This window comes from Mycobacterium neumannii, assembly GCF_048452905.1.
Classification (GTDB): Bacteria; Actinomycetota; Actinomycetes; order Mycobacteriales; family Mycobacteriaceae; genus Mycobacterium; species Mycobacterium neumannii_B.
Genome location: NZ_JBCGVF010000008.1, coordinates 278,282 through 332,800, shown reverse-complemented (window position 1 = coordinate 332,800; position 54,519 = coordinate 278,282). Strand labels below are relative to the sequence as shown.

Annotated in this window: 60 protein-coding genes and 2 pseudogenes (2 of these 62 only partly in view); 28 read left to right on the top strand and 34 right to left on the bottom strand. The window is 66.8% G+C overall.

Translation table 11 applies throughout. The annotated features are described in order from the left end of the window. Positions 1–736: the 5' portion of a helix-turn-helix domain-containing protein gene (locus AAHH99_RS24365; RefSeq protein WP_418771009.1), read on the bottom strand. 41 nt of this gene lie to the left of the window's left edge; the window shows 736 of its 777 coding nt (coding positions 1–736); the start codon lies at positions 734–736; its stop codon lies off the left edge, out of view. A 111-nt stretch (positions 737–847) separates the two neighbouring features. Between AAHH99_RS24365 and AAHH99_RS24360 the strand changes: the two genes are divergently transcribed. Continuing rightward, the gene (locus tag AAHH99_RS24360) at positions 848–1,138 is read left to right on the top strand and encodes a hypothetical protein (RefSeq protein WP_418771008.1); all 291 of its coding nucleotides are present in this window, start codon (positions 848–850) and stop codon (positions 1,136–1,138) included. A 235-nt stretch (positions 1,139–1,373) separates the two neighbouring features. Here AAHH99_RS24360 and AAHH99_RS24355 read toward each other — a convergent pair whose 3' ends face one another. After that, positions 1,374–2,663, bottom strand: coding sequence for a cytochrome P450 (locus AAHH99_RS24355; RefSeq protein WP_418771007.1), 1,290 nt, complete (start codon positions 2,661–2,663; stop codon positions 1,374–1,376). Between the two features lie 249 nt (positions 2,664–2,912). Between AAHH99_RS24355 and AAHH99_RS24350 the strand changes: the two genes are divergently transcribed. After that, a complete protein-coding gene (locus AAHH99_RS24350) occupies positions 2,913–3,479 on the top strand; it encodes a hypothetical protein (RefSeq protein ID WP_418771006.1) in 567 nt (188 codons plus the stop codon). Here the strand turns inward: AAHH99_RS24350 and AAHH99_RS24345 are convergent. Together AAHH99_RS24345 and AAHH99_RS24340 are read right to left on the bottom strand one after the other, a co-directional pair. Continuing rightward, positions 3,476–3,955 carry a hypothetical protein gene (locus tag AAHH99_RS24345; RefSeq protein ID WP_418771005.1) on the bottom strand — a complete coding sequence of 160 codons (480 nt, stop codon included), beginning with the start codon at positions 3,953–3,955 and terminating at the stop codon, positions 3,476–3,478. The two genes, AAHH99_RS24350 and AAHH99_RS24345, sit on opposite strands and share 4 nt — an antisense overlap. Continuing rightward, on the bottom strand, positions 3,952–4,569 hold the full coding sequence (locus tag AAHH99_RS24340) for a DUF2867 domain-containing protein (protein ID WP_418771004.1): 618 nt from the start codon (positions 4,567–4,569) through the stop codon (positions 3,952–3,954). Before AAHH99_RS24340 ends, AAHH99_RS24345 begins: the two co-directional genes overlap by 4 nt. Positions 4,570–4,626: 57 nt before the next feature. Between AAHH99_RS24340 and AAHH99_RS24335 the strand changes: the two genes are divergently transcribed. Further along, positions 4,627–5,178, top strand: a complete 552-nt coding sequence (locus tag AAHH99_RS24335; RefSeq protein WP_418771003.1) for a TetR/AcrR family transcriptional regulator — start codon at positions 4,627–4,629, stop codon at positions 5,176–5,178. 45 nt (positions 5,179–5,223) lie between these two features. Here the strand turns inward: AAHH99_RS24335 and AAHH99_RS24330 are convergent, their stop codons facing one another. The 4 genes from AAHH99_RS24330 to AAHH99_RS24315 all read right to left on the bottom strand — a co-directional run bounded on the left by AAHH99_RS24330 (position 5,224) and on the right by AAHH99_RS24315 (position 8,717). Continuing rightward, positions 5,224–6,357, bottom strand: a complete 1,134-nt coding sequence (locus AAHH99_RS24330; RefSeq protein WP_064425504.1) for a nitronate monooxygenase — start codon at positions 6,355–6,357, stop codon at positions 5,224–5,226. A 46-nt stretch (positions 6,358–6,403) separates the two neighbouring features. Continuing rightward, entirely contained in the window at positions 6,404–6,760 is a 357-nt protein-coding gene (locus AAHH99_RS24325) for a VOC family protein (protein ID WP_418771002.1), read from the bottom strand. Positions 6,761–6,851: 91 nt separating this feature from the next. Beyond that, positions 6,852–7,628: an HAD family hydrolase gene (locus AAHH99_RS24320; RefSeq protein ID WP_418771001.1), complete on the bottom strand. Its 777-nt coding sequence runs from the start codon at positions 7,626–7,628 to the stop codon at positions 6,852–6,854. A gap of 12 nt (positions 7,629–7,640) precedes the next feature. Further along, positions 7,641–8,717, bottom strand: coding sequence for a diacylglycerol kinase (locus AAHH99_RS24315; protein WP_418771000.1), 1,077 nt, complete (start codon positions 8,715–8,717; stop codon positions 7,641–7,643). 77 nt (positions 8,718–8,794) lie between these two features. On the opposite strand from AAHH99_RS24315, the gene AAHH99_RS24310 reads away from it, so the two are divergent. After that, positions 8,795–9,529 carry a glucose 1-dehydrogenase gene (locus AAHH99_RS24310; protein ID WP_418770999.1) on the top strand — a complete coding sequence of 245 codons (735 nt, stop codon included), beginning with the start codon at positions 8,795–8,797 and terminating at the stop codon, positions 9,527–9,529. A 125-nt stretch (positions 9,530–9,654) separates the two neighbouring features. Here AAHH99_RS24310 and AAHH99_RS24305 read toward each other — a convergent pair whose 3' ends face one another. Beyond that, entirely contained in the window at positions 9,655–10,041 is a 387-nt protein-coding gene (locus AAHH99_RS24305; protein ID WP_418770998.1) for a PaaI family thioesterase, read from the bottom strand. Here AAHH99_RS24305 and AAHH99_RS24300 point away from each other — a divergent pair. The 4 genes and pseudogenes from AAHH99_RS24300 (at position 10,040) to AAHH99_RS24285 (ending at position 13,665) form a co-directional block, all read left to right on the top strand. After that, positions 10,040–11,359: a competence/damage-inducible protein A gene (locus AAHH99_RS24300; RefSeq protein ID WP_418770997.1), complete on the top strand. Its 1,320-nt coding sequence runs from the start codon at positions 10,040–10,042 to the stop codon at positions 11,357–11,359. The genes AAHH99_RS24305 and AAHH99_RS24300 overlap by 2 nt on opposite strands. 47 nt (positions 11,360–11,406) lie before the next feature. After that, positions 11,407–12,113, top strand: a pseudogene (locus AAHH99_RS24295) (2OG-Fe dioxygenase family protein). Between the two features lie 74 nt (positions 12,114–12,187). Further along, a complete protein-coding gene (locus AAHH99_RS24290; protein WP_418770996.1) occupies positions 12,188–12,415 on the top strand; it encodes a hypothetical protein in 228 nt (75 codons plus the stop codon). A 44-nt stretch (positions 12,416–12,459) separates the two neighbouring features. Further along, positions 12,460–13,665, top strand: a complete 1,206-nt coding sequence (locus tag AAHH99_RS24285) for an enhanced intracellular survival protein Eis (protein ID WP_418770995.1) — start codon at positions 12,460–12,462, stop codon at positions 13,663–13,665. Between the two features lie 12 nt (positions 13,666–13,677). Here the strand turns inward: AAHH99_RS24285 and AAHH99_RS24280 are convergent, their stop codons facing one another. The 4 genes from AAHH99_RS24280 to AAHH99_RS24265 are packed head-to-tail and all read right to left on the bottom strand — an operon-like array spanning position 13,678 to position 16,179. Beyond that, positions 13,678–14,601: an alpha/beta fold hydrolase gene (locus AAHH99_RS24280; RefSeq protein WP_418770994.1), complete on the bottom strand. Its 924-nt coding sequence runs from the start codon at positions 14,599–14,601 to the stop codon at positions 13,678–13,680. A gap of 37 nt (positions 14,602–14,638) precedes the next feature. Continuing rightward, positions 14,639–15,487 (bottom strand): hypothetical protein, encoded by an 849-nt coding sequence (locus AAHH99_RS24275; RefSeq protein ID WP_418771126.1) that lies wholly within the window; start codon positions 15,485–15,487, stop codon positions 14,639–14,641. A 33-nt stretch (positions 15,488–15,520) separates the two neighbouring features. Beyond that, positions 15,521–15,760, bottom strand: a complete 240-nt coding sequence (locus AAHH99_RS24270) for a hypothetical protein (protein WP_067285624.1) — start codon at positions 15,758–15,760, stop codon at positions 15,521–15,523. 41 nt (positions 15,761–15,801) lie between these two features. Beyond that, a complete protein-coding gene (locus tag AAHH99_RS24265; protein WP_418770993.1) occupies positions 15,802–16,179 on the bottom strand; it encodes a hypothetical protein in 378 nt (125 codons plus the stop codon). Between the two features lie 97 nt (positions 16,180–16,276). Between AAHH99_RS24265 and AAHH99_RS24260 the strand changes: the two genes are divergently transcribed. Beyond that, on the top strand, positions 16,277–17,908 hold the full coding sequence (locus AAHH99_RS24260; RefSeq protein ID WP_418771125.1) for a fatty acid--CoA ligase: 1,632 nt from the start codon (positions 16,277–16,279) through the stop codon (positions 17,906–17,908). Positions 17,909–18,004: 96 nt separating this feature from the next. Continuing rightward, positions 18,005–18,514: a hypothetical protein gene (locus AAHH99_RS24255; protein ID WP_418770992.1), complete on the top strand. Its 510-nt coding sequence runs from the start codon at positions 18,005–18,007 to the stop codon at positions 18,512–18,514. Between the two features lie 11 nt (positions 18,515–18,525). Here AAHH99_RS24255 and yaaA read toward each other — a convergent pair whose 3' ends face one another. The 3 genes from yaaA to AAHH99_RS24240 form a co-directional block, all read right to left on the bottom strand. Continuing rightward, positions 18,526–19,272: a peroxide stress protein YaaA gene (yaaA, locus tag AAHH99_RS24250; protein ID WP_418770991.1), complete on the bottom strand. Its 747-nt coding sequence runs from the start codon at positions 19,270–19,272 to the stop codon at positions 18,526–18,528. 31 nt (positions 19,273–19,303) lie between these two features. Further along, entirely contained in the window at positions 19,304–19,927 is a 624-nt protein-coding gene (locus AAHH99_RS24245) for an NlpC/P60 family protein (protein ID WP_418770990.1), read from the bottom strand. Positions 19,928–20,180: 253 nt separating this feature from the next. Further along, entirely contained in the window at positions 20,181–21,317 is a 1,137-nt protein-coding gene (locus tag AAHH99_RS24240) for an alkaline phosphatase family protein (RefSeq protein ID WP_418770989.1), read from the bottom strand. Positions 21,318–21,464: 147 nt separating this feature from the next. Here AAHH99_RS24240 and AAHH99_RS24235 point away from each other — a divergent pair. The 4 genes and pseudogenes from AAHH99_RS24235 to AAHH99_RS24220 form a co-directional block, all read left to right on the top strand. Then, positions 21,465–21,734: pseudogene (locus AAHH99_RS24235) on the top strand (AfsR/SARP family transcriptional regulator); the annotation flags it as partial. A 175-nt stretch (positions 21,735–21,909) separates the two neighbouring features. Beyond that, positions 21,910–22,686: an ArsR/SmtB family transcription factor gene (locus tag AAHH99_RS24230; protein WP_418770988.1), complete on the top strand. Its 777-nt coding sequence runs from the start codon at positions 21,910–21,912 to the stop codon at positions 22,684–22,686. Beyond that, entirely contained in the window at positions 22,683–23,408 is a 726-nt protein-coding gene (locus AAHH99_RS24225) for a DUF899 family protein (RefSeq protein WP_418770987.1), read from the top strand. Before AAHH99_RS24230 ends, AAHH99_RS24225 begins: the two co-directional genes overlap by 4 nt. A gap of 17 nt (positions 23,409–23,425) precedes the next feature. Next, positions 23,426–24,121, top strand: a complete 696-nt coding sequence (locus AAHH99_RS24220; protein WP_418770986.1) for a DUF899 domain-containing protein — start codon at positions 23,426–23,428, stop codon at positions 24,119–24,121. A gap of 108 nt (positions 24,122–24,229) precedes the next feature. Here the strand turns inward: AAHH99_RS24220 and AAHH99_RS24215 are convergent, their stop codons facing one another. Beyond that, a complete protein-coding gene (locus AAHH99_RS24215; RefSeq protein WP_418770985.1) occupies positions 24,230–24,889 on the bottom strand; it encodes an MBL fold metallo-hydrolase in 660 nt (219 codons plus the stop codon). Between the two features lie 81 nt (positions 24,890–24,970). Between AAHH99_RS24215 and AAHH99_RS24210 the strand changes: the two genes are divergently transcribed. Continuing rightward, positions 24,971–25,345 (top strand): hypothetical protein, encoded by a 375-nt coding sequence (locus tag AAHH99_RS24210; protein ID WP_418770984.1) that lies wholly within the window; start codon positions 24,971–24,973, stop codon positions 25,343–25,345. Here the strand turns inward: AAHH99_RS24210 and AAHH99_RS24205 are convergent, their stop codons facing one another. The 4 genes from AAHH99_RS24205 to AAHH99_RS24190 are packed head-to-tail and all read right to left on the bottom strand — an operon-like array spanning position 25,346 to position 29,572. Next, the gene (locus AAHH99_RS24205) at positions 25,346–25,999 is read right to left on the bottom strand and encodes an alpha/beta hydrolase (protein ID WP_418771124.1); all 654 of its coding nucleotides are present in this window, start codon (positions 25,997–25,999) and stop codon (positions 25,346–25,348) included. Positions 26,000–26,035: 36 nt separating this feature from the next. Further along, positions 26,036–26,812 (bottom strand): glutamine amidotransferase, encoded by a 777-nt coding sequence (locus AAHH99_RS24200; RefSeq protein ID WP_418770983.1) that lies wholly within the window; start codon positions 26,810–26,812, stop codon positions 26,036–26,038. Between the two features lie 27 nt (positions 26,813–26,839). Then, positions 26,840–29,083, bottom strand: a complete 2,244-nt coding sequence (gene katG / locus AAHH99_RS24195; protein WP_418770982.1) for a catalase/peroxidase HPI — start codon at positions 29,081–29,083, stop codon at positions 26,840–26,842. A gap of 33 nt (positions 29,084–29,116) precedes the next feature. After that, entirely contained in the window at positions 29,117–29,572 is a 456-nt protein-coding gene (locus AAHH99_RS24190; protein ID WP_418770981.1) for a Fur family transcriptional regulator, read from the bottom strand. A 296-nt stretch (positions 29,573–29,868) separates the two neighbouring features. Here AAHH99_RS24190 and AAHH99_RS24185 point away from each other — a divergent pair, with 296 nt between their 5' ends. The 5 genes from AAHH99_RS24185 (at position 29,869) to AAHH99_RS24165 (ending at position 35,075) form a co-directional block, all read left to right on the top strand. After that, positions 29,869–31,086, top strand: coding sequence for an acyltransferase family protein (locus AAHH99_RS24185; RefSeq protein ID WP_418770980.1), 1,218 nt, complete (start codon positions 29,869–29,871; stop codon positions 31,084–31,086). Between the two features lie 44 nt (positions 31,087–31,130). Next, positions 31,131–31,823, top strand: coding sequence for an Rv0518 family GDSL lipase (locus tag AAHH99_RS24180; protein WP_418771123.1), 693 nt, complete (start codon positions 31,131–31,133; stop codon positions 31,821–31,823). A gap of 63 nt (positions 31,824–31,886) precedes the next feature. Continuing rightward, positions 31,887–33,194 carry a sensor histidine kinase gene (locus AAHH99_RS24175; protein WP_418771122.1) on the top strand — a complete coding sequence of 436 codons (1,308 nt, stop codon included), beginning with the start codon at positions 31,887–31,889 and terminating at the stop codon, positions 33,192–33,194. An 18-nt stretch (positions 33,195–33,212) separates the two neighbouring features. Beyond that, a complete protein-coding gene (locus tag AAHH99_RS24170; protein ID WP_418770979.1) occupies positions 33,213–33,644 on the top strand; it encodes an SRPBCC family protein in 432 nt (143 codons plus the stop codon). Between the two features lie 87 nt (positions 33,645–33,731). Continuing rightward, positions 33,732–35,075, top strand: coding sequence for an aldehyde dehydrogenase family protein (locus AAHH99_RS24165; RefSeq protein ID WP_418771121.1), 1,344 nt, complete (start codon positions 33,732–33,734; stop codon positions 35,073–35,075). A 217-nt stretch (positions 35,076–35,292) separates the two neighbouring features. Here the strand turns inward: AAHH99_RS24165 and aceA are convergent, their stop codons facing one another. Further along, positions 35,293–37,593, bottom strand: coding sequence for an isocitrate lyase ICL2 (aceA, locus tag AAHH99_RS24160; RefSeq protein WP_418770978.1), 2,301 nt, complete (start codon positions 37,591–37,593; stop codon positions 35,293–35,295). A gap of 55 nt (positions 37,594–37,648) precedes the next feature. Beyond that, positions 37,649–38,857 carry an L-2-hydroxyglutarate oxidase gene (gene lhgO, locus AAHH99_RS24155; protein ID WP_418770977.1) on the bottom strand — a complete coding sequence of 403 codons (1,209 nt, stop codon included), beginning with the start codon at positions 38,855–38,857 and terminating at the stop codon, positions 37,649–37,651. A gap of 159 nt (positions 38,858–39,016) precedes the next feature. Between lhgO and ripD the strand changes: the two genes are divergently transcribed. Next, a complete protein-coding gene (gene ripD / locus AAHH99_RS24150; RefSeq protein WP_094295422.1) occupies positions 39,017–39,559 on the top strand; it encodes an NlpC/P60 family peptidoglycan-binding protein RipD in 543 nt (180 codons plus the stop codon). On the opposite strand, the gene AAHH99_RS24145 is transcribed toward ripD, so the two are convergent. Both AAHH99_RS24145 and AAHH99_RS24140 read right to left on the bottom strand, forming a co-directional pair. After that, positions 39,552–40,451 (bottom strand): RNA polymerase sigma-70 factor, encoded by a 900-nt coding sequence (locus tag AAHH99_RS24145; protein ID WP_418770976.1) that lies wholly within the window; start codon positions 40,449–40,451, stop codon positions 39,552–39,554. The two genes, ripD and AAHH99_RS24145, sit on opposite strands and share 8 nt — an antisense overlap. Next, a complete protein-coding gene (locus AAHH99_RS24140; protein ID WP_418770975.1) occupies positions 40,448–41,608 on the bottom strand; it encodes an NAD(P)/FAD-dependent oxidoreductase in 1,161 nt (386 codons plus the stop codon). Before AAHH99_RS24140 ends, AAHH99_RS24145 begins: the two co-directional genes overlap by 4 nt. Before the next feature lie 96 nt (positions 41,609–41,704). Here AAHH99_RS24140 and AAHH99_RS24135 point away from each other — a divergent pair, with 96 nt between their 5' ends. Continuing rightward, positions 41,705–42,898 (top strand): acyl-CoA dehydrogenase family protein, encoded by a 1,194-nt coding sequence (locus AAHH99_RS24135; protein WP_418770974.1) that lies wholly within the window; start codon positions 41,705–41,707, stop codon positions 42,896–42,898. On the opposite strand, the gene AAHH99_RS24130 is transcribed toward AAHH99_RS24135, so the two are convergent. The 4 genes from AAHH99_RS24130 to AAHH99_RS24115 all read right to left on the bottom strand — a co-directional run bounded on the left by AAHH99_RS24130 (position 42,899) and on the right by AAHH99_RS24115 (position 47,331). Then, positions 42,899–43,858, bottom strand: coding sequence for a haloalkane dehalogenase (locus AAHH99_RS24130; protein ID WP_418770973.1), 960 nt, complete (start codon positions 43,856–43,858; stop codon positions 42,899–42,901). A gap of 5 nt (positions 43,859–43,863) precedes the next feature. Then, positions 43,864–45,420, bottom strand: coding sequence for a class I adenylate-forming enzyme family protein (locus AAHH99_RS24125; RefSeq protein ID WP_418770972.1), 1,557 nt, complete (start codon positions 45,418–45,420; stop codon positions 43,864–43,866). 66 nt (positions 45,421–45,486) lie between these two features. Then, positions 45,487–46,446, bottom strand: coding sequence for an esterase family protein (locus AAHH99_RS24120; RefSeq protein WP_418770971.1), 960 nt, complete (start codon positions 46,444–46,446; stop codon positions 45,487–45,489). A 225-nt stretch (positions 46,447–46,671) separates the two neighbouring features. Then, positions 46,672–47,331: an MOSC domain-containing protein gene (locus AAHH99_RS24115; RefSeq protein WP_418771120.1), complete on the bottom strand. Its 660-nt coding sequence runs from the start codon at positions 47,329–47,331 to the stop codon at positions 46,672–46,674. A gap of 131 nt (positions 47,332–47,462) precedes the next feature. Here AAHH99_RS24115 and AAHH99_RS24110 point away from each other — a divergent pair, with 131 nt between their 5' ends. Beyond that, positions 47,463–47,897, top strand: a complete 435-nt coding sequence (locus AAHH99_RS24110; RefSeq protein ID WP_418770970.1) for a DUF4383 domain-containing protein — start codon at positions 47,463–47,465, stop codon at positions 47,895–47,897. 33 nt (positions 47,898–47,930) lie between these two features. Here the strand turns inward: AAHH99_RS24110 and AAHH99_RS24105 are convergent, their stop codons facing one another. Beyond that, a complete protein-coding gene (locus AAHH99_RS24105) occupies positions 47,931–48,071 on the bottom strand; it encodes a hypothetical protein (protein ID WP_418770969.1) in 141 nt (46 codons plus the stop codon). A 133-nt stretch (positions 48,072–48,204) separates the two neighbouring features. Between AAHH99_RS24105 and AAHH99_RS24100 the strand changes: the two genes are divergently transcribed. Continuing rightward, positions 48,205–48,504, top strand: coding sequence for a hypothetical protein (locus tag AAHH99_RS24100; RefSeq protein WP_418770968.1), 300 nt, complete (start codon positions 48,205–48,207; stop codon positions 48,502–48,504). 12 nt (positions 48,505–48,516) lie between these two features. Here the strand turns inward: AAHH99_RS24100 and AAHH99_RS24095 are convergent, their stop codons facing one another. The 3 genes from AAHH99_RS24095 to AAHH99_RS24085 are packed head-to-tail and all read right to left on the bottom strand — an operon-like array spanning position 48,517 to position 50,200. Continuing rightward, positions 48,517–48,831, bottom strand: coding sequence for a hypothetical protein (locus tag AAHH99_RS24095; RefSeq protein WP_418770967.1), 315 nt, complete (start codon positions 48,829–48,831; stop codon positions 48,517–48,519). Further along, positions 48,828–49,487 carry a DJ-1/PfpI family protein gene (locus AAHH99_RS24090; RefSeq protein ID WP_418771119.1) on the bottom strand — a complete coding sequence of 220 codons (660 nt, stop codon included), beginning with the start codon at positions 49,485–49,487 and terminating at the stop codon, positions 48,828–48,830. The genes AAHH99_RS24095 and AAHH99_RS24090 overlap by 4 nt, the downstream gene beginning before the upstream one ends. Before the next feature lie 5 nt (positions 49,488–49,492). Continuing rightward, positions 49,493–50,200 (bottom strand): HD domain-containing protein, encoded by a 708-nt coding sequence (locus AAHH99_RS24085; RefSeq protein ID WP_418770966.1) that lies wholly within the window; start codon positions 50,198–50,200, stop codon positions 49,493–49,495. A gap of 180 nt (positions 50,201–50,380) precedes the next feature. Between AAHH99_RS24085 and AAHH99_RS24080 the strand changes: the two genes are divergently transcribed. The 3 genes from AAHH99_RS24080 to AAHH99_RS24070 all read left to right on the top strand — a co-directional run bounded on the left by AAHH99_RS24080 (position 50,381) and on the right by AAHH99_RS24070 (position 52,905). Beyond that, entirely contained in the window at positions 50,381–50,899 is a 519-nt protein-coding gene (locus tag AAHH99_RS24080; protein WP_418770965.1) for a hypothetical protein, read from the top strand. Then, positions 50,890–52,470, top strand: a complete 1,581-nt coding sequence (locus AAHH99_RS24075; RefSeq protein WP_418770964.1) for a threonine/serine ThrE exporter family protein — start codon at positions 50,890–50,892, stop codon at positions 52,468–52,470. Before AAHH99_RS24080 ends, AAHH99_RS24075 begins: the two co-directional genes overlap by 10 nt. Before the next feature lie 90 nt (positions 52,471–52,560). Next, on the top strand, positions 52,561–52,905 hold the full coding sequence (locus AAHH99_RS24070; protein WP_418770963.1) for a hypothetical protein: 345 nt from the start codon (positions 52,561–52,563) through the stop codon (positions 52,903–52,905). Positions 52,906–52,915: 10 nt separating this feature from the next. Here the strand turns inward: AAHH99_RS24070 and AAHH99_RS24065 are convergent, their stop codons facing one another. Further along, positions 52,916–53,548 (bottom strand): FKBP-type peptidyl-prolyl cis-trans isomerase, encoded by a 633-nt coding sequence (locus tag AAHH99_RS24065; RefSeq protein WP_418771118.1) that lies wholly within the window; start codon positions 53,546–53,548, stop codon positions 52,916–52,918. A gap of 182 nt (positions 53,549–53,730) precedes the next feature. On the opposite strand from AAHH99_RS24065, the gene AAHH99_RS24060 reads away from it, so the two are divergent. Then, on the top strand, positions 53,731–54,519 hold the 5' portion of the coding sequence (locus tag AAHH99_RS24060) for an FAD-dependent oxidoreductase (protein WP_418770962.1). It continues 552 nt past the right edge of the window; only the first 789 of its 1,341 coding nucleotides appear in the window; the start codon lies at positions 53,731–53,733; its stop codon lies beyond the right edge, outside the window.

Sequence of the window (54,519 nt, the reverse complement as noted above, 5' to 3'; positions counted from 1 at the left end):
ACGCCTCGATCGAAAGCTCGGCGGCGGTGAGGTCGAGTGCGGTGCCGAACGTCGTCACGGTGGACAGGAAGGTCAGCAGGCGTCCGTCCGGTGTGGAGAGCTCGAGCGGTACCGCCACGCTGCCCAGATCCGATGAGCCGTCGGAACCGCCGGGGTAGGAATCGATTTCGGCCAAGAGCGACGACAGCTCATCGGAGCCGCTCACCGCGACCTCACGCCGAAGGCGCTCGATGAGGTGGTGCCGCCACTGCGCGAGGTTTCTGATCCTGAGGGCCAGGCCGTCGGGATGCAAGGCGATGCGCAGCGCGTTAGGTCGTTCGAGCAGTTCTGGTGCGACACCATCCATCAACACTCCGGCACCCTCGTTGGCCCGCACGATCTGCCATCCGCGGTCCACCACGACACACGGAAAAGGATTGTAGGCGAACAGGACTCGATCGATACCGGCCCGGATTGCGGCCATGTCCGGGTCATCGAGGGACCGCTCGGGGTGCACCGGCGCCAAACCTGCCGCCATCAACAGCTGGTTCTGCTCACGACGCGGCACGTCGAGCACCTCGGCCAGTCGCAGCACCATCGTCCGGCTCGGCGTGGATCGTCCGGTCTCGATGAAGCTGACGTGCCGGGGCGACACATCGGCGGCAACGGCGAGATCGAGCTGGCTGAGCCGTCGGCGGCCACGCCACTGCTTCAACATCGCGCCGAACGTCTGGGTCTGCACAGCCGCGAAGGTCATGGTGGCCAGTGTGACCGCACACGCGCGCCGGTGCCACTACCTGGTAGGTAATTGCGCCGGTTACCTCAGGACGGCAGCGTTGTCAGTGTCATCGAACAGAAGGAGGCAATCATGGGGGCACTGCCCGCGACGACGACGCCCATCCCGCGGTGGCTGCGCTTCGTGCTGATCTCCGACCGCGCCGGGTCGGCGTGGTACATCGGTGCCGGCTTCTTCTTCGCGCCCGTGCTGGCGGTGCTGTCGCCGTGGCCGGCCGTCACCACCGTGCTCTGGATCGTCATCGGCCTCTTCGGATTATGGCTGGGCCTGCTCGGCATCGCGATGGCGACCGGTCTGGCCATGGTGCTGAAGTCGAACGGCGAGATACCGGACGAGTACTGGCGCTCAATCATCAATTACTGATACGCGGTGGGGCCCGGACGGGACAGACCGTGGGGTAAGGCGTGCCCCCGATGGACAACTCACGGTCCGGTCTTGCGAACAAGACCCGGCTTGGTAGTCGATCCCGTCCGGGTGGAACCAGGCACCCGTCTCTTTCAGGTGCCGACGTGACGGTATCGATGCGCTGCCGCCCGGCGCGTCCGCCGATCGGACCCTTCTCCGGTGGAGAGGTGTGTCCACCGATCGGGGGACAACGTCACGGCGCGGGCTCGCTGCGCGCGCCGACCGGCGCCCGCCCACTGACGGCCGTGTTCGCGCCGACGTAGTCGACCTGCCAGTGTTTGATGCCGTTGAGCCACCCGGACCGGAGCCGTTCGGGTGGGCTCAGCGGCCGCAGGTTCGGCATCTCGTCGGCGACCGCGTTGAAGATGAGGTCGATCGTCATGCGGGCCAGGTTCGCACCGATGCAATAGTGCGCACCCGTGCCGCCGAATCCTACGTGCGGGTTGGGATCTCGCAGGATGTTGAAGGTGTAGGGGTCGTCGAAGACCTCTTCGTCGAAATTGGCCGACCGGTAGAACATGACGACCCGGTCGCCCCTCTTGATTTTCACGCCCGACAACTCGGTGTCCTCGAGTGCGGTGCGCTGAAACGACGTCACGGGGGTGGCCCAGCGCACGATCTCGTCGGCGGCGGTGGCGGGCCGTTCCCGCTTGAAAAGTTCCCACTGGTCCGGGAAATCGGTGAACGCCATCATGCCCTGGGTGATCGAGTTCCGCGTCGTCTCGTTGCCCGCCACCGCCAGCAGGATGACGAAGAAGCCGAACTCGTCGTCGGTGAGTTTGTGCCCCTCGACGTCGGCCTGCACGAGCTTCGTGACCAGATCGTCGCCCGGGTTCTTGCTACGCTCGGCGGCCATCTGCATGCCGTACATGATCAGCTCGACCGACGCGGCCGTGGGGTCGTTGCGGGTGTACTCCGGATCTTGGTCGCCCACCATCTGGTTGGACCAGTGGAAGAGCTTCATCCGGTCTTCCTGCGGCACACCCATCAGCCCCGCGATCGCCTGCAGTGGAAGCTCTGCCGACACCTGCTCGACGAAGTCGCCGGAGCCCTCGGCGGCGGCGGCCTTGACGATCTTGGCCGCGCGCTCGCGCAGTTCGGCGCGCAGTGATTCGACCGCGCGCGGGGTGAACGCACGCGAGACGATCTTACGTAGATGCGTATGGTGCGGGGCGTCCTGATTGAGCAAGACAACCTTGCCGCCCTCGAGCGATTCGGGATCGGCCTCGTCACGATAGCGCGGCAGCGCGGTCTTCTTGTTACTGGAGAAGATGTCGCTGCGTCGCGAGATCTCCTTGACGTCCTTGTGCTTGGTGACCACCCAGAAGCCGTCGTCACCGAAGGCCAGATTGCCTTTCGTCTGTTCGTTCCACCAGATCGGCGCCACCTTGCGCAGCTCGGCGAGTTCGTCGACCGGCAGGCGTTCGGCGTAGATATCTGGATCGGTGAAATCGAATCCGGGCGGAAGGTTCGGAGTCGGCATGGCTGCATCCCTCTATGACGTCGTCTAGTGCCCTCACCGCCTTGCTACACCACAGTTAGGGGCTGGTGAGGCGGGTTCGGGAAAGTACGACGAAAAGAGAAGTGGAACGTGTTCTCTGCGGCGCGTTAATTGACCTCTTGGTCACGACGAGCACTCCTGTAACAATTCTGCGAAACTGTTCGAACCAACAGTGACGCCGTCGAAGGGCCGGTGCTCGGTCTTAGACGGTAACCCGGAAAGGGGGCAGCGGTGAGGATCATCATCAACCCGAAGAAGCTTTCGCTGCTGGGCGCGGGATTCGCAGCCGCAATCATGGCCGCTGCGCCCCAGACCCTCGCCGAACCCGCCGCGCCCGCTCCTGCGCCAGCGCCCCCCGCGGCGCCCAACAGCGCGCCGGTCCTGGAAGCCGCTGCGCCGGCGCCCGCCCCGCCACCGTTGGCGTTGACGCGCCCGGCGCCCGCGGTACCGCCGCCCGCGCCTGAAGGCGCTGAAGCACCGGCCACCCCACCCGAGCCTGTCCCGCACCTCGCGAGCCCGGAGACGCTGCCGCCGGGGACCGTACTTGATCCGACCGGCCGAGGACACGAGAGTCCGAACGTCAGCTACCTGAAGGACTTGTGGCACGCCGTCCAGAGGCAGGAGATCAGCGGTAAGGAAGCGTTGATCATGGGTCTCGCACAGCGCGGTATGAACACGCCGATTCCGGACCAGAACCCCGGACCCTACGTTCCGGTCGCGCCGGAGCCGCCCGCGCCCGCGATACCGCCCGCGCCCGCGATACCGCCCGCGCCTGCTCCACCGGCACCGGCGCCCTAGCGGCAGGCCCGTTCGAGAAGCGACCGGACCGTCTGTACGTGCGAGGTCTCGATCGTCGCCCACAAACCGCGCACGATCGCATTGTCGTGACGGACGAACGTCGCGAACGACAACCCGCCGTTCTCGCGACGCAGGACCAGTTCTGCCGGCATTCCGATCCGTGAGTGGGCCCCGACGACCACAGAATCGGCGTCCCAGTCACGGATATCCCACCCGAGTATTGACGCCGCCGAACCCGGCAGACGTAGCTTGAGCCCGATTGCCGACCACGCCGACAGCAGCCGGATCCGGGTGTGCAACGGGGCGTCCTCCAAAACCGTTCGCAGCCATTCTTCGGCGTTGCGCTGGAGCGGATGCTCGATGCCGACCTCGAAGGCGTCGGCGTAGTCGATGCGCCCGAGTGCGCTGGAGGTGAGCAACGCTTCGGATGGAGAGATCTGACGAACACGGCGATCGGCGGCGTGCGTTCGTGTCATGGCGACCTACTTTCGTGTCGTGTCGCTCCCGGCCTGCTGCGCCACAGTCGGCCGATGTCGCGCAGCATCAGCGGGTAGACGACCAGGTGGCGGAGGGGAGCGATTGCGCGCAGATACATCCGGCCCATCACACCGTTGGGCCGGACCAGCACCGCCATCTGTCCGCGGTGCACACCCGTGGCGTCGACGACCCAGCCGATGTGCAGCACCCCGTGGACGGTCTGATTGGCGATCTCCATCGCGAACTCGTCACCGATGCGATACAGGGGCTGGAAGTGAGCGTCGTCAACGTCGAGTTGCGTTGCGGTCGAACGTAGTTCGGGGGTGATCCGGTCTCGCAAGGTAGGAACGCGTGCCCCCGTGCCCGCCTCTGGCGTGTCGAGCGCAAATAACCTGCCCAGCGCCCACCGGGCTGCGAACAGAAAGCGCACGACGGGGGAGGTCCGCGCGGGATCGAATGTGCGCCACAGTGTCACGAGTTCGTCGAAGTCGTCGCGCCGTCCCGGTGTCGGCAACGCCCAGACGTCGAGAACCTCGAAGCCCTCGGCGATTTCGTGGATCCGCCAGGGCCGGGCGACATGCTCGATGACATCGAGCCGCGCACCGTCAAACATACATCACTGTATACTTGAATTCGTAACGCCGTCAAGGCCCTGGCAGAGAGGACAGGAATGGTCGCTCAAATCCGCACACCACGGAACGGGTGGATCGACGCCGGACTCGAGGCGTTGGCAGCGGGTGGGCCGGATGCCGTTCGGGTGGATCTACTCGCCAAAGCGTTGGGCGTCACGCGTGGCGGCTTCTACTGGCACTTCACCAATCGACAGGACTTCCTCGACGCCCTGTTGGAGTCGTGGGAGCAGCGGAGCACCGACGACGTGCTCGCACGCGTCGAGTACGAGGGTGGAGACGCCAGGGCAAAGGTCCGCAAGGCCGGTCTGCTCACGTTCTCGAAGGAACTTCTCCCGGTCGACCTGGCGGTGCGTGACTGGGCCCGCCGCGATCGCGAGGTGGCTCGGCGCCTTCGTCGTGTCGACAACCGTCGGATGGAGTATCTGCGCACTCTCATAGGCACTTTCGTCGACGACGCCGCCGACGTCGAAGCCCGCGCGATGCTCGCCTTCTCACTGGCGATCGGAGGTCACTTCATCGCAGCCGACCACGGCGGACTGACCAGACGGGAATTGGTGGAACGGGCCACGCAGCGACTTCTCACCGAGTGATTTCGGTGTCGCTTGTCGCGCTCAGCGCAGCGAACCGCACCGAAATCAGACCGAGGCGGCCTCGTTGATCTCGTCGAGCCTGCCCGTCGCCTCGAGGTACTCCTGCACCCAGCGCTCGATTACCGTCGCGGTCTTCTCGACCTTGCTGAACTGCCCGACGACCTGACCGATCGGGTTGAACGCCACGTCGACGGACTCGTTCGGGTACTTGTGGGTGGCGGCCACCGCCATCCCGGAAACCATGTACTGCAACGGCATTCCGAGCGGCTTGGGGTTGTTGGGATCCTCCCACGCCTCGGTCCACTCGTTGCGCAGCATCCGCGCGGGCTTACCGGTGAACGACCGACTGCGCACGGTGTCCTTGCTGGTGGCCTTGACGTACGCGGCGTGCTGAACCGGGGTGTTCTCCGACTCTTCGACCATCACCCACTGCGAACCCGTCCAGGCGCCTTGTGTCCCGAGCGCCAGCGCCGCCGCGATCTGCTCACCGCTGCCGATGCCGCCGGCGGCCAGCACGGGCACCGGCGCGACCTCCTTGACGACCTGCGGCCACAGCACGATCGAGCCGATCTCGCCGCAGTGCCCGCCGGCTTCGCCGCCCTGGGCGATGATGATGTCCACGCCGGCGTCGGCGTGTTTGCGCGCCTGCGACGGCGAACCGCACAGCGCGGCGACCTTACGGCCTTCGTCGTGGATGTGCTTGATCATGTCGGCGGGGGGAGTGCCGAGCGCATTGGCGATCAGCGTGCACTTCGGATGCCGCAGCGCGACCTCGACCTGCGGTGTGGCAGTGGCCTCGGTCCAACCAAGCAGTTGCAACGCGTCGTCGTCGCTGTGGTCGACCGGGACGCCGTGCTCGGAGAGGATCTTCTTGGCGAAGTCGATGTGCTCCTGCGGGACGAGATCGTTGAGCGTCTTCTTGAGCACCTCCGGATCCATATCGGCGGAGTCCATGCCCTCGTACTTGTTCGGGATCACGATGTCTACGCCGTATGGGTGGTCTCCGATGTTCTCGTCGATCCACTTGAGCTCGATCTCGAGCTGTTCCGGGGTGTATCCGACGGCGCCGAGCACGCCGAAACCGCCGGCCTTGCTCACGGCGACCACCACGTCGCGGCAGTGGGTGAACGCGAAGATCGGGTACTCGATGCCGAGGTCGTTACAGATCGGGGTGCGCATGCCTGCTCCTTGGTGGTGGGCTGCTCAAATTGAAACGTGTTCTAGTTTAGTACGCGCCAAGGTCCTGTACGAAAGAGACCTCGTTACCGTCGGGATCGACGACGTCAACGACCTTTACCAGGTCGGCGATCACGACGACCTCTCCGGTGTCGATATCCAGCTGCCTCAGCTCGGCGATCTGCGCGTCGAGATCGTCGACTCCGATCCGGACCGCCGATCGACCAGCCCGCGTGTGGTCCTCGATGAGCTGCAGCCACGCGGTCGCGGCGATCTGCCACTCTGCGACGCCTTCGATCGGCTCAAGGTCGGGGCCGCGCCCCATCAGCTGGTAATACCAGGACAAGGCTGCGGCAAAATCGCCGGTGGCGACGACCGCCGCGACGTCGTTGAACGTTCCGGCCACGGCCCAATCCTTCGCCGAGACTTCGCTTTATGACGGGATTCGGCCGAAATACGTCAGAAAGCGCAGGCTCGGCGCGCCGGGAGCAACGGTGTCAGTCGTAACCGATCAGCCTCCGGAACGACACCCGCCTGCGGTTGCTCGCCCCCTCGACCTGTAGCACCGGCCATCCGCGCTCGGCCGCCATCGCGGCGAGACCGGGGCGCGGGTTCACCGGCCGCGGATTGCCGACAAGAGCCATCAGCACCGAGTCCTCGTCGCCGTCGGCATAGAAGTAACTTCGATGCAGTTCAACATCATTGGCCTCGCAGAAACGCTGCACCGCGGTCGATTTGTTGGCGCCCCAGATGACGGGCTTCATGATTCGCCCGGTGAGGAGGCCGGCTTCGTCGACCTCGAAGTGGTTGCACAACACGTGGTCGATACCGGTGAACCGGGCGACGGGCTCGGCGTGGATGGTCAGCGCCGAGCTGCTGAGCACGACGGTGTGACCGCGCTGCTGGTGGGCTTGGACGATCTCGTGCATGTAGGGGAACACGCGCGCCGCCACCCGCTCGACGAAGAGCCGCTCGCCGAGCAGGTCGAGTTCGGCCAGGGACTCGCCGCGCAGGTAACCGGCCGCGCGGGTAAGTAGCCGCTCGAATTGCATGCGGCCCAACCGGTATCGCAGCGACGCTTCGACCACACCGAGTACCTCACCGATGCGCGCCTGTCTGCGACGGATGCGATCGGCGGCGTGTGCCGTGGCCGTGAAGCCGTCGACCAGCGTGCCGTCGAGGTCGAAGAACGCTCCGATGCGGGGACCCTGCGGGCCCGCGGCGACTTCGGCTACAGCGTCCACGGGCTCCGGTACCGCCGACTGCAGGCTCATAACCTCGTCAGCCTACTGAGCCGAGTACAACCCCTTGCCCGTCACGAGCGGCATGTCCAAAGTGGTCCGGATCCCCGGCGCGGACGCCACCACGTCCGGGATCGCGTTGACGATGCGGCCGGCCGCGGCGAGGATCGCCGCGTAGTTGTGGTCGCCATTGCGACTGGTCGGGCAGATGTCCATGACATAGGACGGTTCGCCGGTGATCTCGACGCGGTACGAACCGCCCGGCTGTGCGGGTTGCGCCCAGTCCGGTCGCAGGTCGCCCCGCAACCGCGTGACGTGCTCGACGACGATCGCCGGCCGGCCCTTGACCATGCCCTCGATCAAGAAGCGCACGGCGGCCACCGTGCCCTTCTTGATCGTGCCGACCGCGACGTCGAAGTCCTCGGGGGCAGGCTCCTGTTCGACGGAGTCCTTGATCTCGTCAACCTCGATGCCCAGACCCGCGGCGAGCTGCCGGATCGCGGTGCCCCAGGCGATGCTCAGCACCCCCGGCTGGTACAGCATCGGGAGGTCACCGATCTCGTTCCCGAACCCCATCACGTCGAACATGACGGTGGCGCCGTCGTAGCTCGCGTAGTCGGCGATCTCCATCGTGCGGATCTGTTCGATGCTCTGACACGTTCCGGCGAGCGCGAAGGGGAGCAGGTCGGTCACGAAGCCCGGGTCGACGCCGGTCATGAAGACCGTCGAATTACCCTCTCGCGCAGCGTCTTCGACGCGCTGGATGTACTTGTCGGGGATCACCTGCCACGGGTATTGCAGCACGCCGAGACCGGAGCCGACGACATCGATGCCCGCCGCGAGGATTTTGCGAACGTCGGCCATCGCGTCGGGCAGTCGGGTGTCGCCCATCGCGCAGTAGACGACGCACTCCGGTGCGCCGGCGATGATCGCGTCGAGATCACCGACCGCGGTCACGCCGGTGGTGACGTTGAGGCCGGCTAACTCGCCGGCGTCCTTGCCCAGCTTGGCCCCCGACGAGACCCACACGCCGGTGAGATCGAACCGCGCATCGTCGATGAGTTGCTTCAGTGCGAGGCTGCCGCAGTTGCCGGTTCCGATGAGCGCCACACGAATAGCCATGGCCAGCAGTATGCGTGGTGGCCAGCCAAATTGGAACAGGTTCTAGTTCTGCGTGGGGTGCGGTAGCCTGACGCCCCATGGGACGTGTGGACGACAAGGTGGCTCTGATCAGTGGCGGAGCGCAGGGGATGGGCGCGGCCGACGCCCGTGCACTGGTTGCCGAGGGTGCCAAGGTGGTGATCGGCGACATCCTCGACGAGAAGGGCAAGGCGCTGGCCGACGAGATCGGCGAGTCAGCCCGCTACGTGCACCTCGACGTCACCCAGGCCGACCAGTGGGAGGCCGCGGTCGCCAGCGCGGTGAACGAATTCGGCAAGCTCAACGTGCTGGTGAACAACGCGGGGACGGTCGCGCTCGGGCAGATCGGTCAGTTCGACATGGCCAAGTGGCAGAAGGTCATCGACGTCAACCTCACCGGCACCTTCCTCGGTATGCAGCATTCGGTCGAGGCGATGAAAGCCGCAGGGGGCGGATCCATCATCAACATCTCCTCGATCGAGGGATTGCGCGGCGCGGTGATGGTGCACCCGTACGTCGCCTCCAAATGGGCGGTGCGCGGGCTGACCAAGTCGGCGGCACTCGAACTCGGCCCGCACAACATTCGGGTCAACTCGGTGCATCCCGGCTTCATCCGCACGCCGATGACCAAGCACTTCCCGGACAACATGCTGCGGATCCCGCTCGGCCGGCCCGGTCAGCCCGACGAGGTGGCGACCTTCATCGTCTTCCTTGCCAGCGACGAGTCCCGATACTCGACTGGCGCCGAGTACGTCATGGACGGCGGCCTGACCAACGACGTCCCGCACAAGTAGATCTGGCGCCGAACGTGGGTTACCCGCACGTCGCGAGCGGCGAGAGCGTGACATAACCCCACCCTCGGCCAGGGGTCTAGTCGGCGAGGGGTGGGTCGGCCGGCGGCGGCGCAGTTCGGGTCAGGTCAGTCGACGGCGGCGAAGTTCACCGTCGCAGTCGCTCCGACCTCGTCGTCATTGCCGCGGTAGATGTCGACCTGCACGACCGCCGAACGTTTACCGGTACGCAGGATCCGCGCGACCGCCCTCGCCGGCCCGATCTTGATGGGCCGCAGGTAGCGGATGAACAGGTCGGTGGTGGCGATGGCTTGGCCGAACGGGGTGACTCGAGAGGCGAGTTGGCCCGCCGTCACGTCGGCCATCGTCGCGATCAATCCGCCCTGCAGACCGCCCGCGGTATTGGTGGTCCGCTCGTCGACCGGCATCTCCATCGTCACGGTGCCCTCGGGCGACGGCACCTCCGTCAGGCCGAGTTGGTCGAACAACTCGCGAAGCGACTTTGGCGCGGTCATGGGTAATGACATTACCGCCGTGCGCCTCCGCTGTGGCGGGTGCGTATCGTCGTCAATCGTGAGCGCACGCGCGGGCATCGTCGTCACCGGTACGGAAGTCCTCACCGGCCGGATCCAAGACCTCAACGGACCCTGGCTCGCCGACCGGCTGCTGGAGTTGGGTGTCGAGCTGGCCCACATCACGATATGCGGCGACCGGCCCGGCGACATCGAGGCCCAGCTACGTTTCCTGGCCGCCGAGGGCGTGGACCTCATCATCACCACTGGCGGCCTGGGGCCCACCGCCGACGATATGACCGTCGAGACCGTGGCTCGGTTCAGCGGCCGAGAGTTGGTGTTGGACAACCGACTTGAGGAGAAGATCGCCGACATCGTATTGCGGCTGATGGCACGCTTCCCGGACGTCGACGCCGAGGCCATCCGGGCGGCCAACCGCAAACAGGCCCTGATCCCCGAAGGCGCTGAAGTCATCGATCCGGTGGGCACCGCGCCGGGTGTGGTGGTCCCCGGCATGCCGACAGTTGTCGTGCTGCCGGGTCCGCCACGCGAGCTGCAGCCCATGTGGCCGCTGGCGTTGCAGACCGCTGCCGTGCAGAAGGCGATCGCGGACCGCACGGTCTACCGCCAGGAGATGGTACGGATGTTCGGGCTTCCCGAGTCCGGTCTGGCCGACACGCTGCGCGACGCCGAACGCGAGATCGACGGCTTCGGACGGCTCGAGATCACCACCTGCCTGCGGCGCGGTGAACTCGAGGTCGTCACTCGGTATGAGCCCGACGCCGCCGAGACCTACGCGAAGCTGATGGCTCTGCTGCGCGATCGTCATGGTGATGCGGTGTTCTCCGAGGACGGCTCGCGCATCGACGACCAGGTGGCCAGGCTGCTGACCGGGCGCCGCATCGCGACCGCGGAGTCGTGCACCGGCGGGCTGCTGGCGGCGCGGCTGACCGACCTCGCCGGGTCGTCGGCATACGTCGCGGGCGCGGTGGTGGCCTACGCTAACGACGCCAAGTCCGAATTGCTCGGCGTCGACCCCGCGCTGATCGAACAGCACGGCGCGGTCTCCGAACCCGTCGCCGAAGCGATGGCCGACGGGGCCCTGAATCGGTTCGGCGCGGACACCGCGGTCGCGATCACCGGCATCGCAGGACCCGGCGGCGGAACGAAGGAGAAGCCGGTCGGCACAGTGTGTTTCAGCCTGAAGCTAGCGGACGGCACTGCGGTGACGAGGTCGCTGCGGATGCCCGGCGACCGAGCCGACATCCGCGAGCGGTCCACCACCGTGGCCATGCACCTGCTGCGCCGCGCGCTGAGCTGACGCTCGTGACGTTATCCCGACGTCAGCGGGGGTAATCCCGGCGCGAGATGACACTCGCCCAGCACCGATTGATCGCCGACGGGACGTACTTGGTGGCCCCGGCCGAACTCGATGCGAGCCTCGGCACTGACCGACGGGATTGGGAACGGTTCAGCCGGCATTGGGACGATCTGGTCGTCGACCCGTACGCCGCCGAGCTCGGTACCCAGCGACTGCGCCGCTACGGACACTTCCTGTCCAATCCGATCGACGGCGCCGTTGAACTCCTCAGCCCGGACGCGTTCGTCCAGCCCGAGGCGTCCAACCCGCTCTATGTCGACCGCAGCCGCCACTTCGAACCGTTGACGGAGGCCTTCGTCGATGAGCCACTCCTGCACCGCCTGCTGCGGTTCCTTGGGAAGCGGCCACGATGCTCGAGGAGCGGCGGCGCTGGAGCGTGAAGGTCGCCCCATTTCGGGTTCTCGCCTCGGCATCCGGTGGCGGTGACGCGACTCCAGAGGGGCTGCATCGCGATGGCGTCACGTTGGTGACGTCTCTGTTGATCGGACGCGTCAACGCCATGGGCGGGGCCAGTTCAGTGTTCGATCCCGACGGCCGCGAGCTGTTGTCGACGACGTTGCGTGAGCCGGGCACGCTCCTGCTCGGCGACGACCGTCGTACCCTTCACGGCGTGACACCCATTCGGCCCCTCGATCCGTCCAGACCTGCGCGCCGCGACGTCCTCGTCGTCAAGTTCGCAGCGCCAGACCACTGATGCGGGTCCGACGCCTCCTGCAGCGGTCCCATGCGGATCGGCTAACCTACGGGTCCGACACAGGAGGAGTACCGATGGCGGAGAACGCGCGCGAGGAGATGTCTGAACGCGCCGTAGAGGCCGGATGGCACCGCAGGGACGCGGACCGTACCGACTACTACACGCGCAGCCCGGTGCGTATCCACGTGATCTGGCAGGGAAACGACGCCATCAGCGGCGGCGCGCTGTACCACGACGACATCCTGATGGCCTACAGCCGGGACCTGGCCACGGTGTCCGGCTGGCTGGCCCGCAGCGGCTAAATTCGAGTGCGCCGCGACAGTTCCGTGTGGCAGCGTCGTAGCACGTGCCATCCTCTGATCCAGCGGTAGCGATTCGGTCCGCGACCGACGCCGACTGGCCGGCGATCGCGCTGCTCGACGCGACCAGCTTTGGAACATTCATTCCGCAGGAGGCCTTTGACGCGTGGCGGACGCTGATTCCTGACGGCGGTTCGGTAGTTGCGTGTAATGGAGACGACGTCGTGGGGATGGCGCACTATCTCGATCTGCGGCTGACGGTCCCGGGCGGCGCGGTGCTACCGATGGCTGGTGTCACACTCGTCGCCGTAGCCCCGACGCATCGCCGCCGAGGCCTGCTGCGCGCGATGTACACAGAGTTGCACGGACGTATCGCCGCGCAGGCCTATCCGCTCGCTGGACTCACCGCCAGTGAGGGCGGCATCTACGGCCGATTCGGCTACGGACCCGCGACCATCGAGCAGGAGCTCACCGTCGACCGGCGGGTCGCGCGCTTCCGCGACGACGCTCCCGATCCGGGTCAGGTACGGATGGTCACCGCGACCGAACACCGCGGAGAGCTCGCGGCGATCTATGAGCGCTGGCGGATCGCCACGCCGGGCGGCCTGCTGCGGCCCCGACCTCTCTGGGACGAGTTGCTCGCTGATCGAGAGCCGCATCGACGAGGCGGTACCGCGTGGTTCACGCTGTTGCATCCCGACGGTTACGCGTTGTATCGGGTTTTTGGTGATGATCCGATGTTCGTGCGGGTCGCCGAGCTCACCGCGGTCACTCGCGACGCGCACGCCGCCCTGTGCCGGGCGCTGCTCGGGCTGGATCTGATGGAGACCGTCCGGTTCGCCACTCACCCCGCCGACCCATTGCCCTATCTGCTGACCGATGCGCGGGCCGCCCGCCTCAGCCACCACCAAGACGACCTTTGGCTACGCCTCATGGATATCCCGGCCGCGCTGGAGGCCCGCACATACCGGGCTGAGGTGTCTACGATCCTCGAGGTGTCCGACGGCTTCCGCGGGGACGGCGGCCGGTACGCGCTTGATATCCGCGACGGCCGCGCCCGCTGCAAACGCACCGATGCGGCTGCCGAGGTGCGACTGGGTCACGACGTGTTAGGCAGCCTCTATCTCGGGAGCCATCCTGCATCTGCGTTCGCGGCCGCGAACCGATTGCGCGCGAACGATTTCGGAGTCGTCGTCCAACTTGATGAGGCGTTCGCCAGCGATGTGCCCGCGGAGCTCGGGTTCGGTTTCTGACAGGCCCCGCGGTCAGGGACGCTGGGTCTGGTATTCGTCCCACACCTTCATCGTTGTCTGCAGGATTTCCTCGGCGCGGCCAAGGCCGGCGAGGTGACTCTCACCGGGCATCGTGTACAGCTGGGCGTCGCGGAGCTTCGAGACGACGTGCTCACCGTGACGGAACGGAACGATGTGGTCGGCGTCGCCGTGCCACCACCGGATCGGCACGGTGATCTCATCGAGCCGGAAGCCCCAATCACGGGCGAACACGACGATGTCGGAGAACGGAGCCGCCAACTGCTTACGGCTGCCATTGAGCAGGTCGTCGAGGAACATCGCCTTGATCTCCGGCCGGGCCAGAAGCCGGCGATCGCCCTCGGGTGACACGCGACCGTAGAGGTCGGTGATGGGGGAGGCGACCGGCTTGATAAACCGGACCAGTGCCGAGGCCAGTAGCCCGACCGGGATTCCCGCGTACTGCAGCAGCGGTGCGACGCGTGTGCCTAGGTTGCCCATCAGGCCGCCGTGGATCGCGTCGGGGCCGACCGTGGGCGCGACGCCGCCGATAACGCCCGCGACGACGACGCGGTCGGGCATCGCGGCCGCGCACCCGAGGGTGTACGGACCACCGCCGGAGAGGCCGACCACGGCCATCTTGTCGATGCCAAGCGTGTCGGCGATGGTGCGCAGGTCAACGGCGAAGTCGACGACCCGCTCGTACCGGTGCGGGGTCGAGGACCCGATCCCGGGCCGGTCGAGGCCGATCAGGCGGATGTTCGCCTTCTCCGCATAGATGCGCGCTTCCATCGGTATCTGACGGCGGGCACCCGGGGTGCCATGCAGCCAGAAGATGGCGCGGCCTTGCGGGTCACCGAACTCGGCGAAGCCGATGCGTCGATCCTCACCGACAGCGACGCTGCCCTCGAGCTTGGGGCGGGCGATTGCGACAACCATGGCGAAAGTGTCTCATGGCGTCCGGCCGATCACCCGATTAGGCCACCCGAAACACGTACGACGCGGCGGTGGTGACTCGGTCGTCGACGCCCTCGTCATGCATAACCGCCCGGACCGCAAAGGTGCCATCGGACCCGCGCACCGGTTCGGTCTCGACCCGGAACGGGCCGGCCTTACCGCGCGCCATGAACATGACGTGGCAGGACACCCCGTGAAGGCGGTCGGTCCCCGCGGCGGTGGCCGCGGCGTCGATGGCGGCGGTCTCGAGGATGACGAACTGCGGCCCGACGTGTAGGGCCGCATCGGGCGATGCGACCTCGGCCGAGAGGTCCGGCAGCCCCCAGCGCCCGTCGGACCGACGACGGCCACCGAAGACCTGCCACAGCGGCGGCAGGTCGGGCGAGTCGACGATCTCGAGCGGGTTGGCTTCCATCCGTCCCAGCCCATCGGGCGGGACGCCGATGCTGACGCCCTGCCCCTCGATCAGGGCGAGCACGCGGTCCGGCTTGTCGGCGTCGACGATCTTTGCGCGGCTGTAGCCCATCTGGCGGCCGACCCTCAGTTCCTCGGATACCACCTCGAAGCATCCGACGTCGCGCCCCGGGTCGAGGATTTGGCAGGAATGGATGACCGGGTTCGGCACCGCCTCCAGGTCGGACATGTGGCCGCTCTCGGGTGCCGAGATGCCCAGCACGGCGAACAGCAGCCCACCGGCCGCGTCGCGCATGTCGCGGCGCACGGTGACCGTGTTGTCCTCCTCGACGAGGTCCATCTGCGCGTAACTGCGGCCGATGTACCGATAACTCAGCAGTCCGCCCCAGCGCCTGCGCAGTTCCTCTGCATACTCCTCGGGTGAATCGGACAACTCGCGGATATCGCGCAGCACGCGTACTCCCATCTGAGGTGCGCCGACGGCGGTCTACAGCAGTCGGCGGGGCGATACTTCCATCTGATAACCGGCGGGGAACGTCATCTCGATCACCCGCAGTTCGTCGTGGGCCTTCGACTCGAGTTCGAGGACGACACATCCCTCGCCGAGGTCCTTGGCCTCCAACACCGTGTAATGCTGACCGCCACCGTTGACATCGACGACAGGGTCCCCTGAGCGCAGTGCCTCGACCGCTACCAGGCCGGGGGCTTTTGCCGGGTGTGTTTCCACGCGACCCACGGTAGGCCAAATTGCCCGGGCGCTCGGGTGTTTCAGCCGACCGCCAACGTGTAGAAGAAGCCCCCGACGATGAGCGTAGCCAGGCAGAGCCCGAAGGTTCCCAGCGCGAACGGCCAGCCACGCTCGCGCCGCACCAGCTGCACGACCGTGACGATCAACCCGGCCACACCGATGGCGGCGGCGATCAACAGCGCGTTGATGATCGCGCCGACCGCGCCCGCCTCGCTGCAACTCTCGGGAGGGCAGTGATCCAGAAACGCGAGGGAGAAGAGCCCGAACACCGCGCCGACAACGATCATCGCTGCGGTCATCACCAGGGCGACTATGGAAGCCGTGATGTCCGCGCCGGACACCGGCCGCTTGGGGGGCTGCGGCATCGGGTAGGCGGGCGGATAGCTCGGTTGGGCCATGACCGCAGATGCTAGCGACGCGATACCCGGTTTCCTGTCGAAACGCCAGGACATGGACCATCATGGCGCTATCGATCCAGCCGCACGGGAGGTGCCGATGGACAGCACTATGCAGGACTTTCCACTGACCCTGACCACGATCCTGCGACACGGTACGGGGTGGCACTCCGGCCGCAAGGTGATCACCGCGACGCCCGACGGTTCGCGAGAGATCAGCTACGGCGAGCTCGGAAGCCGGGTGGCCCGGTTGGCCAACGGGCTGCGTGCGCTCGGCGTGACCGAGGGGCAACGGGTCGCCACGTTCATGTGGAACAACCAGGAACACCTCGAGGCCTACTTCGCCGCGCCATGCATGGGCGCGGTTCTGCACACACTCAATATCCGCCTGGGCGGCGATCAGGTCGCGTTCATCGCCAACCAGGCCGAGGATTCCGTTGTACTGGTGGACATGTCGCTCGTCGCGTTGTTCGCGCCGATCCTGCCGCAGCTGACAACCGTGCACACCGTGGTCGCGGTCGGGGACGGCGACATCACCGAACTCGCCGACACCGGGCGCACGGTGATTCGGTACGACGACCTCATCGCCGAGCAGCCGCTCGAGTACGACTGGCCGGATCTCGATGAAAAGAGCGCCGCCGCAATGTGTTACACCAGCGGCACGACCGGCAACCCGAAGGGCGTTGTCTACAGCCACCGGTCGACGTATCTGCACTCGATGGCCGTGTGCTCGGCCAACGGCATCGGTCTGGCCGACGGAGACCGCGTGTTGACTGTCGTTCCGATGTTTCACGCCAACGCGTGGGGTCAGCCGTATGCGTCGGTGATGGCCGGCGCCGATCTGTTGCTGCCCGACCGATTTCTGCAGGCCGCCCCGCTGGTCGACATGATCGAGCGTCACCGTCCGACCGTGTCGGCGGCGGTGCCGACGATATGGAACGACGTGCTCAACTTCTTGCACGCCAACCCGGACAGGGACATCTCGTCGCTGCGCAACGTCTGCTGCGGCGGATCGGCGGTCCCACTGGCGATGATGAAGGAATACCAAGAGCGCTTCGACGTCGTCATCCGGCAGGGCTGGGGCATGACCGAAACCTCTCCGCTCGCGGCGATCGCAGTCCCGCCGCCGGAAGTGACCGGTGACGACCACTGGACGTTGCGAGCCGCGGCCGGCCGCGCACTGTGCGGCGTGGAGATCCGCATCGTCGACGACCAGGGCGCGGTCCTGCCCAGCGACGGGAAAGCCGTGGGCGAGATCGAGATCCGCGGCCCGTGGATCACCGGCTCGTACTACCTCAACGCCGACTCGAGCAAGTTCGACGAGGGATGGTTGCGCACCGGTGACGTCGGAAAGATCGATCCTCAAGGCTTCATCACGTTAACCGACAGGGCCAAGGACGTGATCAAGTCCGGTGGGGAATGGATCTCGTCTGTGGAGTTGGAGCTGCGCATCATGGACCACCCCGCCGTGTACGAGGCGGCGGTCGTCGCGGTGCCCGACGACCGTTGGCAGGAGCGGCCGTTGGCAGCGGTGGTCCTCGACAAGGGCGCATCCGTAGCCCCGGACGAGTTGCGGAAACATCTGAGCGACAACGTACCCCGGTTCTGGTTGCCGGAGCGTTGGGCGTTCGTCGAGGAGGTGCCCAAGACCAGCGTCGGCAAGTTCGACAAGAAGTTGATCAGGGCGCGGTATGCCGACGGCGCCTACGACGTCGTCGAGTGCCGCGACTGATCGCCCAGGCGCTGAACACCCGGCGAACCGTTCCGGCGCGGGAGGCGGGTGGTTTACGGTAGCGACGACGGTCAATCCGGTCGCTACACACCGCGGATGAGGAACGAGGACGAAGACATGCGCCGATCGATCCGACTGATGGCCTCGGCCGCTGCGCTCACGACCGCGGCGCCCCTCGGGTTGCTGACCGCCGGCATCGCGGCGGCCAATGACACGTTCGTCCCGATGAACCAGGTGTCGCGGCGTTGCGATTTCAGCGAGACCGACTACAACGGCCCGACCGGCTATGGGCGGGGCACGAGCGTCATCAGGTCGAGCGGGTCGAATCTGTCCGCGGATGTCACGCTCGACGTGGCCGTACCCAACATGCGCTACGACGTCCGGCTCATTCAGGTTCCGCGGCCGTCGTCGGCACCCTGCCTCGGCAGCGATCCCGGTGTCGCCATGGCTACGTTGCAGACCAACGGTGTCGGTCACGGCACCGTCAGCCTCCACGACAGCATCGAACCGGGAGCGACGGGGGCTTGGGTGTGGATCACGCGGCCCGACCCGTTCTCCCAGGACCCCAAGGAGTTCTACACCAGCGACATGACCGTCAAGATCTGACGGCGGTCCGCTCAGGCGGCGACGACGACGGTCAGCTCGTCTCCGCGGCGTTCCACCCGCATACCGGCGCGGCGCGCCACTGCTGCGACCGCGGCCGCATCGGCGGGTTCGGATCGCGTGCCCGCCAGTACGCGGGCGAGTCGCCCCTTGTGCGCCTTGTTGAAGTGGGTCACCACGCTGCGGCGCCCGTCTGGATGCTCGGCGACGACGTCCACGCGTACCGCGTTGGGCAGCCGGCCGAGCGCCGCATACGAACCGGAGCGGAGGTCGACGACCAGGTTGTCGATTGCCCAGTCGGCCAGCACGGGTTCCAGCAGTGGGCGCCACCGCGTCGCCAATGACGGCCGGCCGGGAAGCTTCGACGTCGCCGAGAGCCGATAGGCCGGGACCGGATCGTCGGCGCGCAGCAGTCCGAACAACGCCGAGCCGACGGCCAGCCGCGCCCTTGCCCGCGCTGCGGTGGCACCGCGCAGCGATCCGACGTCCAGCGCGTCGTAGAGGACACCTGTGTAGCGGCTGATCGCCGGCAACGTCGGCGCCACGCGCAACTCCGCGTTGCGCTCGATCTCGACGTCCTGCGATGCGGAGAGCCCCAGGGCGCGCCGGCAGGCAGACCGGTCGGCGGCCAATTCCACCAGCTCGTCGAGCAGTTCGGCACGTAGGGGCCCGAGCTCAGGCGAGCTGAGCGACTCCACCCGCAGTGGGGGCCCGTCGCCTCCGACCCGTTTGGTCTCCGAGGGCGGAAGAAGCACGATCACGCCGCAGAGGCTATCCGGGCGCGGGTCGCGCTCAGGCCGGAGGCATCGGAGCCGGCGGCGGCGGCGCGAACGGGTCGGCCGGAGGCGGCGGCGGCGGGGGTGCCAACGGGGCGCCCGGCATCGGAGCCGGCGGCGGAGGGGGCGGCGGGGCGAACGGATCGCCCGGCGGCGGGGCCGGAGCCGGAGGCGGTGGCGGGGCGAACGGAGCGGCCGGCGGGGCGGGCTCGTGCCCCGCCATCATCACCACCGGCGCGGGCGGGGCACCCGGGACCATCGGCTGCTCAGGCGGCACCGGCAGGAACATGTGGTTGGTGAACTGGTCCTGGTAGGCGCCGCCGCCACCGATCTTCACGCCGCCGCCCTCACCGGACGAGACGGGAGTGCCGTCGGGCAGGGTGGCCGCGGTGTGGCCGCTGTTCCAGCCGACGACCAGCGCGCCCGGCTGGGTGCCGTACTGGAACCCACGCTCGAGCAGCGCGCTCTCGATGTTTCCCGTGTTGAACCGGTCGCCGTACACGGGCCGACCGGTCGCTGCATTCGTCACCCAAGACACCAGGCCCGAGCAGTCCGTACCGGCAGGCGAGTCGCCGCCGGTGACGTACGGCGTGCCGGACACCTGGTTTACAAGCGTCAAAAGCGTGGCAATAGCAAACACGCGGTCGGACGCTACAAGTTTCCGGACAAGGCCACCAAATTCTGTGATCGCCTTCACAGCCTGCGGTTTCTATTGCCTACTTCACGAATAGCATTGCGGAATCGCCCTTTTGGCGTTGACTCAGCAACGTCTATTGCCGCTGGGCGAATTAGGCCGTGTAGCAATCGAATTGCCGATGCGATGCCGCATCACGGCCTGAATCACGTTGGACCCCAGTCAATCTGCCGTGTACCGCGAGGGTTGCTACGAAAGCTCAGCCGCGCGCCAGCAGCAACGGCACCGTCTGTTCAGCGAAGGTGAGCGACCCGTGGTGTCCGATCAGTGATGATTCCAGCGGTTCGGCGGTGCGCCGCACGATCGCCGCGGTGTCGCGGGCGGCGGCCACGATATCGCCGATCCGGGGCCGAACCTCGTCGCTGACCTGGGGTCCGAACCAGCCGGCCTCGATGGCTTCCTCCCGGGAGAGCACCCACGCACGCTCACCCAGCACGGTTCGCCAGGCCTCGAGCACATCGCCCTGCGAACCTTCCTCTATATAGACGTGCCGGGCGCGCGCCTCTCCGGCGACCGCCTCCACGCCGTCGAGCAGCGCGGGGGTGCCATCGATGTCGATCGTCTCGCTCGACGAGACCTCGACCATCCCGTGGTCGGCCACCACGGCCAGCAGCCCGCCCGGCGGCAACGCCTCGACCACCGATTCGATGAGCGTGTCGATCTGCCGCAGCTGCATGCGCCATTGCGTCGAGCCCGGGCCGTACAGGTGGCCCAGCATGTCGAGCTCAGCGTGGTACCCGTAGCAGAATCCGCCCTCGGAGAGCGTGGTCTGCACCGCCGCCGCGAGATCGCCGAGCGCATGAACACCCACGTAGCGTCCGCCGCGAAGCACGGCGCGGGTGAGGCCGGAGCCGGTGAACTCGGCCCCGGAGATGATGCTGACGGCAACGCCCGCCGAGGTGGCCCGCTCGAAGGTGGTGGGCAGTGGTTGCATCTGTTCAGGGATGACAGTGCCCCGAAGGTCCTGGCCCCAGGGGTGCGGGCGCCAACGCAGGGCGTTGATAACGCCGGCGTCCGGGACTCGGAACGAATAGCCGACGAACCCGTGTTCGCCGGAACGGCGGCCGGTGCCGACCGCCGCCAGCCCCGCGGCGGTGGTCGACGGGAAGCCGACGGTCAACGTCCTACCTCGGAGCGACGCCATCGTGGGTGCATCGGCGGCGTAGCGGTCGAGAAGTTCGGCGCCCAAACCGTCGATCAGCAGGACACAGGCCCCGCCTAGGTCATCGACGAGCCCGAGGGAGTTCTCGAACCCGCCGGCGCCCATCGCCGACAGGATCGACGGCACCACATCGGCCAGATGGGGCAGGGCGGGATCCGGTGTGGGCAGGTCCACGAGCTGAGCCTGCCACAGCGACGGCGCTGCGACGACGGCATTTCGTTGCTAGCGCAAAGACCCAGCTCAGAGGTTTTTTACTTGTTCTCGACCGCATGTTGAATCGGCTTTCAGACGATCGCGGTGTAATTACGCTCCAAGAGGTGGATGGGGGTTCCTGGCGGCGGTTCGGTCGTGTCGGCCGACACTCTCGTCGCGCTGCTCTGGGGCGATGACCCACCGCGGACAGCCACCAAGGCGTTGCAGACCGACATCTCGTCGCTGCGTCGCGCCCTGGGAGACGGCTTCGTGTTGACGGAGGGCACCGGCTGGACCCTGAGCACTACCGAAATCGACGCCATCCGCTACAGGAGCGCCGCAAAACTCGGGCGTAAGGCGCTAGCCGCGAACGACCCGACCCGGGCGGTGACCCTGTTCCGGACCTCTGGATCGAAACGGCAGGGGTCCTGGCTCACTCGACTCTCGGCGTCGCGTGGCAATGAGCGGGCGCTCGACAATGAGGCATGGCCCCACCCTCACCATTGACACGCAGCCGAACGGCTGCCTATCGTCAGACGTGCAGCCAACCGGCTGCATGAACCAGGTGGCAGGGATGGACGACGTTTTCAAGGCGCTGGCCGACCCGAATCGGCGCTTGCTTCTCGACAGCCTCAACGACCGCAACGGCCAGACGCTGCGGGATCTGTGCTCGCGGTTGTCGATGGCCCGCCAGTCGGTGAGCAAGCACCTCGCCGTGCTGGAATCCGCCAACCTCATCACCACCGTGTGGCGGGGGCGCGAGAAGTTGCACTACCTCAACGCGGAGCCGATCAACGCGATAGCCGACCGCTGGATCCATCAGTACGACCGCGCGCGAGTGCAGACGCTCGCGGACCTCAAGACAGCATTGGAGATCCACCCGATGAGCAGCAGCGAATTCGTCTACGTCACCTATATCCGCACCACACCCGAACGCCTGTGGCAGGCCATCACCGACCCGGCCTTCTCCAACCGCTACATGGGTCACGCCCTGGTGTCGGACTTCAAGAAGGGCTCCTCCTATGTGTGGTCCGACTGCACCGGGCTGGAGATCACGGATCCGGAGCAGGTGATTCTCGAGTCGGAGCCGTATCGGCGGCTCGCGTTCACCTTCCACACCTTCGTGCCCGAACTGGTGACGCTGGGCCTCGACCAGGACGTCGTGGAAAAGGCGGCGGCCGAGAGGCGCTCGAAGGTCACCTTCGAGATCGAACCGATCGAGGACGGCCAGGTGAAGCTGACTGTTGTGCACGACGAGTTTCCGCCGGAAAGCACTGTGCGTGGCCTGATCTCCGGCGGTTGGCCATGGAAGCTCGCCAACCTCAAGAGTGAACTGGAAGCAGCGTCATGACCTCGATCCCTGCGGTCGCCGACCGCGAGACGTGGCAGGCGGCGATCGACGCCTTACGGGTTCGGGAAAAGGCCCATACCCGCGAAGGCGACGCGATCGCCGCGGCCCGCAGGCGTCTGCCGATGGTCGAAATCGACTCCACCACAATGCTCGTCGGCCCACGAGGGCCGGTCACCTTGCTCGACGCGTTCGAGGGGCGCTCGCAACTGATCGCGTACTACTTCATGTGGCATGCCGGCCACCCGGCACCCGCACAGTGTGAAGGTTGCACATGGTGCGCCAGCCAGGTCACCGAGCTGTCGTACCTTCACTCTCGGGACATCACCTACGCAGTGCTCTGCCAGGGCCCCTACGACGAAAGCCGCCGCTACCGCGATTTCATGGGATGGGAGATGCCGTGGTACTCGGCGCAGGACTCTCTCGAGACCCTGCTCGTCGGACGACGAAAGAACCTCATGCACCTGGTCTGCTATGTGCGCGACGGCGACCGTGTCTTCGAGACCTACTGGACGACCCGCCGCGGCGTCGAAGCCATGGATTCCAGCCTGGCGCTGATGGACCTCACTGCGTACGGACGCCAGGAAGAGTGGGAGGACTCACCACCGGGCTGGCCGATATACCCGCTCGCCGAGGACCGCCAGCCTATGCGCAGCAACGGACGACCGATCGCGCAGTGGTCGCGCCTTCAAGCGGGGCGTTCCGACGACTTAACCGCGAGATGACAAGGGAGTGACGATAAGTGAAGACACCGCCGATCGTGGCCGCAGAAGAGTGGGACGCTGCCTGGCAGGAGATGCTCGTCAAGGAGAAGGAACTCATGCGAGCCCGCGACGCCCTGGCCGCCCAGCGCCGACGGATGCCGTGGATGGCCGTCGACAAGAACTACACCTTCGAGGGGCCCGAGGGCAGGGTGAGCTTTCTCGATCTGTTCGACGGCCGACGCCAGCTGATCGTCTACCGGGCGTTCATCGAGCCCGGCACCTCCGACGGTGACTGGCCCGAACACGGTTGTGTTGGTTGCTCTTTGATGGCCGACCATGTACCCAACCTCGCCCATCTCAACGCCCGCGACACCACGTTCGTCTACGTGTCCCGCGCTTCGCAGGCGGACCTCGAGCGTATGAAGTCGAAGATGGGTTGGCGACACCCGTGGTACACGATCCTCCCCAGCAAGGACGCAGCCTTCGACGTCGACTTCGGCGTCCAGGACTGGCACGGCACCAACGTTTTCATCCGCGACAACGAGAACCGCGTCTACCGCACGTATCTCGTGAACGGGCGCGGTGACGAGGTGTTCGTCAACACGTGGAACCTGCTCGACGTGACGCCGCTCGGCCGGCAGGAGGATTGGGAGGATTCACCCGAGGGCTATCCGCAGGACCCGCCCTACGAGTGGTGGAGTTGGCACGACACCTACGACCAGCGCACGCCCTAGCGCGACCCCGTTTGTGAAACCACCGACGGATATCCCGCAAAAACCGCCGCTAGATTCACAAACGAGATCCGCGAGCGCCAAAAACGGCCACAACCCACGAGAAACCGGCTATGACGGCACGGTCGCCAGCGCTTGCGCCACGCATTCGGCCCACTGTTGCGAGTCGACGGCCATCCATGCCGTCTCGCCACCGAATGCGCTCGAGAGCACGAGGTCGGGTGCGACAGTGCCCAATAACTTCACACTTTCGCGCAGCTGCCCGGCGTCACCGCGACCCGGAACCAGGAAGGTCTCCCAGGTCCCCGAAGCGGTCGGGAACATGGTGTCGCCGGTGAACAGGTAACGCTCACCGGTCACACCGGTGACGAGATAGCTTGTGCTGCCAGCGGAGTGGCCCGGCGTGGGAAGTATCTCGACGCCGTTGACGTCTAGGTGCCGCACACTACCGACGGCCACGTCGACGACAGCGTGCTCGGCAATGGTGTCGATCTCTGCCTCCGGCGCGTGCAGCCGTCGACCGAACCGCTCTTCGATCCGCTTGAGGTTCGGACCGGCCTCGTCGAGATGCGACAGGTATTGCGCGCTGACGCCGCCGAGTGCGTCGATTGCGTCGAAATCGGCCCCCGTGGCCGGGCTGTAGAACAACACGTTGCCATGCGGGCCTCGCCACAGATACGCGTGCGTGGTGAGGCCAGGAAACGGCGAGTCCATCCGGGTCTGCCAGAGATCGTCCCGAATTCGTGTCAACTGCGTTGTGGAAGTAGTCATGTATCGACTCTGCGACCTGAACCTTTGTTGAGGTCAAGCGAATCCTGACCGAATTTCACCTCCGAGTGTCACCATCGAGAGATGGCCCGTTCATGGATGGCCGACTTCGCGGCGCTGACGGCGGTCACCGCCTCGATCGTGATGGCGCCGCAAGCTGAGGCCGTCTGCTACTCCGCCGACTGCGTTCCCAACGTCACGCACAGTGTCGTCGAGGGGACGCCCTGCAAGCCCGGCAAGTATTTCAATTACGGGCTCGGCCCCACCGGGGCAACGTTCGTCTGTAACAGGGTGGGGGTCTGGACGCCGGCCGGGCCGCTCGTGGGCATCCACAATGTCGCGATGGACTGCCCCGAACAGAACTTGTCGGCTCAGGGCTCCGACGGCGTGGCGTTCGTCTGTGCCGACATGGGCGGCGGGCACCTGCGGTGGGCCCATCGTATCGACACCGCGGAATGATCAGAACACCGCAGCGATTCGCGACGCCACGTCCGTCGCCACCGATAGCGTCGCCGGATCGGTAGCCGGCGAGTAGCGGTCGGCGGCAGCGTCGTATGTCGCGCCCGCGATCGACCCGTGGTCGGCCTCCAGCACGACGCACGAGACCGGCCAGCCGTTGCGCTCGAGTGTCGAGGCGAACTCCCGGCTGACCGAGGGCGGTATCACGTCGTCGTGCGCACCGTGCAACAGCGTGAACGACGCAGGGTAACCGTTCAACTCAGCCGGCAGCGGCGAGCCACTGATCGGATCGGCGACCATGAATGCTCCCGCGAGGCAGACGGTGTGGGCCACACCAACCTGTCGCGCGTGTACCGCCAGACCTGCCGCCGCCAAGCCGCCCATCGACCAGCCGACGACAACCAGCGGCTGGTCGCCGGCATGCTCCCGCGAAAACTCGGCCGACGCCAACAGGTCGCTACGCCCACGGTCGTCGGCGTGCGAATCCCAGTCGGCCAGTACAACCGACAATCCGTGCTCGTGCACCCGTTCGGCCAACGGCCGCATCGCGGCGCGCGAATCGGTCTGCGCGCCGTGCCACATCAGGACAGTGGTTTGCGCCGGGTCGCCGTAGATGTCTGCGGACCGGCCGGGGGAGTACTCGACGGTGTGCACCACCCTGGAGTGCCCCGACGAACGCGGAACCAATCGTTAGCGCGAATAGCGCTCCACGAACTGGCGCAGGATGGTCTGCGGATAACGGACATCCCATTGCCGGACAGCGGATTTGAGCGCTTCGGCCGATTCCGGCGGGAAGTACCCGTAATCCTTGTAGACGTTGATCCGGGTGATCAGACCGTTGAGGTCCAGTTCGGGGTGGAACTGCGTGGCGTACACGTGACGCCCCACCCGGAACGCCTGCACCGGGCAGTCCGGTGACGACGCGAGGCGTTCGACCCCGGGCGGTAGCGAGGTCGCGCCTTCCCGATGGCCGCCGTAGGCGTCGAAGACGTCGGGCACCTCGGCGAACAGTTCGTCGTCGCGGCCCGCGGAGGTGACGGTGACGGAGAGCCCGCCGACCGGTTCTGGATGTGTGCGGTCCACCGTGGCCCCGATGACGGTGCCGAGCGTGCCGACGCCGTAACAGCAGCCGAGGAACGGAAAGTCGCGATCGACGATGCGCCCGATGAGGTCCAGTAACTCCGACTCGACCCGCCGCTGCGTGGCCGACTTCGAATCGGCGGAATCGCTGACGTTGTAGGGTCCGCCGCCGAGGATGATTCCGGACCAGTCGTCGAGGTCGATGTGCCCGAGCGATTCGTGCGTCAACCGGATTCGTCGCATGCCGGTGGTGTCGAGACCGGCGAACCGCATCATCGCCCGGTATTCGTCCTCGGCGGCTTCGTCCTCCCCGCGGATGGAGAGCAACAGAAAAGGCGCAGACAGCACGACACCCCGCGAGCCCGATGAGCCCGCGGGGTGCCGCATGTCGTTACTGACGATCAGACTCGGTTGTTAATCCAAGTCGAACCGATCGTTGTTCATGACCTTGACCCAGGCAGCGACGAAGTCCTCGACGAATTTGTCCTTGCTGTCTTCCTGGGCGTAGACCTCGGCGATGCCGCGCAGCACCGAGTTCGAGCCGAACACCAGGTCGTTGACGGTGGCCGTCCACTTGAGCTGTCCCGTTGCGCGGTCCACACCCTCGTAGACGTTCTCCGCCGCGCCCGACTTCCACTCGGTGCTCATGTCGAGCAGGTTCGTGAAGAAGTCGTTGCTCAGCACACCCGGCTTGTCGGTGAACACGCCGTGCTTGCTGCCGCCGTGATTGACGTTCAACACCCGCAGACCGCCGATCAGCACAGCGAATTCGGGTGCGGTCAGGTCGAGCATGTAGGCCCGCTCGACCAGGAGCTGCTCCAGGGGAGCCTTCTCACCCGCCCGCGCGAAGTTGCGGAAACCGTCCGCCCGCGGTTCGAGCACCGCGAAGGACTCCACGTCGGTGTCCTCCTGCGTAGCGTCGGTGCGACCCGGTGCGAAGTGCACGTTGATCTCGAAACCGCCGTCGCGCGCGGCCTTCTCGACCGCAGCCGAGCCGCCGAGCACGATGATGTCGGCCAGCGAGATCTTCTTGCCACCGGTCGCCGAGCTGTTGAACTCCTGTTGAATGCGCTCGAGCACCGGAAGCACCTGTGCCAACTCGGTCGGTTCGTTCGCCTCCCAGGTCTTCTGCGGCTCGAGGCGAATCCGCGCGCCGTTGGCGCCACCGCGCTTGTCGGTGCCGCGGAAGCTCGACGCCGAGGACCACGCTGTCTTGATCAGCTGTTGCACGGTCAGGCCCGAGTCCAGCAGCTTGCTCTTGAGCTGGGCGATGTCCTGCTCGTCGACCAGCTCGTGATCTACCGCAGGCACCGGGTCCTGCCAGATCTCCTGCTCGGGGATCCACGGCCCGAGGTAGCGGGTGACCGGGCCCATGTCGCGGTGCATCAACTTGAACCACGCCTTGGCGAAGGCCTCGTCCATCTCCTCGGGATGCTCCAGCCAACGCCGGGTGATCGCGCCGTAGATCGGGTCTTCCCGCATCGAGATGTCGGTGACGAGCATCGTCGGCTTGCGCGGCGGGCCGCCGAACGGATCGGGAATGATCGCTTCGGCGTCCTTGGCCTCGAATTGCCAAGCGCCGCCGGGACTCTTGGTCAACTCGTACTCGTAGCCGTACAGGGTTTGCAGGTAGCCGTTGCCCCACTCCGTGGGAGTCGGCGTCCAGACGACCTCGAGGCCGCTGGTGATGGTGTCACTGCCTTTACCGGAAGCGAACGCACATTTCCAACCCAGGCCCTGCTGCTCGATGGGGGCGCCCTCCGGCTCGGGTCCGACCAGGTCGCCGTCGCCGGCGCCGTGCGTCTTGCCCAGAGTGTGGCCACCGACGATCAGCGCCGCGGTCTCCTCGTCGTTCATCGCCATCCGACCGAACGTCTCGCGGATGTCGTGCGCGGCCGCCAGCGGATCCGGCTTGCCCTCAGGGCCTTCCGGGTTGACGTAGATCAGGCCCATGGTGGTCGCACCGAATGGCTCAGCCAGCTTGCGATCGCTGTCGTTTGTGCCGCCGTAGCGCTCGTCGGTGCCCAGCCAGGTGTCCTCCTGGCCCCACAGCATCTCCTCGGGCTCCCAGATGTCCTCGCGACCGAACGCGAAGCCCTTGGTCTTGAAGCCCGACACTTCGAGTGCGGCGTTTCCGGCGTACGCGATGAGGTCGGCCCAGGAGATCTTGTTGCCGTACTTCTGCTTGATCGGCCACAGCAGACGGCGCGCCTTGTCCAGGTTCGCGTTGTCCGGCCAGCTGTTGAGCGGCGCGAAACGCTGTGCACCCTGGCCGGCGCCGCCGCGGCCGTCGAAGATGCGGTAGGTGCCTGCGGCGTGCCAGCTCATGCGGATGAACAAGCCGGCGTAGCTGCCGTAGTCGGCGGGCCACCAGTCCTGCGAGGTGGTGATCAGCTTATGGACGTCGGCCTTGAACGCTTCGAGGTCGAGCTTTTTGAATTCCTCGGCGTAGTTGAAGTCCTGGCCCAGCGGGTTGCCCTTCTCGTTCTGCTTGTGCAGCACCGACACGTCGACCTGGTTGGGCCACCAGTCCCGGTTCGTCAGAGGAGCGTGCGACTTCGGCTTCGGCGAATCGATAGCCGGGTTCTCGCTCTCGCTGTGGCTGGCTGTCTTGGAATCATCATGAGGCGGGCGAGCGTCGGACGTATCAGATGACACAGCGTTCCTTCCGGTGGGTTATTTGGGCTGTGATCACGGTTGTGATCGGGAAACCTGCGATACCAAGCACTCTGGGCACAAGCCCCAGTAGATGACCTCGGCCTCGTCGAGCACGAAGCCGTCCAACGCGCCCTTCGGGTCCGACGGCGTCAGACAGGGCGCTTCGCCGACGGCGCAGTCGATGTCGGCGATGACGCCACACGACCGGCATACGACGTGATGGTGGTTGTCGCCGACACGCGACTCGTAGCGGGCGACTGACCCGGAAGGCTGGATCTTGCGCACCAGCCCCGCGGTGGTGAGCGCGGCGAGCACGTCGTAGACGGCCTGCCGCGAGACGTCGGGGAGGGCACGACGCACTGCGCCGAAGATCGACTCCGTATCGGCGTGGGGGTTGCCAAGGACCGCCTCCAGCACCGCAAGCCGCGGGCGGGTCACGCGAAGATCGGCGGCGCGTAGCCGATCCGCGTAGTCAGGCGTGGGGGACACGCTGCCAATATGCTCTGTTTTCTGGAATCAGTCAAGAGTATGTTCAGAGTTGGTTCATCGGCGTGTCGGACAACTTTTCACCGATGTTGCTGTCGTCGTCGAAGTGCCTTGTTATCAACGGTTTCGAACGTCGCACGCCGCCCTGCGCGCACTTTTCGGGCCTGAACCGCGGTGAGCCCCGCTGCTACCCTTCGGTGGCTGCCGGGGTCTGTGGTCAGGGGAGCGGACCAACCCGGTGTGGTTACCAGGCAAGACCCCGAACGAAAAACGCTACGGACTTCCGCGAAGAGAGTGTTGTGCGCACCGGAGAAATCAAGGCCCTTTCCGGCCTGCGCATCGTCGCCGCCGTATGGGTGGTCCTCTTTCACTTCCGGCCCCTGCTAGAGCAGTCCGTGCCGGGGTTCCGATCGGCGTTCGCCCCGCTGCTCAACTGCGGCGCCCAAGGTGTGGACCTTTTCTTCATGCTCAGCGGGTTCGTGCTGGCATGGAACTATCTCGACCGCATGGGACCGTCGTTCGAGTGGCGAGCCACGCTGCGCTTCCTGTGGCTGCGGCTGGCCCGCGTATGGCCGGTCTACCTGGTGACGATGCATCTGGCGGCCCTGTGGATCATCTTCACCCTGCAGGTCGGTCGGGTGCCGTCACCGGCGGCCGAGACATTGACGGCGACAAACTATCTGCGCCAGGCGCTGATGGTCCAACTGTGGTTCGTGCCCTATTTCGACGGCTCCAGCTGGGACGGGCCGGCGTGGTCGATCAGCGCGGAGTGGCTGGCCTATCTGCTGTTCGGCGGTCTGATCCTGGTGATCTTCCGCATCGCTCGGTCGACCAGGGCGAGGGGGCTGATCGCGCTGGCCTTCGTCGCCGTGATGCCGCCGATCCTGCTTCTGCTGGCGTCGGGGCAGTTCTACACCCCGTGGAGTTGGCTGCCGCGGATCGTCATGCAGTTCACCGCCGGCGCCCTGATCGCAGCGGCGGTGCGCAAGCTCAACCCCAGCGATCAGGCTCGGCGCGCCGCCGGGTACGCCGCACTTCTCCTCGGCGCCGCAATCGTCGCGATCCTCTACCGACTCGACGCACACCCGCTGCCCAAGATCGTCGACGGTGCCGGCCTGGTGGACGTGCTGTTTGTGCCGCTGCTGTTCACCGTGGCCATCGGCGCCGGATCGCTGCCCTGGCTTCTCTCGCTGGGGCCGGTCGTGTACCTCGGGCATGTGTCGTTCTGCCTTTACATGGTTCACGAGTTGGTGCACACCACCTGGGATTGGATGGTGCAGCAATTCGGGCTGACCCTGTCATCGGACTTCACGGGCAAGCTCATAATGGTTGCCTTGCTTGGCACCGCGCTGATCGGCGCGGTCATGCTGTACCACTTTGTCGAGGAGCCCGCCCGGAAATGGATGCGCAGCATGCTGAACGGCCCCACCGCGTCGATCCCGGATGCGACAGGCAGGTTGCACACCGTGTCGCGCCCGCGCGAGAGGTCCGAGGTGATGGCGGCCCGCGCCGGGTGACGACGCTTCTCGCGCCCGTGTTCTCACGGACGTACGCCGGCGCGGTGAAGAGCGCACTGACCGTCGCGGTGGCGATCGCCATTCTCGTGGTCACCGGTTGTCAGCATCCGAAGCCGATGGAGCACAAGGAAATCGACGTGCTCAGCTTCGCGCTCAACCGCATCGCGGTGATCGGCGACTCGTACACGACCGGCGGCCCGGAAGGCGGGCTCGGCGAGAAATCCTGGACCACCCAGGCCTGGCAGATCCTGGCCGAGCAGGGATTGTCGACCACAGCGGTCGTCGGCGCCGAAGGTGGAGCCGGCTACGGCACCCGTGGCAACCGAGGCAGCCTCTTCGAGGATCTGACCGCCGCGACGGTCAAGCCGGACGACACGCTGGTGGTGTTCTTCGGTTCGCGCAACGATCAGAACGTCGACCCCACACAGTTGTCGGTGCTGGTCTACGGCACGTTCCTGTTGGCCCGGCGGATCGCGCCGTCCGCGCTCTTCCTCGTGATCGGACCGCCGTGGCCGACGGCCGACGTCCCCACCGCTGTCGTACGCATCCGCGACACCCTCAAGTATCAGGCCGAACTGGCGGGCGCGACGTTCGTCGACCCGATCGCCGCCGGGTGGTTCGTGGACCGGCCCGAGCTGATCGGTCCCGACGGGGTGCACCCCACCGACGCCGGTCACACCTACATGGCGGAAAAGATTGCGCCATTGATCGGCGCGCAACTGCCGCGACGGGTCTGATCCGTCCTATCGTTGCTGATCGTGCGACTCGGTGGACGCTTGTACCAGCTGCTGACCCGCGTGATGTCGCTGCGCATCATCGTGATCGTCGCGGCGCTGTCGGTGGTCGCGTTGGTTATCACGCTGGGCGCGTGGGTGTGGTTCGGCGTCACCAACGACCAGTACAGCCAGCTGGACCGTCGCCTCGACTCGGTGAGCAGCCTCGGCGACATCAGCGAACTGCTGCGCACCGCACAACAGGCCGACGTCAACCCGCCCATCCCGGACGGCGGCCTGGTCCGGACGGCCCGCGTCGACGAGATCACGGTCTCCATACCTGAGAACATCGTGTTGCCGCGGTTCGACGTCGGTTACGCCGACACCACCATCGACGGTGTCGAATACCGGGTCCGGACGTTCACCGCCGGCGACGCCTTGATCGCGGTCGGCGCGCCGCTCGCCGAGACTCAACGGCGCATCGACGAACTGCACCGACGGGTGCTGCTGATCTGCGGCGGCGTGATCGTCGGCACCGTGCTGGTCGGCTGGGTGATGTGGTCGATCATGATCAACCCGTTCCGCTTGCTTGCCCAGCAGGCGCGCGCGATCAACGCCCAGTCCAAACCGGAAGAGGTTCAGGTGCGCGGCGTACAGGAGGCCGTCGAGATCGCCGAAGCCGTCGAGGGCATGCTCGCCCGGATCGGGGATGAACAGCAGCGCACGCGTGCGGCACTGGAGTCGGCACGAGATTTCGCGGCAGTCGCCTCCCACGAACTCCGCACACCTCTGACCGCGATGCGCACCAACCTCGAGGTGCTCTCCACGCTTCAGATGCGTGACGAGCAGCGCCAGGAGGTGATCGCTGACGTCATGCGCACCCAGAGCCGGATCGAGGCGACGCTGACCGCGTTGGAGCGACTCGCACAGGGCGAACTGACCACCGTCGACGACTTCGTCCCTGTCGACATCACCGAACTGCTGGACCGGGCCGCACACGACGCGATGCGCAACTATCCGGGGTTGAAGGTGTCGCTGTCGTCATCGACGACGGTGCTCATGGTCGGCCTGCCTGCCGGGCTGCGGCTCGTCGTCGACAACGCGATCACCAACGCGATCAAGCACGGCGACGCCACCGAAATCCAGCTCGGTGCAATCGCTTCCGGTGAAGGTGTGCAGATCACCGTCGACGACAACGGTTCGGGGATACCCGAGGAGGAGCGTGCCGCGGTGTTCGAGCGGTTCTCCCGCGGCTCGACGGCGGCGCGATCCGGGTCGGGGCTGGGGCTGGCGCTGGTCGCCCAGCAGGCCGAGTTGCACGGCGGCACGGCCGCGATGGAGGCCAGCCCCCTTGGAGGGGCCCGGTTGGTGTTACGTCTGCCCGCGCCGAGCTGAGCTGACTACGATCCGAAGATGGCCAAACTCGAGTTGTCGCGTCAGCTCACGTTGACTCCGCAGGAGGCATGGGAGCACGTATCGGATCTCAACTCGTTGGGGCACTGGATGGTCATGCACGAAGGCTGGCGCAGCGAGCTGCCCGACGAGCTGACGGTCGGCACCACGATTGTCGGCGTCGCGGGGGCCAAGGGGTTGCGCAACCGCGTCACGTGGACCATCAAGCAATTCGACCCGCCCAAGCTGATCGAGGTCACCGGAAAAGGTGTCGGCGGCACCAGGTACGGGCTCACGATGACGGTCGCCGAGGTCGAAGCCGGTTCGGCGTTCACCCTCACCATGAATCTCGGGGGAGCGCCGCTGTTCGGGCCCATCGGCGCGACGGCGGTCCGCGCGGTCAAAGGCGACATCGAACGTTCGATCCGCAAGTTCGAAGAGCTCTACGGCTGATCACTCCGGGCCGTCAAGCCGCGGCGCGTGGCGCGGTTGATCACGATTGCAGCGGGTACCACCCTTCGCGTGTCGCAGACCATGGAAATGACCGTTCTGGACCCCCGCACCGGCGACGAAGTCAGCAGGATTCCGATCACCGATCCCTCGAGCTGCGCCCAAGCCGTGGGATGCGCCCGCGCAGCCGCGCCGGGGTGGGCGCGCACCCCCGCCGCTGAACGCGCGGCCGCGCTGACCAAGGCGGCCGCAGCGGTCCGCGCCGCGGCCGATGAACTGGCCGAGCTCAACGAACGTGAGACCGGCAAAACGCGCGACGACGCGTTGGGCGGAGTCGACGCGGGTGCGGGCACGCTGGTGCAGTACGCCGAGCTCGGCCCGCTGCATCGCGGCCGCAGCCTGCACGGTTCCTGGTCCGCGACCGACCTCATGGTCCCCGAACCGCGCGGCGTCGTTGCGGTACTCACCCCGTGGAACGATCCGGTCGCCGTCGCGGCCGGCCTGCTGGGCGCGGCGCTGGTCACGGGAAACACGGTGGTGCACAAGCCAAGTGAACGGTGCCCGGCGACGGGTCGGCGGTTCGCCGAACTGTTGGCCGAGCAGCTCCCCGACGGTGTGCTGGAGATCCTCGACGGCGACGGATCGGTCGGCGCCCAGCTCGCCTCGGCGGCCGACGTCAATGTGGTGGCGCACGTGGGCAGCACTGCGACCGGCACGGCGATCGCTCGAGTGTGCGCGGAGCGCGGGGCCAAGACGGTGCTGGAGAACGGCGGCAACGACGCGTTGATCGTCGACGCGGGCGTGGACGCGCGGTGGGCGGCCGAGCAGGCCGCCCTGGGTGCGTTCGCCAACGCCGGGCAGATCTGCGTTTCGGTGGAGCGGGTTTTCGTGGTCGAGTCGCTGGCCGATGCGTTCCTCGACGAGTTGGCAGCGCAAGCGCGTGTGTGGGCGGACCGGATCGGGCCGTTGGTCGACGGACGTCAGCGCGAGGTGGTGCATGACCAGGTCGACGACGCAGTGGCCAACGGCGCACGGGTCCTGGCGGGCGGTGCGCCGCGGCCGGGCCCCGGTTCGTTTTATCCGCCGACCGTGCTGGCCGACTGCACACCGGAGATGTTGGTGTTCTGCGAGGAGACCTTCGGTCCGGTGGCCCCGGTGCGCGTCGTCCCGGACTTCGACACCGCGCTGCGTGAAGCCGCCGACGACCGCTACGGCCTTGCCGCGACCGTGCTGACCGCCGACATGGGGCACGCTCAGGAGGCGTGGCGAGCTCTACCGGTGGGCACCGTGAAGATCAACGATGTGTTCGGCGGAGCGCCCGGCGGGGCGTCGCAACCGCGCCGCGCCAGTGGCGACGGCTTCGGTTTCGGCCCGGAACTGCTCGGCGAGATGACGGTGATGAAGGTCGTACACATCTCGCCGCCGAACACCTGAGGCACTCTCGCGCGGCCTACCGCACAGCGAACATTTGCTCCCAGCGCCCAGCTGCCAACACCACTTTCGATGCCCACCTCACAGCGAAAAATTCGCTCCCAGCGACTTTTTCGCTGATAGGTGGGCGCTGCGCCGACCAACTCCGCGAGAGGGCACAGGTCCACCGCAGGCCCGCGCGAGAAGGCGCCGGTCCGCGGCCCCGCGGGGGTCAGCGGCCCTAATCCTCCTTGCGGATCAGCCGGCCCAGCGCTTCGCGATCGGGGGCCAGCAGCTCCTCGATCCTAGGCTGGTTGATGTCGGCCACGATGATCTCGCCGACCTCCTGGTACACGTCGGTGAAGATGCCGTGCGACTTCATCTTCTCGGTCTGATAGATGTTGTCCTCGGTCGGCGTGACGTAGTACATGATCTCGGGCTTGAACCGGTGGATCAGCCACAGGTGGACCACGCTCATCAGCCGCTTCTGGCGCAGCTTCTCGGCGAACGTGTTCTGGTCGCGCACCGTCAGAATGCTGCGGCCGTGCCGGTCCTTGATCGGGTCGACGATCACGTTGGCGAGTTTCTCGTCCGCACCGTCACGCTCACCAAATATGCCCAGTTCCAGCACGTCTGACCCGGGCCGTGTCGGACGCAGCTGCACCCGCAGCCTCTCGTCGAGTTTGTAGTGTTCACCCCACATCGCCAGCCACTCTTCGAGCAGCTTCTTGGGCACCTCGGTCTGCACGAGATGCTGATGCTGGGTCGAACCCTTACCCATCGCCTTGGTGGTCGCCAGGCGGCCCGACGACGCGGCCAGCGCGGCATCGCTGCGCGGACCCCCGACGAGCGTCTGCGGTGTGCGATAAGGCGATTCGACCAGGCGCATCTTGCGCTGCAGCCGCGCAAGCGCGAGCATTCCGTCCTGGCGCAACGCGGTGGCAAACTCCTCGGATGCGACACCGTCGACCTGATGACCGCCGTAGGTGATGAAGTTGAAGACGAACCCCATCTTTCCGAGTTCCTCGGGAAAGGCCCGCATCTCGTCGTCGGTCATGCCGGTCGTGTCCCAGTTGAACGAGGGAGACAGGTTGTAGGCCAACATCTTCTCGGGGAACTCCGCGTGAATCGCCTCGGCGAACTCGCGAGCGTCGGCGAGGTCGGCGGTCTTGGTCTCCATCCACAGGATGTCGGCGAACGGCGCGGCGGCAAGCGATTTCGTGATCGCGTAGGGGATACCGCCGCGAACCTGGTAGTAGCCCTCCGGCGTCTTGGCCAGCTCGCAGTCCCAACCGACCGCCGCCCCGATCTCCCTGGCCTTCTCGCGCGCGGTGTAGAGAGGGGCGCGCTCGGCGAACGCCCGCCACTCCGCGGCGCTCATGTCGAGTTGCTCACCCTCGCTCTCGCGGAACTCGAGCAGCTCGGCGACCGCCTCGCCGTAGGTCATCAGGCCGGCGTCGAGCTGCCAGGCGTCGACGGCCTTGGATTCGACCCGGTCGAAGATCGCGTCGATCTCGCCGTCGGGGCGGTCCCGGTACTCCGAGGCGGCCTCGGCGACCGCCTCGCTTATGCCGTGGTGGTCGAGCCAGGCGTTGGCGGTGGTGTACTCGCCTTCGGGCAGCGCGTAGAGCAGATGGCCGTTGAGTTCGGTGACGCCCGCCTCGTAGAAGCGCCGCATCATCGCCAGATAGCACGACTTGTACGACGGCACCTTGAGGTTCGTCACGCCGAGCAGGAACGGTTGGTCGCGCTCGTCGGCTCGGCTGTCGATCAGGTTGGCCGCCTCGGCATCGGTGCGGGCCACGATGATGCCCGGCACCCGCATGATGTCGAGCTGGAAGCGGGCGGTGTTGAGCCGTTTGATCTGCTCGTCAGAGGGCACCAGCACCTTGCCGCCCTGATGGCCGCACTTCTTGGTGCCCGGCCGCTGGTCCTCGATGTGATAGCCGGGCACCCCCGCCTCCACAAACCGACGAATCAGGTTCCGCACGTGCGGATCTCCGCCATGACCGGTGTCGGCGTCGGCGATGATGAACGGGCGGAAGTCGACGGGAGGGGGCGCTGCCGCAAGTTGTTCGCTGGTCATCTGTAGCCGCAGGTACTGCTGGTTGCGGTCGGCGGTGAGCAGCGCACGGACCAGCCCGGCCGCCTCCTCGGGCACCTGGCTGAGCGGGTAGCTGGCGAGGTCGGGTCCGGGGTCCTCGGTGGTCGACCCCTTCGCCGAGGTCGCCCAGCCGCCGAGGTAGATGCCCTCGATGCCCATCCGCTTCATCGTCACGGCCTGGCCCGGCGAGTACGGACCGAAGGTGGTGATGCTCTTCTTCTGTGCGAACAGTTCGCGCAGGCGCTCGTAGAACGCGGTGGCGGCCTCGCGCGCCACGATGTAGTCGGAGGGGATCGTGCCGCGCTGTTCGGCGACCTGACGGGCCGAGTAGAGGCGGATGATGCCGTCGAATCTCGGGCTGTCGAAGTACCGCTGCGTGGCGGCGACCTCCTGGTCGAACGGGGTCTGAGGCGCGGCGTCCGTTTCGATGATGGCCATGCCCCCACAGTACGACCCGGCCTTTGCCGGGGATGGCGTTATCAGCAGGGACGCGTCACGTCGACGCCTCGAAGGTGTCCACGACCTGCTCGGCGATCGCCAGCGCCGACGTCGCCGCCGGTGACGGCGCATTGCGGAGCACCACGACGCGGCCGCGGACGCTGATCCGGAAGTCGTCGACCAGACCGCCGTCGGGGTCGAGGGCCTGGGCCCGCACGCCGGCGGTGCCGGGCACCACGTCCTCGTCGCGCAACGACGGCACGTAGGCCCTGGCGGCCGTGATGAATCGCCGCTTGGACAGCGAACCGGACACCTCGCGGACACCCGTGCGCCAATGCCGCCGGGCGAACCGCCAGAAGGCGGGCGTGGAGGCGATCCCGGCCAGATCGCGCAGCGACACCGTGCCCCAGGTGTAACCCTCACGCGCCAGCGCCAGCACCGCGTTGGGTCCGATGAGCACCTGTCCGTCCACGCGCCGCGTGAGGTGCACACCCAGAAACGGATAGCGCGGGTCGGGCACGGGATAGACCAGACCGTTGACGAGATCGCGCCGGTGCGGTTTCAGCGCGTAGTACTCGCCCCGGAACGGCATGATCAGCGGATTCGGGCCGTCACCGGCCATTTCGGCGAGCCGGTCGCTCTGCAGGCCACCGCACACGACGGCCCGATCGAACCGGGCCTGGTCACCGATTCCCTCCGTACGGGTGCTGACCACCACGTAGGAGTCGCCCACCCGTAGGCCCGTCACCTCGTGTCCGAGAAGGACTTTCGCACCGGCCGTCGTAGCGTCGGCGGCAAGCTCCCTGGTCACCTCCGCATAGTCGACGATCGAGGTCGACGGGGAGTGCAGCGCGGCGATGCCACGCACATTGGGTTCAAGCTCAAGCAGTTCCTCAGGTCCGATGATCCGCACTCCGGGGACACCGTTCGCCGACGCCCGCCGTTCGATGTCGGCGAGCCTGTCCTTCTCCTCGTCGGTGAGCGCGACCAGAACCTTGCCGCACGCGATCCGGCGGATCCCGCGCTCGGCGCAGAACTCTTCGAGCAGGCTCACCCCGCGACGACAGAGCACGGCCTTCTGCGAACCGGGTTGGTAGTACAGACCCGCGTGCACCACCCCGCTGTTTCGGCCGGTCTGGTGCGACGCGAGACGGTCTTCCTTCTCGAAAAGCGTGACATCGGTGCCGGGACGACGCCGCACGATCTCGCGGGCCACCGCGACACCGAGGATGCCGCCGCCGACCACTGCGACCCGTTCGGTCATCGCCGGATGCCGCAACAAAGGGAGGTAATCACTGTTCGGTTACGGTACTGCATCTCATTGACGCTGAGCCAGGCGCGAATTGGCGTCACGAGCAAACCACGCGTACAAGTGATTACAGCGCCATCGGTATGCGCGCAGACGAAGAAAGAGCAACGAACCATGAGACGCATCTACGCCTTGGTGATCGGTGTCGCCCTGTTGGTGGCCATCCCTGGGGTGGCGGTCGCCGCACCATCCTCGCGGTCCGCGGCGAACCAGCAGGCGGTCGACCTCGTGATCGCGCGCGGTCTCGCGCAGCGCGGCGTCCCCTTCTCCTACGGCGGGGGAGACGCCAACGGGCCGACGAAGGGCAGCGGCACGCCCGAGAACGTCGCCGGACTCGACCGCGAAGGCCACATCGTCGGCCTGGATCCCGCGCTCAGCACCGTCGGTTTCGACGCGTCGGGCCTGATGGTCTATTCGTTCGCCGGTATCGGAGTCAAGCTGCCGCGATCCTCGGGTGCGCAGTACAACGTCGGGCAGAAGGTGTTGCCGTCCGAGGCGCTGCCCGGTGACCTCATCTTCTACGGCCCCAACGGCGATCAGAGCGTGGCACTGTTCCTCGGCAACGGGCAGATGCTGGAGACCGCGGACACCGGGGTGACGGTCTCCCCGGTGCGCACCAGCAACATGGCGCCGTACCTGGTCCGCATCATCAAGTGAGCGATCGGGGCTGACCGCCGGCGATAGCGCGCAGCTTGTCGGGATTTGCGATGTTGTGGATGGTCGCGATGCGGCCGTCGTCATCGAGGTCAACGGTGAGCGTGGCGATGATGCGTCCAGCGCCGCTCAGAACGATCCCGGGGCCGCCATTGATCTCCACGACTTCAGCTGTCATATCGGCGATTTCGACGCCTTCATAAGGCCGCTTGGCGGTGCCGGCGAGCCACCGGGCGACGTTGGCCGCGCCGATGAGCGGTCGTAGCGCCTGGCGGACCTTGCCGCCGCCATCGGTCCACAAGGTCACCTCCGGCGCGAGCATCTCCAACAGCGCGTTGATGTCACCGCCGACGCTCGCGGCGAAGAACCGCTCGGTGACTTGCCGCTTCTTGGCCCGGTCGGCCTCGAACCGCGGTCTGCGGGCATGAACGTGCTCGCGTGCGCGGTGGGCGGCCTGTCGCACTGCCGACTCAGAACGTTCGACGGCTTCGGCGATTTCGGCGTAGCTGAAGTCGAACGCCTCCTTGAGAACGAACACCGCGCGTTCCAGCGGACTGAGGGTCTCGAGCACGACGAGCATCGCCAGCGAGACCGAATCGGCGGTGACGGCGTCGTCGGCGGCATCGGACTCGGTCAGGATCGGCTCCGGAAGCCACGGCCCCACATAGGTTTCGCGCTGTCGCTGTGTCGAGCGCAGCCGATCCATCGATAAGTTCGACACGATGCGTGACAGGTAGGCCTTGGGGTCGGATACCTGGGAGCGGTCGTCCGCCGACCACTTGAACCACGCGTCCTGGACCACATCCTCGGCATCGGCGGCCGAGCCGAGTATGCGGTAGGCGATCGCGAACAACAGGTTCCGGTGATCGGCGAACGTCTGCTGGTCGTCGGTCACTTTGTCAACCTGCCCCCGCGGCGCCACATGGCGGCGCCGAACGCCGGGATCAGCTTCAGCAGGCGGTAAGTCGTCCAGGGGCTGGAGCTCACCGCCTCTTTATACGCGACGGCGAACCGGCCGGCCAGATAGAACCATCCGGGGCTGTCGTCGGCATGGGTGAACTGGATGACCGCGTCGTCACGTCCCAGGCTGACCGGTTGGTGGATGTAGCCGAAGCGGAATCGCTTGGGGCTCTTGCCCTTCAGCTCACGTGCGATCGACGCTGCGGTGTGCACGCCGGTGGGGATGCCGCTCTGGCAGGTGCCGTGGATTATGCCGTATCCCTGCTGCACCGCGGCCGCGTCGCCGACTGCGTAGACGTTCGGGTGGCTGACGGAGCGCAGCGACTCGTCGGTGACGATGCGTCCACGCTCGTCGACCGTCAGCCCCGCCGTCGCAGCCATTGGTGACACCAGCACCCCGGTCGTCCACAGCACGGCCTGCGCCGGGACCACCTCGCCGTCGGCCAGCGCGACGCCGTCGGCCATCACCTTCACGATCTCGACGCCGGCGCACACCCGGACGCCGAGGCGTTCCAGCCCGGCGTGCAGTCGTGCCCGCGCCTTCTCGCCCATCATTGCGCCGGGAAACTGGCGGCTCAGCAGAACCACGTCGAGCTCGGGATGTTGTTCGGCGATCTCGGCCGCGGACTCGACGCCGGTGAGCCCGGCACCGGCGATCACGACGGGGCCGTCGCCGATCCGCTTCAGGTGCTCGGCGAGCAGCTGGGCGTCCTGGGCGCTGTTGAGGGTGTAGGCGAACTCGTCGACACCCGGGACGCCGTTGCTGTCGGCGACGGCGCCCAGCGCGTAGACCAGGGTGTCGTAGCGCAAGATCGTCGCGTCATCGATGCGCACAGTCTGCGCCTCGGCGTCGATGCCGGTCACCCAGCCGTGGACGAACTCGATGCCGGTGCCGGTGAGCCGGTCGGGTATCGGCAGGTCGTTCAGCTCCTGGCCGGAGGCGACCTGGTGCAGCCGCAGCCGCTCCGTGAAGCGGGTCTGCGCGTTGACCAGCGTGATGTGCACGTCGTCGCGGCGCTTCAGCCGGCCCGCCAGCGCCGTGGCCGTCGCCATACCGGTGTAGCCGCCGCCAAGGATCACGATGTTCTTCATGGGTTGCTGCCTTTCTCGTCTGTCCTCACACACCCCAGACGTATGCAGCGACCGGATTTGTGACATCGGATTGCCGACAACTGATAGAGAAGACGGATGACCTCGACGTTGGAGACCTCGGCATCGGCCGGCGACATCACGGCGAAAGCGCGCGGGCTACGTGATCTCGTCGCCCGCGAGGCCGGCGAGTCGGAGCGGTTGCGCACGCTGAGCCCGACCGTGGTCGAGGCGATGTGGGACTCCGGCCTGATGACGGCGTTCAACCCCGCTCCCGCCAGCGGCAGCGAACCGTCGTTCGCCGAGATGATCGAGACCTGGATCGAGATGGCGTGGCAGGACGGGTCCTTCGGCTGGATCGGCATCGCCAACCTGCCGTCGTCGTTCGCTGCCGCCGCGTACCTGCCGGACGCGGGGTTCGCTGAGGTGTTCACGGCCCACGACAACCAGGTCACGATGGGCGGGCAGTTTTTCCCGAACGGTCAAGGCGCCGCAGTGCCCGGTGGTTACCGGCTGACCGGGTCGTGGAGCTTCGGTTCGGGTATCGGGCATGCGCAGTATGTAGCCGCGGGGTTCCTGCCGATGGACGGGACCGAGATGCGCTGGGTCAGCGAAGGTGTGCCGGACATGCAGATCGCCATCCTGCCGCGTGAGCAGGTCAGCTTCAACGACGGCTGGCACGTGCAAGGGCTCAAGGGGACGGGCTCCTACGACTACAGCGTCGAGGACGTGTTCGTTCCCGCCGAGCGCACGTTCGCGTTGTTCACCCGTGAGCCGCTGCGCGGATCGTCGCCCGCGACGCGGATGGGCATGATGCCCGTCACCGCCGCCGGGCATGCGTCGTGGGCGCTGGGCGTCGCCAAGAGCATGCTCGACGACGTCGAAGAGCTGGCCGCCACGAAGTTCCGGATGAGCGACATGGCGTCGCTGGCCAGCCGTCCGACCTTCCAGAAAGGGCTGGCCCATCACGTCGCGGCATGGCGGGCGGCGAGGCTGCTGGTGCTCGATGCGTTCGCAACGGCGGAAGCCAGTGTGGCGGCGGGGGAGGACCTCACGCCGACCCTGCGCGCCGACATGAGGGTGGCCGCGGTGTACGCCACCGACGTGGCTCGCCAGTGCGCGGAGTGGGCACATCTGGCCGCGGGCACCAGTGCGATCCGCGAGGGTAGCCGCCTGGAACGGGCGTTCCGCGACATGTACACCGGTACCCAGCACGCGTTCATCAGCGAGAAGGTGGCGATCGACGCGGCTCAGGTGTGGCTCGGCATCATCGACGACCAGTTCGGGCTCTGATCACCCTGTGCGGGCGACGAATTCGGTGACGATGCGGCCGAGTTCGTGGCCCCGCTGCTCCTGAATGAAGTGGCCCGCACCGGTGACCGTCGTGTGCGGTTGGCCTTTCGCGCCGGGAACGTGTTCGGCGAACACCTTGTCCCAACCGCGCGTCGCCGGATCCCCATCGGAGTACGCGGTGAGAAACGGCCGTCGCCACTCGCCGAGCACGGTCATGGTCTCTCGACCGATGACCGCCCCGGGGTCGTTGCGCGTCAACGGAATCAACGCGGTCATCTGGCGGAGGCCCGCGGTGAACGAACGGTCGGGGAACGGTGCGTCGTAGGCGGCTCGCACGTCCGGGCTCAACGGTCCGGCCACCGCCTCGAGGAAGAAGCTCGGAACGAGTTCCGGTGAGCGTTGGTAGTACGCCACGTAGTCGAGGAGGGCCTCCTGAAGGACGACCTGACCGTCGCCGGCGGCGTGATGCGGCCATTCGAGCTTGCCCGCCAGGCCCGGGTCGCAGGTGTGCAGGATCGTGTTGGTGGCCAGGACGCGGGTGAAGCGGTCGGGTTCGCGCGCAAGCACACTGAGCCCGATGGGTCCGCCCCAGTCCTGTACGACCAGGGTGATATCGGTGAGATCCAAGCGGGTGATGGCACTGTGGATCCAGTCGACGTGCCGCTTGAACGTGTAGGCCGTCGGGTCGGTCGGCTTGTCCGAGCGGCCGTAGCCGATGTTGTCGGGCGCGATCACGCGCAAACCCGCCCCGCACAACACACCGATGACGTGCCGGTACAGATAGGACCAGGTCGGTTGGCCGTGCAGCAGCACGACGACGGGCGCGTCGGACGGTCCCGCATCGACGTAATGCATTCGTAGCGGGTCCATTCCGCGTGCCTGCACGTCGACGTAGCCGGGGGCGAACGGGTAGTCGGGCAGTGCGGCGAAACGGTCGTCCGGTGTTCGCAGGACACCCATGCCGGTCACCGGACGACCGATTCGAGGGCGCCGTCGACGATCATGGTGTTCAGCGTCTTGCGGTCGAACTTTCCGCTGGGCAGGATCGGGATCTGGTCACTGGAGGCCAGCACCCAGCGGGTCGGCACCTTGTATGTCGACAGGTGCGCGCGGGCGTGGGCGGCCAACGTGTCGATGTCGACGCTTGCGGCGACGGGCACGACGACTGCGCACACCTGCTCCCCGCGTAGGGGGTCCTCGATACCGAGCACGAGACACTGTGCCACGGCCGGGGACCCCTCGATGACCGCCTGGACCTCGAGCGGTGAGACGTTGGCCCCGGCGGCCTTGATCATCTCTGTGGTCCGGCCCACGTAGAACAGCCGCGGGTCGCCGGGTCTGCGATAGACGCGGTCACCCGTGTGGTACCAACCGTTTTCGTCGAAGGTCTCCCACCGTTCGCGTTTGTTGTAGCCGGCCATCACGCCGATGCCGCGGATCAGCAGCTCGCCGACCTGCCCGTCGGGAACCGGTTCGCCGTCGTCGTCGACGATGCACATGTCGGTGTATGTGAATCCGCCCGCGGTCTCGGACATGGTGCGGTGCACGGGATATCCGTCGGGTACGTCGACCATCGCGATGTCGAGCGGGCCGTCGCGCAGCATCGGCGCGCAGGACAGATCGCGGTCGGGAAAGCTCGGATGCTCACGGAGCCGCTGGGTGAACGCGGGCCATCCGATGACTCCGGCGGCCCGTTCGCGTTCGATCAGATCGAGTGCGCCCTCGGCGTCCAGTCGCGGCATGACGAGCACCGTGACGGGTTCGTGCAGCGCACCGGTCGCCGCGAGCAACCCGCCGACCCAGAAGAACGGCATCGCACACAGAATTCGCACTGCGCCTTCGCTTTTGGACACCGCGCGGATCGCGTTTGGCCATGTCGACGTCTGTCGCGCGAGGGTGCCGTGCGTGTGCATGACGCCCTTCGGGTCCGCGGTCGAGCCCGAGGTGTGGATCATAACGGCCAGATCGGCGGGGCTCACCTCTGCCTCCGCGGCGGCCAGCAGCTCGCCAGGTACGCCGTCGGCGTCGCCATCGCACCGCGTGGCCCAGTGGGGAACTGGGCCGTCGACGAACACGATCCGACGCAGGTACGGGGCGGCCGTCATGGCCAACACTCCGCCCCGCTGGGTCGTCAACTCCGGCCAGGCCGCTTCGAACCGGTCGGCGACATCGATGCTCAGCACGCGACTCGGAGCGACGATCAGCGCGACGTCGGCCAGCCGAGCGACTTTGGCGATCTCGGCCGGGGCGTAGAGCGTGCTCAGCGGCACGACCAGCGCGCCGATGCGGGACGCCGCCAACCACCAGAGCACCCAGTCCACCCCGTTGGGGAAGAACAGGCCGACGCGGGTTCCTTTTCCGACGCCTTGCAACAGGAGCCATCGCGCAATGCGCGCCGAGCACTCGTGCGCCTCACGGTAGGTGAGTCGGTCCGTGGGGGTGACCAGATAGGTGTGGTCGCCGAACTCATGGCATGCACGCGCAAAGAGCGCGGGAACGGTCGGTCGAGGCTGCTGCGTCACCCCGTGATTGTCTCCAACGCGCACTGGGCGACCGCACGTGGCGGTCGCCCAGTGGCGTCAGCGAGCTCAGGCCCCCAGCGTGGCCTGGATGTCGCCCTTCATCGCGGCCAGCTGGGAACCCCAGTAGCCCCATCCGTGGGTGCCGTTGGCGGGGAAGTTGAACGTGCCATTGCCTCCGCCGGCCGCCTGGTAGGCCTGCTGGAAGCTCTTGTTGCTGTCCAGCGTGATGGTCTCGAGGAACTGGCCGGCGATGTCGCCGCCGCCACCTAGTTCGGACGGGACTCCGTTGCCGCAGTACACCCAGATGCGGGTGCCGTTGGCCACCAACTTGCCGACGTTGACCGTCGGGTCGTTGCGCTTCCAGGCCGAGCTGCCCGGCGGGCCCCACATCGCCGTGGCGCTGAATCCGCCTGCGTCGCGCATCGCGACGCCGACCAGCAGCGGCCAGATGCCCTCGGAGAGGTTGAGGAAGCCCGACAGCGACGCTGCGTAGCGGAACTGGCCGGGGTGGTAGGCCGCCAGGATCAGCGCCGCGCTGCCCGACATGGACAGGCCGACCACCGCATTGCCGCTAGGCGAGATGCCCTTGTTGGCGGACAGGTACGCCGGGAGTTCAGACGTCAGGAAGGTCTCCCACTGGTAGGAGTAGCGCCCGCCGTTGCCGACCGCGGGTCCTTGCCAGTTGGTATAGAAGCTGGACATGCCGCCGACCGGCATCACGACCGACAGACCGGACTCGAAGTAGTTCTCGAACGCGGCGGTTTCGATGTCCCAGCCGCTGTTGTCGTCGCGCGCCCGCAAGCCGTCGAGTAGATAGACCGCGTGCGGGCCACCGCCCTGGAACTTGACCGGGATGTCGCGGCCCATGGCGGCCGACGGGACCATCAGGGTTTCGACGGGAAGGCCGGGTCGTGAGTATGCCGCTGCGGTGGACGTGCCACCCACCGCCGCGACCAGGCCCGGTATGAGCAGGGCCGCTAACGCGCCGGCCATCATGCGGCGCGCCCAACTGTGTCGCAATGTCATCGCTGTGAACTTCCTGGTCGAGGGATACCGCCGAGCGGTTACCGCGGATGGGCGGACCGGAGCCGGTTCAGGGCTGCCGGTTCAGGCGCTGCTGCTTCACACCTGCCGCGATACGGGGGCACCCGCCGCGCGTAGCCGCTGCTGACGGTTATGTCGGCACCGGCAGCGGTGCCGTTACCAAAGCGTGGGGTGCGTCACCGTTCCGCTGGCGGACCGCGGTGGTGCCTATTTACCGTTGGTCGACAGGCGCTTGCGGACGTAGGTCTTGAGTTCGGCAGACAACGCGTCGGCCGCGAGCAGCTGTGGAAGCAATGACGCGTCGGACATCTTTGCGCGGAACGCCAACTCGACGGTCACCTCGTGGTCGGGGCGGTACTCGACGGAGATCTCGTCGCCTGGGCCCACCGTCCCCGGTGAGATAACGCGCAGGTATGCACCGGGTTTGGCGGCCGTGGTGAAGGTCTTCATCCAGCGGTCGATCTGGAGGAAGGCCGCGAAGGTGCGGCACGGTGTGCGCGGCGCCGAAACTTCGAGCAGAAGACCGTCGGCGCCGACGCGCCAGCGTTCACCGATGCGCGCTTGTGTCACGTCGACATTCGTGGTGGTGAGGTTCTCGCCGAACATGCCGTTGGTCAACCGGCGGTCCAGTCGACTTTCCCAGTCGTCGAGGTCTTCTCGCGCATATGCGTAGACAGCTTGATCGTCACCGCCATGCAGCTTCTTATGGCCGATGGTGTCGCCGACGAGTCCGCTGCCCAGGCCGCCGCGCATAGGTCCGGGTGCGCGCACCGCGACTCGGTCCGGCACCGCGACCTTGTCGATGCCCGTCGACCTCGACGGCGCATCGGGATTGACGCGCACTCGCGCAACGTTCACCGACAGCACTTCTGCCACCCGGACAGGTTAGCGACGGGGCGGGCGAGCCGCCTGGCGGGATTTTGCACTCGACCCCTTAACAAGGCACTACTACTGAGCGTAGTATTCACCGAGGTATCGACAACCAGAAGGGTGTCACCGTGAAGTGGAGTTTCGCCCAGGTCGGCCTGGTGGTCATCGCCGCCTTCCACGTCATCCAGGCGGTGATCGGCTTCATGGTGGAGCCGAGCTTCGCGACGGGCCCGGGCGCACCGACCGCGCAGGTACTCGGAATGGACTACAACGGCTGGCACGCCGTCGCCGGTCTCGCCCTGTTCGGACCGGGACTGGTATTCGCGTTTCGCAAGTCGTGGTCGGTGTTGTATCTACTCGTCGCGGCGGTGGCGGGCGCATTGCCAGGCATCTGGGCGTTCTTCTCACACCAGGTGGCGTACGTGTTCACGTTCCCCAACAACATCACCGACGCGATCGTGCATCTGGTGACCTCGGCGGTGATGTTGGCAGTGGCCGGTATCCAGATCCGCATGGACGGCGGTGTGCAGAACTCGCTTGCTGATCTGCGGAAGGGGTCATGACCCGGCACCGCCTCCGCTAGGGTGCCGGCGGCGCTAGTCGGCTCCGTCCTTGTCGTCGGCCGAAGGAATTCCCTCGGGCGGCGGCGACGAATACGCGGGAGCCGTCGGCGGGACGCCTTGCTCCGCGCCCTCACCCTGGTTCGCGTCGTCGGAGGCTTGTTCGGGTGAGCTCATCAATTCTCTCCTAGTCCACGATGGTCTCGCCGAGCGATACCCGAACCCCTGGTGAAGGAAACCCGAAGCGTGGTCGCTGTTCATCCCCGGGCCGTGTCCGTGAAGCAGGATTCGCCGGAGCTAATATCGGCCGATGGCTGAGCCGCAGCTGACCGATGACGGTCGCTTCATCGTCATCAACGGTCGCCGGTGGCGGGCCACCGATCCAGCCATACCCGAGGAGCGGCGCGCGGAGTTGACCCGGATACTCATGGCGTGGCGCCGAGAAGTGCGCCGCACCAAGGGAACTGCAGACGAGAAGACCGCGCGGGCCGGTGTGCACGCGGTCAAGGTCGCGTTGGGCGAGCGGGGCTCGCCGCCGTGGTGGGAGCAGACCGACGAACAGCGACGCCGGCGGTCGCAGGCGAACGTAGCACCGCCAGAAAACGACTGACACGGTCGTCCGTCAGGCGCGTCGCACCCCGGAGACCGCCGAGCGCGGGAGCCGTCCGGCACGCGAGTGACCAGTCAGGTGGTCGCCGTGCACTTGCACATCGAACTCGAGTTTGAGCCTCATCGGTTTGGTCACCGTCTGGCGCCATGTGACCCGTTGTCCGTCAACGCCTTCGACGACAGTGATGTCTCTCAACGGCACGCTTTCGGGCTTACTCTGCGCGGTGCCGGTGATCGCACCGTCTTGTTCGACGAAGCTGTACACCACTTCCAAGGTTCCGACCGGTGTCTTGATGCGCACGTCCCAGTCGCCGACGACGCTCGTCATGCCGAGGCTTTCGGCGCGCGGCCGGTGGCGGTCCAGACGGTGCCCCGCCGCTCGTAGGCGAACAACTCCTCGACGGCCAATGCGATGCGCGGACCGTAGCTTCGGTCGAGCAGGTGGAGCGCGAGGTCCAGGCCCGACGTGACGCCGCCTGCGGTGACCAGGTCACCGTCGTCGACGACCCTGGCCACCACCGGAATTGCGCCCGTCGCCTCGAGCACGTCCACACCGAGATGGTGGGTATTGGCGTGGCGGCCGTCGAGCAGGCCCGCCATCGCCAGCGCGAGCGACCCACCGCATACGGTCGCGACCGTGATGTCAGGATTGGCGAAGGCTTCGCGCATCGGCGGCACCGCGGCGGTCTCGCCGAAGCGGGCGAGCAGAACGGGGATGGTCGCGACCCCCTCATCGGGGTCGCCGTCGATGGGGCCTGCCGCGCCGGGCACGATCACGAAACCCGGCTTGGCGGGGTCGAGTCGGGCGGTCGCTTTCAACGTCAGCCCCCGCGAACCGCTGACTACCGGCCGCGGCCCCTCGGCCGAGACGAACTCGACTTCCAGTTCGCCTCCGACGAAGTCGCTGCCCGCGACGAGCACTTCGTATGGGGCGACGGCGTCGAGGGGGTCGAAGCCGTCGAACAACACGATCTGTGCATGCATCGGCGTCACGGGGCACTCACGTCGCCGCGCAGAGGCTGATCGCCCCACGCAGAGGCGCGCACGAAATCGAAGAACGAGAACGACGACCCGTTGATCAGTTCATGCAGGTGTGCGGGAAACGAGAACGGGGGAGCCTTCATCGGGTTGAGGCGCACATCGCGGGCCACGGCGTCGGCGATCGCGTACCCCAGGTCGTGACGTGGCCACGCGGCGTGGACCCGGTCGGCGAAGCCGGGGGAGAGCAGGTGTGTGTCCATGCCGCTGATGTCGAGGGCGATCCCGTTGAAGACCACCGCCTGCTCGGGCCCGAACCGGTTCGCCAACCCGGCGCTGGTGTGAAGTGCGATCGCCTGCCACACCGTCGTGAGCCGATCGCCCGAAAGCCCGTGTCGGCGAAGGAAGTCCGCCGCCGCATCGGCCCCCTCGACCTCGAATCGCTGATCACCCCTGCCGACATCCGTGACACCCAGGTCGTGCAGGAGACAGGCGAGGAAGACGAGTTCGTCGTCATAGTCGATACCGCTGCGCATACCCTGGCCCGAGGCGATCTCGCGCGCGAACAGATAACTGCGGACACAGTGGTTGGCGAGGAAATCCGGGGACACGTCGATGACGTATCGCAGTGCTTCCGAGCAGATTTCGGAGTCGGGTAGTGCCCAGCCGGCCACGCCGGCTTTCCCGTCGGCCAGCGCGGCCATGTCTTCGGTGCTCATGCCTTGACAGTGCCCGGCGCCGGGCAGGTCGACTAGTGGCAAAATAGCCAGGTTTCAACGGGATCTGGCCACTCTGTAGGTCGCGGGATGGTCAGCGGCTGCCTGCAGAATGCGGCTGTGGCACAGACGAATACGCTCGGTTCGCTTGGCCGACACCGTGGGTGGCTATCGTGAGATGTCATGCAGGGCTGGACCGCCGCGGCGGCCTTCGGACGCTCGGACTGCGAACGCATCGGCGAGGCCCTGCTTGGCCAACCCGTCCTCGCCCTCACCAGCCTTACATACGTCGCCATGGGGATAGCCGTCCTGTGCTGGGCCCTACGAAGTGGAGCGGTGCTGGCGGGAGCCGCAGGGGTGGCGCTCGTCGCCGTCGGCTTCGGCAGCTTCGTCTTTCACGGACCCCAGCCGCCCTGGGCGGGAGCGGTGCACGACTGGCCTATTGTCGCCCTGGCGGGGGTGTGTGTGATCGGGGTGGTCCGCAGAGCGCGAGGGCGGCGCTCGGTGTGGGTCACGGCCGCAGCGGTCTTCGCGCTCGGCCTTGCCGCCTATGCCGCCGGGCGCACGGGCTCGCCGCTGTGTCGGCCCGACAGCCTGTGGCAATACCACGGCCTCTGGCATGTGTTGTCGGGCGCCGCAGCGGGATTAGCCGCCTGGGCCATGGTGCCCGCACGTCAGTATCGTTCACGTCGATGCCGTTAGATCGAACACCGCACGGCCGCGTCCGCCGCGGCTTACGCAATGCGCTGCGCGGACCCCGCGATCCGGCGCCGGTCGCGGGTCAGCGGCGCCGCCGTTCCGACGGGATGGGCGACCTGCACACCCGCAAGGTGCTTGATCTGACGATCCGCCTCGCTGAGGTGATGCTGTCTTCGGGCTCGGGCACCGCCGACGTCGTCGCGACCGCCCAGGACGTCGCCCAGGCATATCGACTGGCCGACTGCGTTGTCGACATCTTCGTCACCACCGTCATCGTGTCCGCTCTGCCGACCGCGGAGAGCCCACCCGTCACCATCGTTCGAGCCGTGCACGCTCGGTCAACGGACTACACGCGGTTGGGAGAACTCGACCGGCTGGTTCAGCGGATTACCTCCGGCGGTGTGACGGTCGATCAAGCGCACGACGCGATGGACGAGTTGACCGAACGGCCGCACCCCTACCCACGGTGGTTGGCGACAGCGGGCTGGTCGGGTTTCGCGCTCGGCATCGCCATGCTTCTCGGTGGTGGCTGGTTGACCTGCATCCTGGCCGCAGTCACGTCGGGGGTCATCGACCAGGTGGGGCGACGGCTGAATCGCTGGGGTACGCCGTTCTTCTTTCAACACGTCGCAGGCGCGGCGATCGCGACCTCGGTCGCCGTCGCGGCCTTCCTGTATGCCGATATAGGACCGACTGTCATGGTGGCCACCGGCATTGTGGTGCTGCTGTCCGGTTTGACCTTCGTCGGCGCGATGCAGGACGCGGTGACCGGCTACATGCTGACCTCGGTCGCCCGGTTGGGGGAAGCGGTGTTGCTGACGTCGGGAATCGTGGTGGGCATCCTCGCAGGCCTGCAGATTGCCGAGATCGCCGGCGTGACCATCTCGCTGCACGTCGATGCGACCGAATCGTTCATCGCGCCGAGCGGGGCGGTACGGATCGCGGTCGCGGTGTTCGGCGCGGCGCTGGCGGGCGCCTGCCTGACCGTGGCGAGCTATGCACCGCTGCGGGCGATCCTCACCGCAGGGCTGGCAGCCGGACTCGCCGAAGCGGTCCTGATAGCGCTGGGCAATGCAGGGTTCGGTCAGGTGTTCGCGAGTGGTGCCGCGGCGGTCGGTGTCGGTCTGGTCGCGACGTTGATCTCGATCCGTCGGCAAGCACCTGCCTTGGTGACGGCCACTGCGGGGATCATGCCGATGCTGCCGGGCCTGGCGGTGTTTCGCGCGGTGTTCTCCTTTGCCGTCGACGGCAACTTCGACAACGGCCTCCGCCAGATGATGTCGGCGATCGCGATCGCGCTCGCCCTGGGCAGTGGCGTGGTCCTGGGTGAGTTCATCGGCTCGCCGCTGCGCTACCGGGCCGGCCGGATCGGCGACTTCGTCCGCAAGGAAGGGCCACCGGGGCTGCGTCGTGCCGTCGGCCGCGTTGTGCACCTGTTGCCGGCCGAGGATCAACCGTCGGAGATCATCCCGCGGACGCGCAGCGTCGCGCTGCAACCGAAACCGACGGAGGACACACTGGAAGAAGCCGAGGACAGCGACGCGTCCGACCCCGACGAGAGCCGCGAGCCGTAATAGGTACAGACACGCCCTGGGTTTGGCCGCAGCAAATGCAGGCTATAAATTCGAAGCATCGGATTCGCGACTACCGCTGGAGGCATGCTCATGAGGTTTTCCAAGACCACGCTGGCTGCCATTGCAGGCGGACTGACAGCGACGACTATAGGGCTGACCGCTCCGGCAAGCGCCCAGCCGTCTCCACCGCCGCCCCCACCGCCGCCGGCCCTGGCCGCCGAAATACCTCCGCCTCCGCCTCCGCCGGGTGTGGCTCCGCCGCCCGCGAGGCCGATGGCCGGGGAGCCGGTACCGGCATGGGCGCCGCGCAAGCCGGCGGAGACGTGGCTCGGAGAGCCCGTCGTCTGGTTCTCGGGTTGGGGCGGCCGTTGGGGCGTGTGGAAGAACGGCGCCTTCATCCACCTGTCGAAGAATCCGGTCACCGCCGGGGGCTGACCGCTACGGGTCAGCTCGAGGCGTCGAGGATCTTGATCGCGAAGATGAGTGAGTCGCCGGGCTTGATCCCCGCGGCGGGTTGACCTTCGGGGTAGCCGTCGGCAGACGTCATCGCCACGGCGACCGTCGACCCCACCTTCTGTCCGGCGATGGCCTTCTGGAAGCCCGGCACGACCCCGTCGAGCGGGAAGTCGACCGGCATGCCGCGCTCGTAGCTGTTGTCGAATACTGACCCGTCGCGTCCGTTGACCCCCATGTAGCAGACGAAAACGGTAGCGGTCTCGGAGACGACCGGTCCGTCACCGGGCTTCAGCGTGTGCACCTGGGTCTCGGACACGCTGAACGGCGGCTGCACGTTGATCAGCGGTGCCGTCGAGTCGGTGGATCCGGTGACGGCGACGCTGCCGGTCTCGCCATTGAGGGTCCACTCGGGGGTGCCACCGAACTGCGGCGGGGCCGTCGGGCACATCGCGCTGGCGGGATCGCCCGTCTCGACGGGTGGGGGGATGAACTCGTCGGCCAGAGAGGACGTGCTCGTCGGAGACGTCGTAGTGGTCGATGACGCTTCCGTGTCCGAGCCGCACGCGGCGAGGGTCATGGCCAACGATGCGGCGCAGGCGATCAGTCCGACAGGAAGAGACACACGCGAGGATTTCACGGTCGCCACGCTACAGACAGCGGCGCTGACGGTGCCCCGGTGGTGCTTGGGGGTCTGACCGCGGTTGTGCGTTCTGATACGGCTGGCACTGCGCGTCGTGGATGAAACGGCACTCTCGGCCGCTCTCTGTGCGACGGTAGGGATACAGCCTGCCAAAGAGGGGCGCGATGGCGACGCGAGCAGCGGTCGTGTGTGGAGCGAGCATCGGGGGACTGCTCGCCGCGAGAGTGCTGGCAGACGCGTACGACTCGGTGACCGTCGTGGAACGTGACACGCTGCCCGCCGACGTGTCGCATCGGGCAGGCGTGCCTCAGAGTCACCACCTGCACATGATGACCAGTGCGGGTTTGAAGATCCTCGAGGAGATGTTCCCCGGCGCGACGACGGAATTGAAAGCGGCGGGCGCACCGATCATCGATACACGCACCCTGTCGGCGGTGTACGTCGAGGTCCGTGGGCATGCGCTGTGTCGGACGGCAGCATTGGCCGACCCTGACGCCATGCCTGTGCAGCCGGCCAGCAGGCCGCTGCTGGAATCAGTTGTCCGCGAACGGGTTCACGCACTACCCAACGTCACGGTGCTCGACGGCCACGACGTCGTCAAGCCCGTGTTGAGCGATCGTGCGGTACGCGGTGTTCGTATCAGCGACCGCGCTGGTTCACGGCGGCAGACGTTGCCCGCCGATCTCGTGGTCGACGCGTCGGGGCGCTCGGCGCGTACACCGGCCTTCCTTGCGGCGCATGGCTTCACGCGTCCCGTCGAGCGGTCGTATCGGGTGCAGCTCAGCTACGCCAGTCAGCTGTTTCACATGACCCCGGGGGCGCTGGACGACAAGGTGGTTTTCGTCAGCCCGACGCTGCAACGCCCAACTGGCGTCGGAATGCTCGCCTACGAGAACGACACGATGATCGTGACGCTGATAGGTGTCGCTGGGCACAGGCTGCCCACCGAACTG

Coding starts and splice junctions, on each gene's coding strand:
- AAHH99_RS24345 (WP_418771005.1), bottom strand. CDS start 3,955: ATGACACGAACGCACGCCGCCGATCGCCGTGTTCGTCAGATCTCTCCA.
- AAHH99_RS24335 (WP_418771003.1), top strand. CDS start 4,627: ATGGTCGCTCAAATCCGCACACCACGGAACGGGTGGATCGACGCCGGA.
- AAHH99_RS24230 (WP_418770988.1), top strand. CDS start 21,910: ATGGACGACGTTTTCAAGGCGCTGGCCGACCCGAATCGGCGCTTGCTT.
- AAHH99_RS24135 (WP_418770974.1), top strand. CDS start 41,705: ATGACCTCGACGTTGGAGACCTCGGCATCGGCCGGCGACATCACGGCG.
- AAHH99_RS24100 (WP_418770968.1), top strand. CDS start 48,205: ATGGCTGAGCCGCAGCTGACCGATGACGGTCGCTTCATCGTCATCAAC.
- AAHH99_RS24300 (WP_418770997.1), top strand. CDS start 10,040: ATGGGTAATGACATTACCGCCGTGCGCCTCCGCTGTGGCGGGTGCGTA.
- aceA (WP_418770978.1), bottom strand. CDS start 37,593: ATGGCCATCATCGAAACGGACGCCGCGCCTCAGACCCCGTTCGACCAG.
- AAHH99_RS24215 (WP_418770985.1), bottom strand. CDS start 24,889: ATGACTACTTCCACAACGCAGTTGACACGAATTCGGGACGATCTCTGG.
- AAHH99_RS24360 (WP_418771008.1), top strand. CDS start 848: ATGGGGGCACTGCCCGCGACGACGACGCCCATCCCGCGGTGGCTGCGC.
- AAHH99_RS24080 (WP_418770965.1), top strand. CDS start 50,381: ATGCAGGGCTGGACCGCCGCGGCGGCCTTCGGACGCTCGGACTGCGAA.
- AAHH99_RS24280 (WP_418770994.1), bottom strand. CDS start 14,601: ATGGTTGTCGCAATCGCCCGCCCCAAGCTCGAGGGCAGCGTCGCTGTC.
- AAHH99_RS24305 (WP_418770998.1), bottom strand. CDS start 10,041: ATGACCGCGCCAAAGTCGCTTCGCGAGTTGTTCGACCAACTCGGCCTG.
- AAHH99_RS24105 (WP_418770969.1), bottom strand. CDS start 48,071: ATGAGCTCACCCGAACAAGCCTCCGACGACGCGAACCAGGGTGAGGGC.
- AAHH99_RS24200 (WP_418770983.1), bottom strand. CDS start 26,812: ATGCGGCACCCCGCGGGCTCATCGGGCTCGCGGGGTGTCGTGCTGTCT.
- AAHH99_RS24315 (WP_418771000.1), bottom strand. CDS start 8,717: ATGGCTATTCGTGTGGCGCTCATCGGAACCGGCAACTGCGGCAGCCTC.
- AAHH99_RS24290 (WP_418770996.1), top strand. CDS start 12,188: ATGGCGGAGAACGCGCGCGAGGAGATGTCTGAACGCGCCGTAGAGGCC.
- AAHH99_RS24085 (WP_418770966.1), bottom strand. CDS start 50,200: ATGAGCACCGAAGACATGGCCGCGCTGGCCGACGGGAAAGCCGGCGTG.
- AAHH99_RS24175 (WP_418771122.1), top strand. CDS start 31,887: ATGTCGCTGCGCATCATCGTGATCGTCGCGGCGCTGTCGGTGGTCGCG.
- AAHH99_RS24310 (WP_418770999.1), top strand. CDS start 8,795: ATGGGACGTGTGGACGACAAGGTGGCTCTGATCAGTGGCGGAGCGCAG.
- AAHH99_RS24225 (WP_418770987.1), top strand. CDS start 22,683: ATGACCTCGATCCCTGCGGTCGCCGACCGCGAGACGTGGCAGGCGGCG.
- AAHH99_RS24260 (WP_418771125.1), top strand. CDS start 16,277: ATGGACAGCACTATGCAGGACTTTCCACTGACCCTGACCACGATCCTG.
- AAHH99_RS24355 (WP_418771007.1), bottom strand. CDS start 2,663: ATGCCGACTCCGAACCTTCCGCCCGGATTCGATTTCACCGATCCAGAT.
- AAHH99_RS24170 (WP_418770979.1), top strand. CDS start 33,213: ATGGCCAAACTCGAGTTGTCGCGTCAGCTCACGTTGACTCCGCAGGAG.
- AAHH99_RS24095 (WP_418770967.1), bottom strand. CDS start 48,831: ATGACGAGCGTCGTCGGCGACTGGGACGTGCGCATCAAGACACCGGTC.
- AAHH99_RS24210 (WP_418770984.1), top strand. CDS start 24,971: ATGGCCCGTTCATGGATGGCCGACTTCGCGGCGCTGACGGCGGTCACC.
- AAHH99_RS24075 (WP_418770964.1), top strand. CDS start 50,890: ATGCCGTTAGATCGAACACCGCACGGCCGCGTCCGCCGCGGCTTACGC.
- AAHH99_RS24130 (WP_418770973.1), bottom strand. CDS start 43,858: ATGGGTGTCCTGCGAACACCGGACGACCGTTTCGCCGCACTGCCCGAC.
- AAHH99_RS24120 (WP_418770971.1), bottom strand. CDS start 46,446: ATGACATTGCGACACAGTTGGGCGCGCCGCATGATGGCCGGCGCGTTA.
- ripD (WP_094295422.1), top strand. CDS start 39,017: ATGAGACGCATCTACGCCTTGGTGATCGGTGTCGCCCTGTTGGTGGCC.
- AAHH99_RS24090 (WP_418771119.1), bottom strand. CDS start 49,487: ATGCATGCACAGATCGTGTTGTTCGACGGCTTCGACCCCCTCGACGCC.
- AAHH99_RS24265 (WP_418770993.1), bottom strand. CDS start 16,179: ATGGCCCAACCGAGCTATCCGCCCGCCTACCCGATGCCGCAGCCCCCC.
- AAHH99_RS24070 (WP_418770963.1), top strand. CDS start 52,561: ATGAGGTTTTCCAAGACCACGCTGGCTGCCATTGCAGGCGGACTGACA.
- lhgO (WP_418770977.1), bottom strand. CDS start 38,857: ATGACCGAACGGGTCGCAGTGGTCGGCGGCGGCATCCTCGGTGTCGCG.
- AAHH99_RS24165 (WP_418771121.1), top strand. CDS start 33,732: ATGACCGTTCTGGACCCCCGCACCGGCGACGAAGTCAGCAGGATTCCG.
- AAHH99_RS24255 (WP_418770992.1), top strand. CDS start 18,005: ATGAGGAACGAGGACGAAGACATGCGCCGATCGATCCGACTGATGGCC.
- AAHH99_RS24330 (WP_064425504.1), bottom strand. CDS start 6,357: ATGCGCACCCCGATCTGTAACGACCTCGGCATCGAGTACCCGATCTTC.
- AAHH99_RS24340 (WP_418771004.1), bottom strand. CDS start 4,569: ATGTTTGACGGTGCGCGGCTCGATGTCATCGAGCATGTCGCCCGGCCC.
- AAHH99_RS24140 (WP_418770975.1), bottom strand. CDS start 41,608: ATGAAGAACATCGTGATCCTTGGCGGCGGCTACACCGGTATGGCGACG.
- AAHH99_RS24320 (WP_418771001.1), bottom strand. CDS start 7,628: ATGAGCCTGCAGTCGGCGGTACCGGAGCCCGTGGACGCTGTAGCCGAA.